Annotated in this window: 39 protein-coding genes (1 of these 39 running past the window's edge); 8 read left to right on the forward strand and 31 right to left on the reverse strand. The window is 39.0% G+C overall.

Annotated features, from left to right (window positions below):
- Nucleotides 1–186: 186 nt before the first annotated feature.
- The 13 genes from AAOP42_RS23165 to nagB form a co-directional block, all read right to left on the reverse strand.
- The gene (locus tag AAOP42_RS23165) at nucleotides 187–1743 is read right to left on the reverse strand and encodes an arylsulfatase (protein WP_349530978.1); all 1557 of its coding nucleotides are present in this window, start codon (nucleotides 1741–1743) and stop codon (nucleotides 187–189) included.
- 90 nt (nucleotides 1744–1833) lie between these two features.
- Entirely contained in the window at nucleotides 1834–3546 is a 1713-nt protein-coding gene (locus AAOP42_RS23170) for a RagB/SusD family nutrient uptake outer membrane protein (protein WP_349530979.1), read from the reverse strand.
- A 26-nt stretch (nucleotides 3547–3572) separates the two neighbouring features.
- Nucleotides 3573–7172: a SusC/RagA family TonB-linked outer membrane protein gene (locus AAOP42_RS23175; protein ID WP_349530980.1), complete on the reverse strand. Its 3600-nt coding sequence runs from the start codon at nucleotides 7170–7172 to the stop codon at nucleotides 3573–3575.
- 147 nt (nucleotides 7173–7319) lie between these two features.
- Entirely contained in the window at nucleotides 7320–8327 is a 1008-nt protein-coding gene (locus AAOP42_RS23180) for a FecR family protein (protein ID WP_349530981.1), read from the reverse strand.
- A 215-nt stretch (nucleotides 8328–8542) separates the two neighbouring features.
- Nucleotides 8543–9157 carry an RNA polymerase sigma-70 factor gene (locus AAOP42_RS23185; protein ID WP_349530982.1) on the reverse strand — a complete coding sequence of 205 codons (615 nt, stop codon included), beginning with the start codon at nucleotides 9155–9157 and terminating at the stop codon, nucleotides 8543–8545.
- A 71-nt stretch (nucleotides 9158–9228) separates the two neighbouring features.
- Complete coding sequence (locus AAOP42_RS23190; RefSeq protein ID WP_349530983.1) at nucleotides 9229–10869, reverse strand: beta-N-acetylhexosaminidase; 1641 nt, start codon at nucleotides 10867–10869, stop codon at nucleotides 9229–9231.
- A 23-nt stretch (nucleotides 10870–10892) separates the two neighbouring features.
- A complete protein-coding gene (locus AAOP42_RS23195) occupies nucleotides 10893–12440 on the reverse strand; it encodes a sulfatase family protein (RefSeq protein WP_349530984.1) in 1548 nt (515 codons plus the stop codon).
- 59 nt (nucleotides 12441–12499) lie between these two features.
- Nucleotides 12500–13519 (reverse strand): UDP-glucose 4-epimerase GalE, encoded by a 1020-nt coding sequence (galE, locus tag AAOP42_RS23200; protein WP_349530985.1) that lies wholly within the window; start codon nucleotides 13517–13519, stop codon nucleotides 12500–12502.
- A 50-nt stretch (nucleotides 13520–13569) separates the two neighbouring features.
- Entirely contained in the window at nucleotides 13570–14364 is a 795-nt protein-coding gene (locus AAOP42_RS23205; RefSeq protein WP_349530986.1) for an endonuclease/exonuclease/phosphatase family protein, read from the reverse strand.
- Between the two features lie 39 nt (nucleotides 14365–14403).
- On the reverse strand, nucleotides 14404–15540 hold the full coding sequence (locus AAOP42_RS23210; protein ID WP_349530987.1) for a phosphotransferase enzyme family protein: 1137 nt from the start codon (nucleotides 15538–15540) through the stop codon (nucleotides 14404–14406).
- A complete protein-coding gene (locus AAOP42_RS23215; RefSeq protein WP_349530988.1) occupies nucleotides 15531–16433 on the reverse strand; it encodes a sugar phosphate nucleotidyltransferase in 903 nt (300 codons plus the stop codon). The genes AAOP42_RS23210 and AAOP42_RS23215 overlap by 10 nt, the downstream gene beginning before the upstream one ends.
- Before the next feature lie 6 nt (nucleotides 16434–16439).
- A complete protein-coding gene (locus AAOP42_RS23220; protein WP_349530989.1) occupies nucleotides 16440–18506 on the reverse strand; it encodes a glycoside hydrolase family 20 zincin-like fold domain-containing protein in 2067 nt (688 codons plus the stop codon).
- Nucleotides 18507–18682: 176 nt separating this feature from the next.
- Nucleotides 18683–20635 carry a glucosamine-6-phosphate deaminase gene (gene nagB / locus AAOP42_RS23225; RefSeq protein WP_349530990.1) on the reverse strand — a complete coding sequence of 651 codons (1953 nt, stop codon included), beginning with the start codon at nucleotides 20633–20635 and terminating at the stop codon, nucleotides 18683–18685.
- A gap of 195 nt (nucleotides 20636–20830) precedes the next feature.
- Between nagB and AAOP42_RS23230 the strand changes: the two genes are divergently transcribed.
- The 4 genes from AAOP42_RS23230 to AAOP42_RS23245 all read left to right on the forward strand — a co-directional run bounded on the left by AAOP42_RS23230 (nucleotide 20831) and on the right by AAOP42_RS23245 (nucleotide 27414).
- Nucleotides 20831–21877, forward strand: a complete 1047-nt coding sequence (locus AAOP42_RS23230; RefSeq protein WP_349530991.1) for a LacI family DNA-binding transcriptional regulator — start codon at nucleotides 20831–20833, stop codon at nucleotides 21875–21877.
- Nucleotides 21878–21885: 8 nt separating this feature from the next.
- The gene (gene glmM, locus AAOP42_RS23235; RefSeq protein WP_349530992.1) at nucleotides 21886–23262 is read left to right on the forward strand and encodes a phosphoglucosamine mutase; all 1377 of its coding nucleotides are present in this window, start codon (nucleotides 21886–21888) and stop codon (nucleotides 23260–23262) included.
- Between the two features lie 12 nt (nucleotides 23263–23274).
- A complete protein-coding gene (acs, locus tag AAOP42_RS23240) occupies nucleotides 23275–25170 on the forward strand; it encodes an acetate--CoA ligase (RefSeq protein ID WP_349530993.1) in 1896 nt (631 codons plus the stop codon).
- Nucleotides 25171–25518: 348 nt separating this feature from the next.
- Nucleotides 25519–27414: a toxin-antitoxin system YwqK family antitoxin gene (locus AAOP42_RS23245; protein WP_349530994.1), complete on the forward strand. Its 1896-nt coding sequence runs from the start codon at nucleotides 25519–25521 to the stop codon at nucleotides 27412–27414.
- A gap of 194 nt (nucleotides 27415–27608) precedes the next feature.
- On the opposite strand, the gene AAOP42_RS23250 is transcribed toward AAOP42_RS23245, so the two are convergent.
- Nucleotides 27609–29012 (reverse strand): sugar porter family MFS transporter, encoded by a 1404-nt coding sequence (locus tag AAOP42_RS23250; RefSeq protein WP_349530995.1) that lies wholly within the window; start codon nucleotides 29010–29012, stop codon nucleotides 27609–27611.
- A 229-nt stretch (nucleotides 29013–29241) separates the two neighbouring features.
- On the opposite strand from AAOP42_RS23250, the gene AAOP42_RS23255 reads away from it, so the two are divergent.
- The 4 genes from AAOP42_RS23255 to AAOP42_RS23270 all read left to right on the forward strand — a co-directional run bounded on the left by AAOP42_RS23255 (nucleotide 29242) and on the right by AAOP42_RS23270 (nucleotide 31373).
- Nucleotides 29242–29475, forward strand: coding sequence for a toxin-antitoxin system YwqK family antitoxin (locus AAOP42_RS23255; protein WP_349530996.1), 234 nt, complete (start codon nucleotides 29242–29244; stop codon nucleotides 29473–29475).
- Nucleotides 29476–29694: 219 nt separating this feature from the next.
- Complete coding sequence (locus AAOP42_RS23260) at nucleotides 29695–30186, forward strand: RNA polymerase sigma factor (protein WP_349530997.1); 492 nt, start codon at nucleotides 29695–29697, stop codon at nucleotides 30184–30186.
- Nucleotides 30170–30808: a hypothetical protein gene (locus tag AAOP42_RS23265; protein WP_349530998.1), complete on the forward strand. Its 639-nt coding sequence runs from the start codon at nucleotides 30170–30172 to the stop codon at nucleotides 30806–30808. Before AAOP42_RS23260 ends, AAOP42_RS23265 begins: the two co-directional genes overlap by 17 nt.
- A 112-nt stretch (nucleotides 30809–30920) precedes the next feature.
- A complete protein-coding gene (locus AAOP42_RS23270; protein ID WP_349530999.1) occupies nucleotides 30921–31373 on the forward strand; it encodes a hypothetical protein in 453 nt (150 codons plus the stop codon).
- A 134-nt stretch (nucleotides 31374–31507) separates the two neighbouring features.
- On the opposite strand, the gene AAOP42_RS23275 is transcribed toward AAOP42_RS23270, so the two are convergent.
- The 17 genes from AAOP42_RS23275 to AAOP42_RS23355 all read right to left on the reverse strand — a co-directional run.
- Nucleotides 31508–32512, reverse strand: a complete 1005-nt coding sequence (locus AAOP42_RS23275) for a family 43 glycosylhydrolase (protein WP_349531000.1) — start codon at nucleotides 32510–32512, stop codon at nucleotides 31508–31510.
- A 26-nt stretch (nucleotides 32513–32538) separates the two neighbouring features.
- A complete protein-coding gene (locus tag AAOP42_RS23280; protein WP_349531001.1) occupies nucleotides 32539–33948 on the reverse strand; it encodes a sulfatase family protein in 1410 nt (469 codons plus the stop codon).
- 3 nt (nucleotides 33949–33951) lie between these two features.
- Nucleotides 33952–35544 carry a sulfatase family protein gene (locus AAOP42_RS23285; RefSeq protein ID WP_349531002.1) on the reverse strand — a complete coding sequence of 531 codons (1593 nt, stop codon included), beginning with the start codon at nucleotides 35542–35544 and terminating at the stop codon, nucleotides 33952–33954.
- Between the two features lie 62 nt (nucleotides 35545–35606).
- Complete coding sequence (locus AAOP42_RS23290; RefSeq protein ID WP_349531003.1) at nucleotides 35607–37400, reverse strand: RagB/SusD family nutrient uptake outer membrane protein; 1794 nt, start codon at nucleotides 37398–37400, stop codon at nucleotides 35607–35609.
- Nucleotides 37401–37418: 18 nt separating this feature from the next.
- The gene (locus AAOP42_RS23295) at nucleotides 37419–40805 is read right to left on the reverse strand and encodes a SusC/RagA family TonB-linked outer membrane protein (protein WP_349531004.1); all 3387 of its coding nucleotides are present in this window, start codon (nucleotides 40803–40805) and stop codon (nucleotides 37419–37421) included.
- A gap of 157 nt (nucleotides 40806–40962) precedes the next feature.
- A complete protein-coding gene (locus AAOP42_RS23300) occupies nucleotides 40963–41970 on the reverse strand; it encodes a FecR family protein (protein WP_349531005.1) in 1008 nt (335 codons plus the stop codon).
- 108 nt (nucleotides 41971–42078) lie between these two features.
- A complete protein-coding gene (locus AAOP42_RS23305; protein WP_349531006.1) occupies nucleotides 42079–42687 on the reverse strand; it encodes an RNA polymerase sigma-70 factor in 609 nt (202 codons plus the stop codon).
- A gap of 272 nt (nucleotides 42688–42959) precedes the next feature.
- Entirely contained in the window at nucleotides 42960–44438 is a 1479-nt protein-coding gene (locus AAOP42_RS23310; RefSeq protein WP_349531007.1) for a RagB/SusD family nutrient uptake outer membrane protein, read from the reverse strand.
- A gap of 3 nt (nucleotides 44439–44441) precedes the next feature.
- Nucleotides 44442–47519: a SusC/RagA family TonB-linked outer membrane protein gene (locus tag AAOP42_RS23315; protein WP_349531008.1), complete on the reverse strand. Its 3078-nt coding sequence runs from the start codon at nucleotides 47517–47519 to the stop codon at nucleotides 44442–44444.
- Between the two features lie 56 nt (nucleotides 47520–47575).
- Nucleotides 47576–49108: a GEVED domain-containing protein gene (locus tag AAOP42_RS23320; RefSeq protein WP_349531009.1), complete on the reverse strand. Its 1533-nt coding sequence runs from the start codon at nucleotides 49106–49108 to the stop codon at nucleotides 47576–47578.
- Between the two features lie 126 nt (nucleotides 49109–49234).
- Nucleotides 49235–51181 carry a DUF4091 domain-containing protein gene (locus AAOP42_RS23325; protein ID WP_349531010.1) on the reverse strand — a complete coding sequence of 649 codons (1947 nt, stop codon included), beginning with the start codon at nucleotides 51179–51181 and terminating at the stop codon, nucleotides 49235–49237.
- A 433-nt stretch (nucleotides 51182–51614) separates the two neighbouring features.
- Complete coding sequence (locus tag AAOP42_RS23330; protein WP_349531011.1) at nucleotides 51615–52433, reverse strand: ion transporter; 819 nt, start codon at nucleotides 52431–52433, stop codon at nucleotides 51615–51617.
- A gap of 161 nt (nucleotides 52434–52594) precedes the next feature.
- Complete coding sequence (locus AAOP42_RS23335; RefSeq protein WP_349531012.1) at nucleotides 52595–54106, reverse strand: sulfatase family protein; 1512 nt, start codon at nucleotides 54104–54106, stop codon at nucleotides 52595–52597.
- A 121-nt stretch (nucleotides 54107–54227) separates the two neighbouring features.
- Nucleotides 54228–56771: an alkaline phosphatase D family protein gene (locus AAOP42_RS23340; protein WP_349531013.1), complete on the reverse strand. Its 2544-nt coding sequence runs from the start codon at nucleotides 56769–56771 to the stop codon at nucleotides 54228–54230.
- 314 nt (nucleotides 56772–57085) lie between these two features.
- Complete coding sequence (locus AAOP42_RS23345; RefSeq protein ID WP_349531014.1) at nucleotides 57086–57253, reverse strand: hypothetical protein; 168 nt, start codon at nucleotides 57251–57253, stop codon at nucleotides 57086–57088.
- Between the two features lie 25 nt (nucleotides 57254–57278).
- On the reverse strand, nucleotides 57279–57410 hold the full coding sequence (locus AAOP42_RS23350; protein WP_349531015.1) for a RagB/SusD family nutrient uptake outer membrane protein: 132 nt from the start codon (nucleotides 57408–57410) through the stop codon (nucleotides 57279–57281).
- Nucleotides 57411–57596: 186 nt separating this feature from the next.
- On the reverse strand, nucleotides 57597–57671 hold the 3' end of the coding sequence (locus AAOP42_RS23355) for a RagB/SusD family nutrient uptake outer membrane protein (RefSeq protein ID WP_349531016.1). It continues 1815 nt past the right edge of the window; 75 of the gene's 1890 nt are visible here — the last part of the coding sequence; its start codon lies beyond the right edge, outside the window; it ends in the stop codon at nucleotides 57597–57599.

The raw sequence follows: 57671 nt of genomic DNA on the forward strand, positions 1-57671 counted from the left end.
TTATTGGTGTCCGAGAAAAGATTTTGCCTTCTAAGGAAATTCATCAAAATCACCCCTAAATCCCCTAAAGGGGACTTTTTGATCACCCCTTCAGGGGGCGGGGGTAGTTTTAGGAAATCGGAAAAATCTTTTCTCATTTCGTTTAAACGTACTTTTTTAGGGTATTTAAAATTTAGTCGGACACCACTAATTTCCTTTCTTAAATTTTGGATGGTTTCTGCCAAAATATATTGGTTTTTCCTGAACCACTAATTTTCCATTTTTCACCCACTCTTCACCTCTGACTTCCAGATGGTCTATCATTTTACCTCTCCAACTATCAAGGAGTTTTGCTGACTTTTCATTGTTTTCCTTAGAAGCCAAGTCAACCATTTCATGAAGATCCTTTTTCAGATCAAACAGTTGATGTTGACCTGAGAGCGTGAAATAGATGTATTTATACCTGCCATCTGTCAATGCCACCCAGGCATTGTCTTTCTCATATATCTGTGCATGTTCAAGATCCAGTAATTTGCGCCATGGTTTCCCTCTCAATATATCCAACATACTTTCACCATCCATTGCTTCATATTTTTTCATTCCTGCCGCATCCAGAAAAGTAGGAAGGACATCACGGAGTTCGACCAATTCATCACGTTTTTGTCCACGCTTGGCCTTTAGTATCAACTCCTCTGGCCAACGCACTATCATAGGAATCCTTGCCGCTCCTTCATACGGTCGGCATTTTCGCCACATGTAATGGTCACCCATCATATCCCCATGATCCACTGTATACAGAATAATGGTGTTTTCCAGCTCCCCACGTTCTTTAAGTTGATCCAATACCCTTCCTAGTTGCTCATCTACAAAAGAAATAGCAGCAGCATAAGATCTTCTGGATGCTATGACTTCTTCAATAGGAAAATTTCCTGAAGTTGCATTTCTGGTTTCCTCAAGTGTCCCTGTTTTATTACCATATTTCTCTGCTGCCCAACCACCAACGTTTGGGAAAGGTATGTTCCCATTTTCGTACTGTTCCACCCAACGTTTGGGTGGATCGAAAGGTGGATGGGGACGTTGGAAAGAAACTTTCAAAAACCAAGGTTCTTCTTTTTCATAAGTTTTTAAAAACTGAATTGCCCTTTCTGCTGTCCAATATGTGGGGTGAAATTCATCCTCAAACGGAAACACTCCACTCCTATGGTCTGTATAGTGCAGTCCCGACGCATTCAGGTCTTTGTCAGGAGCATTTTCCTCAAACCACAAGGTATAGTCGCATTTTTCCTGTCCTTCCCTTACGGTGTACCAGGCTTCTTCCAGTTCCACTGTCTGATAGCCACGTTTGTTGCGCATGGGGGTGAAATGGTTTTTTCCAATAGCGTGAGTCCGGTATCCGGCATCTGTAAACATTTGAGGCATTTCGTGTTCATATGCAGGAATAGGAGTGTAACCAAGCTGCCCACTTGCCCATGGACTCATCCCGGTTAATATACTGGTGCGAGCCGGAAAGCAGGAAGGAACTGACGAGTAAGCATTGTTAAATGTCACCCCTTCACTGGCCAATTGATCCAGGTTTGGTGTTTTAATCCAATCTGCACCAGCCACCCCCATATAGTCACCCCTATGCTGATCACTCATCAAAAAAAGCACATTGAGTTTCTTTTTGCCTTTTGTTTGGGCGTTAGAATCAAAATTGAACAGAATACTTAACAGTATAAAGTACAATATTATCCATTGCCTATTCTTTACATTTAGTGATATCATATTGTTTATAATCTACCAAGCTTTTGAACAAACCAAAGAGGGCAACAGTGTATTACTGTTGCCCCTCGGGTATTAATTAGGTGGAAATCTTTACCAATTTGGATTTTGATCTAAATTTGGATTTAATGTAATTTCATCCTCTGGAATTGAAGTGAGATAGTCCTGGTCTTCTCTAAATCCAAATCCGTTTGGCAGAGCAGTTTGGTAATAATCAATCAAACCATTGGCATCCATAGGTGGTGTATAATCAGGAAATTCTGTTGCATCATAAGGATAGCCCAATGGCCTTTTGCCCTGAAACAATTTGTGTGCTGCCCATCTTCTGTAGTCATCCACTCTATTACCTTCCAATGCTAATTCCACTCTTCTTTCATTTCGAATAGCATATAATGCATCGGAAACAGAATACCCATAATCTACCAGATTGGTACCATAACTGGCTTGAGGAATAACCGAAAAATCGGGCATACCAACACGAGTACGGAGCATATTCAACTCTGTAGTAGCTACAGTTCCATTCAATTCATACAATGCCTCCGCATAGTTTAATAGAACTTCTCCATACCTGAAAATTATTCTGCCCGTCTGGCTATTGCCTCCAAAGTCTGTACCTGCCGCACTCGAATTAGGATTGGAGAATTTTTTCACCTGAAAACCAGTAGCATTGAGATTCTCTGCTCCCTGATCTATAAAAGGCTTATCAAAAAATTCGTTGGAACTGGCAACCCTCAAATCTCCAGGAATCCACACTGTAGCTTTTAACCTAGGGTCGCAATCTGCTGCAATTTGGGTAAGAAAGTCATTTCCTTTGGCAGTAGATGCCAACCCTAAGTAATCATACGGATTGCCATCATTTCCTAAATAAGAGGTAACCAATGACCAAGTAAGTGACATTTGCCTTGTGCGACGGGTAGTATAAAACTGTAGTTCATGACCCAACTGATCACCAGTACTTGCAATTCTATATAATAATACTTCATCAAAGCCAGACATGTTGTCTTGCCCAAATAAATCATAATAATCTGTATCCGGATTTCCCGTATTGTATAATCCTTTAGTATATCCTCCATTGATCAATTCTTCTGAAGCATCTACCGCAATTTGAAAATATTTATCAGGATTGGATCCTGAAGTAGCAAATTCAGTACCTGCGTGGTATTTTTGCCAAGTGCCTTCAAATAAGGCAACTCTGGTTTTAAATGCCAACGCAACTTCCTTATTCAATCTAGAATTACCTGCTGTTGATCTTAAATCAAGGTACTCAATAGCCTTGTCCAAATTGAGCAAGATTGAATCAGCAACCAGTGTCCGGGGATCTCTTGCTTTAAAAAGTTCTTCGTCTCCAATATTGATCTCTGATGAATACCAAGGAAGGTCTCCATAAGTGCTGAGCATGTCAAAATAAAACCATGCCTTAAAAAAATGTGCTTCACCAAGAAAATGCTTGTATAGATTCAACTCATCTGTTACATTGCCTAGATTGTCAAAAAGGATGTTGATACTCCTGATGTTACTCCATTCGTTTGTCCATTGTCCCGTTCTGGGAGCACGATTTCCATTTAGCACAGCATTCGGCACAGCTAAAATCATATTGTCCGATGCGGATTCAGAATATGGTTGAGTAGCACTCCCATGAGTAGGAAAAGCTGGGTAATACTTTTTTACATAGTTTTCAATATCAGTAGCTGTCTTAAAAAAACTTGATGCAGCTATCTGATCCTGAGGAGCAATATCTATAAAGTCCTCACAAGACACTATTAATGGCAAAATTAGTGTCAGATATATATATTTTAAATTCTTCATAATTTTTTCGATTAATATTAGATGGCTCAATATGTTACAGTAAGACCTAAAGACACAATTCTATCTGCACCATAGGTTTTACCTGTACCCCAGCTACTACTTACTGCTACGGGATCTATCCCTACTGGCAAGCCAGAAAATGTAAACAAGTTCTCACCTGACACATATACTCTAACTCTTTGGAGGCTTAGTTTAGACAAAACATCCTTAGGTAAATTATAGCCTAGTTGAACATTTTGTAACCTGATATATGCCCCGCTTTGGAGGTAACGGGTATTGCTAATTCTGTTCTTATCATTTTGTCCATTATTGAGGTAAGGTCTTGGAAAATATGCACCTGTATTAAAATTAGCATCTCCCTCAGCAAGACCAGTATATTCATCCCCAGGAGTATCTCTGAAGTAATCCAAATGATGAGGAAAAAGAGAAGACTGATTACCTGTACGGAAACCCCAGAAAATATTGTCACCAGAACCAAACCAAAGATCTCTCTTTGCTACACCTTTCCAGAGCATTGAAAAATCAAACCCTTTGAAATTTAGAGAGGCGGTAATACCATATTGAAGTCTTGGAGTAGTATTCCCTATGACTGACCTGTCACCATGGTCTGTTACAGTATTGGCACCATTATTTACCATTCCATCACCATTGGTATCTTCATACTTCACATCTCCGGTATTCCATGAAAGTCCTGTTAAATCAGACAAGTCAACAGTAGAAGTATATTCATCAACCTCTTGCTGAGTTCTATAAAGATCATTAGCCGTATAACCCCAAATTTCACCCAAAACCTTTCCTTCGTAATGATCACTCAATGTACCAGTCGGGTTTAGATAGTCAACAATAGTAGATTTGTTGTCATAAAAATTAACTCCAATATTGTAAGACAGACCATCATTTATTTTTTGCTGCCATCTTAAAGACAACTCCCACCCTTTGCTTCTAAGCGTCACATTGTTGGCTTGTGGAAGAGTTGTTCCTATCACTCCGGGTTGTGCTTCTACTTTACCAAGTTGATCAAATGTTGTTCTCTCAAACACATCAAAATCTGCCTGAAGTCTATTCTGCAAGAAAGACATATTCAGACCAAAATTTATAGTTCTTGAAGTTTCCCATGTCACATCTGGATTGATCAGACCAGGTGTACCAGCATAGCCAATTGGCCTTCCCTGTCCCGGACTAAAAATCCAATTGACAGTTCCAGAACTTAACGGAATTAATAAGATATCTGGGAAAAATGCCGATTTAGCCAGTGTGTTAGGATTACCGAAATTACCTAATTCTCCCCAAGACCCTCTGATCTTCAAAGTATTGACCACACCTTCAATTGACTCCCAAAAATTTTCCTCATGCAAATTCCATCCAAGAGAAAATGAAGGGAAAAATCCCCATCTTTTACCCTCTTTAAATCTGGAGGTACCATCATATCGTACATTGGATTCCAGGAGGTATTTGCCTTTGTAGTTATAGGTAAACCTTCCAAAATAGCCTTCTGTCGCCCAAGTATGCAAACCCTCGCTTATGGTAGGATCTCCACTTGCAGTAAGTAATGATGGTACATCCTGAACCAGTAGGTTCAATCGGGTTGCAGACATGTTTCGGTTGTTGGCTCGCTCAAACTGAGTACCTACCAAAAGTTTAAAATTATGAGCATCATTTAGACTGTAATCATAAGATATATAGTTGTTGGTAGTCCAATAGGTATTGCTTGCATGAATATTGGTGATATTGCTTGGTACTGTATTGCCACTAGCTACTATGCTTTGATCCACCAAATGATCATACACTGTCAATTCTCTGTTTGACCTAAACTGATCAGTTACACGAAAAGCAAAATCTGAATGAATATTAAGCCCTTTAACAGGTCTCAAATCTGTAGAAAAAGTTTGCCAGTTTTCTGTTATATCAATAATATCTGTACCGGCATCATTTACCCAAGGAATTTTGGACTGGATCATGATATTTCCATAGCCATCATACTTTGCATTGGTAGGCATAGTCCTGGCTATCTGATGAAAAATTAAGTCATAAGAACCTTGCCTATCCATATTAGGAAGCTCTCTTTTTGTTTTACTAAACCTTGGCTGATAGGTAAAATCCCACCAATCAGTAATAGCTGTCTTAACTTTCCCCTGAATATTGAACCTGTCAAAAGTATCTTTCCCGTAGTTCAAAACCCCTTCCTGTTCGAAAAATCCAGTTGAAAAGTAAAAAGAAGTAGTTTTGGAACCTCCTTGCAATGACAGGTTGTGTTTTTTGTTCAATGCACTTCCATAGTATTCGTCAAACCAATCTCTATTACTGCTTCCAAATTGATTGAAGCCCCATGAATTCCCACCAGCTCTTGGAGTAGTTTCAAAATGGGTGGCATCTGCTGGAAAGTTGGCTGTACTTTTTATAAAGTCGTAATCACCAGCCTGATATGCCCTTATATTATCAATCGTCGCATTGTCAATAAAACGTCCGCCAGCGCCTGCTACTCCCGCTTCATTAAGAGCCCTTGCATGTTCATACGAATTGAGCATACTAGGTAGATTTTGGGGAGTAGCTCTAGACACTATTCCCGAATAAGTCACGGTAATATTTTCATCCGTACTACCGGATTTTGTAGTAATCAAAATCACTCCATAAGGTGCTCGGGCTCCATATATGGCAGAGGCTGCAGCATCTTTCAACACTGAAATACTTTCAATGTCATTGGGGTTGAGCCTGTTCATATCTCCCGGAATACCATCAATCACCACATAAGGGCCATCACCTCCGTTTATAGAACCTGTTCCTCTTAAGCCTATATCAACAGATGCTCCGGGGGAAAACCCATTGTTTCCAATACTAAAAGTCAATCCAGGTGATACGCCTTGTAACAACTGAGAAACTGTAGGCGATTGCCTGTTTTCAAGGATTTCTCCTGCAATCACATCTACCGATCCTGTTACATTTACTTTTTTCTGTACTCCGTATCCAATCACTACCAGTTCATCTAATGTTTCAATATCTGCAGACATAGACACGTTAATCTCAGACCTTCCAGCTATTTCTATATCCTGAGTAACATAGCCTACATAAGAAATCGAGAGAATAGCATCATCAGGCACAGTAAGTTTGTAATTGCCTTCAATATCTGTAGTAGTACCAATTGAGGTTCCTTTGATCACTACGGAAGCTCCCGGCAAACCCTGATTGGTTTCATCAGTGACTTTACCGAAAATATCAACATCTTCCATGACCAAGACTACTCCTCTTTGGGTTCTTTTATTGGCTTTTTTATTTATGTCAACAAAAATATTGTCGTTAACCCTCCTGAACCGAAGACCAGCCTGATCGGCAATGACATAGAGAGTTTCTGCCAGGCTTCTTTCGGATTTGTCAAGCGACAATGTGGCTTTAGGCAAATCCTTTTTATAATACGAAAACTCAAAAGAGGTTTCTGTTTCGATTGTTTTGAAAACATCCAGCAAAGCACTTTTCTCGAAACCTACAGTCAAATAGACGTCATTGATGCTTTTGCTTTTTTGTGCATTGCCTTCAGATGCCAGCATTACAGTGATGAATAAGCACTGTATGAAAACACCATATAAAGACAGTTTGGACAACATAATAATTAGTTGTAAAGATTTTAATTTCATATCTTTGAAAAATTAGTGGAACAAATTGTTTCATTACGCATGGCTCCAAGGATTGAACCTCTACCTTTCCAATTGTATCGGGTTCAATGTTTTGGAGCTTTTTATTTTAGTTTTTTAAGTACTGTTATATCTCATATATCATTAGATTTATTTGAATTCAATAATTACCGATTTTCCATCTATCTTATGAGCAAATTTTTCGGAATAGCTCATTGCATCAAGCACATTATTTAGATTTTCATTTTCAAATACTCCTGAAAACAATACTTCTTTTTCAGGTGCATTTTTCACACTACACTTTACCCCATACCAACGCTCCAGAGCAACTACAATATCACCAAATGGAGTGTCATCAAAGTACAGAATACCATCCTTCCAAAGGGTCGTTTCCAGGGCATTGAAATCACCCTTTTTCAAACTGTTCTTACTTTTATCATATATAATCTGCTCACCAGGCCTCAAATAGGTCTTGGAAGAAATATCCACAGCAGAATCTGCCCGGTACTGATCTACTCTCACTTTTCCTTCAACAAGTGAAACGTTGATATAACCTTCATTAGGAAAGGCCTGAACATTGAAGGATGTACCCAATGCAGTAGTCGTGAAATTTTCGGATTTTACGACAAATTCTTTGGAGGCATCTTTCTTTACATCGAAAAAGGCTTCTCCGACAAGTTCTACCTGCCGATCTTTTTTTCCATAATCAGTTGAATACCTCAACTTACTTTCGGCATTAAGCCACACTTTTGTTCCATCAGGTAGCAAGAAGTTTGACTTTTGACCTGCCGGGTTTGACTTTTCGATACCCGACACACTTGCTTCCAATTGTTTAACCTCACTCTGATTGTAAACCAGAAACCATACACTTACCAGAATAATACTTATTGATGCGGCTATCTTAATAAAATGCCTTGAAACAAATGTTTTTGGCCTGACAGATGCATTTATCTTATATAGTACTTTTTTAAATTGAATGTCTTCATTGGGATGATTCAAATTGATATTCGTACTTTCCCATGTTTCCCTGAGCACATTATATGCTTTCACGTTTGATTCGGATTCTTCCATCCAGCTTTTCAATACTTCCTTTTGGTGTTTGTCAGCATTGCCTGAAAGCTCAAATCCTATAATCTCATATATCTCACTCTGATCCATGGTATATCTATTGCAAAAATGATTGGTATAAAATGATAGACACAGGTCAAGCGGGCAAACCCTACCATGTATTCTAAAAAAAGTTTTTTATTACCTATGCGGATTTCAGGTAGCTGTATGAAACTTCGAAAAAGTCAGTTGAAACAAACTACTTTCCTGAAATTGAATGTAATGGTATTTGTTTCTTATGAAAAAAGGGTGTTTTTATCTTTCTATCAAAAAATCAAATTTGATACAATTATCAGCCCCGTGTAAATCAGATTTTTGAAATTAGTGCCTGATTGATTGGTATAATCATCCATGTCAAGGCGAATTCTTTTCAATGCCGTACCTACATGCTTTTCCACCATCTTCACAGAAATATCCAGCATTTTAGCAACTTCTTTGTAGGTCATCCCGTCATCTTTCACCATACGGTACACCAGATTACATTTCTCCGGCAAAGCTGCCACACTACTTTCAAAAACTGACAGCATTTCTTTTGATAGCAATTGTTCTTCCGGATTTCTATGGGTTGCTCTAATTTCCAAATCAACATTGTCAATTGTCATAATTTGATACCCGGAAGCAAATCTGATTTGATTTAGAGAATGATTTTTCACTAATGTATAAAGGTAAGATTCTAGCTTCTTCACTTCCGTCATTTTTTGTCTCTTATCCCATACCTTCACAAAAACATCGTTCACAACTTCCTCAGCCAACTCATTGGATCGAACGTAGTATCTGGCCAACCCAAGAAGCTTTCCATAGAATTGATGAAACATTCTTTTGAATGCGTCCTGATCTCCATGGAGAGCTATCTTTTTCAGATCGTCTTTGGTAAATACCATTTATCGATTAAAAGGGTGTTTTTACAGGAAACACAAACCTTTCTGTATTAGGTGACAAAATTCAATATAAATCAATCCTGCTTGTCAACCACTGATTCCGGTGCAGAATAAATTCCTAATTGTTCCCAACGTGTTTGTAGGTTTTTCAAAGCAAGTTTGAAGCTTTCATAGTTTTTATTCTTTTTTTCAGTCCACCCAACTTCGGCATAAGCTGCTATTCGGGGAAAAACCTGAAAATGCATGTAGCCATTGGTAGGAATCCACTCTCCCCACATCTGACAGCCAGTGCCTATCACTTTATTGTGATATTTTGGATCTAAGTCTGCAGGGATTGGATCAAAATCATAGGCTTTTGACAAAGGAATGCTCTTGTAATCGTAATCCAGATAAGTGGATGAATGCAATGAATTGACTATATCATAACCACTGCTGGCGGCTTGGTTGGCAAGTGTTACATCTCCTTTCCAAAAATGAATCACCGTTTCCTGAGCCAGTTGCTGTTTTGACTCTGTGTCTGACGCATCCTGAAAATCATGGACATTGTGCCCCATGATTTCATTCCACCCCATCATTCTTCTTCCTTTGCTTTGTAGGTATTGAGAGATGTCGTTGGTGAAATAAACCTGCAATTCAGCTGGTGTTGCCAAACCTTTTTCTTTCATATAAGCCTGTACCGATTCAGATGATTTCCAGTGATTGTATTTTACTTCGTCACCACCAATGTGGATCACTTTTGATGGAAACAACCCCATCACCTCATCCAGCACATCGGTCAGAAACTGGTACACTTTAGGGTCACTTACATCGTACACATCTGGGCCTACCCCAAACTTGATAGGTACCTCAATATCCTCTTTATTGGTACCCAGCCAGGAGTAAGCCGCTATGGCGGCACTCGAGTGGCCAGGCATTTCTATCTCTGGCACGATAGTAATATGCCTTTTCGAAGCATATTCTACAATTTCTTTGATTTCCTGTTGGGTATAGTACCCCTCGTGTGGCTCACCAGACTGAATCGGGCTTTTCCATTTCAAAGCCCCCACCTGAGTACTTTTTCTTTTTGAACCTATTTCGGTAAGCAACGGATATTTTTTTATTTCAATTCTCCAGCCCTGATCGTCCACCAGATGCCAATGAAACACATTCATTTTCAATAAAGCCATTTCATCCAGCAGCATTTTCACCTGCTCTTTGCCTTTGAAATACCTGGATTCATCCAACATAAAGGCTCTCCAACCGAACCTTGGTGCGTCTTCAATTTTTACTGTTGGCAATTCAACCGCTTCTACTTTTTTAGCAGAAAATTCAAAACCAACCGGAAACAGTTGCTTCAAACTCTGCAATCCATAAAACCATCCTGTAGTATTTGATGCCAGAATCTCAATACCCTTTTTTGAAATTTCCAGTTCATAACCTTCTTTTGACTGATCTTTATCCAGTTTGAAAGTGATGCTTCCTGCTACTGTTTTTTTAGAATCAACAATTTCAACCCGATTATCCATTCCTTCTTGAAGAAAATTTTGTAGCAGAACTGCTGCAGTCTTACTTTCTTCTATACTAACAATTTTGGTTTGGCTGTCAATTGTAAACTTGTCTTTACCAACTATCACTTCTTGTGGCTGAGGAATAATATTGATTTTTTGCTGACTCAAAGTTTTAAAATTGGTCAACAGACCAATAAGACACAAAAAGATTAAAAAGTTAGTTTTCATAGTTTGAGAAATTGTTAAAAGACTTAGGCTTTACCTTTTATAGCATTCATTGCCTGTTCCATTGATTTTACTCTTTCCGGAAATTTTTCTGCAAGATTCTCTTTCTGACCCGGATCTTCGGAGACATTATATAGTTGATATTTTTCCAGATTTCCGGTTTCAATGTTTACCGACTTGATTTTAACAGCACCTTTGTGGGGAGGAATCATAACCCAGTCTCCTTCTCTGTAGCACACTCTTCCTGTCGCTTCTATCACCAGATTATCCCGTCCGGTTTTTGATTTCCCTGTCAATGCGCTCAGAATGTCCTGGCTATCGGCACTTTTGTTTTCCTGCTTGGTAAGCCTGGCAAAAGAAGCCAACAAGTCCATCTGACATACCAACGCATCAGATACACCTGGCTCGATAGTGCCTTTCCACCTTACCATAAACGGAACATGCGCTCCGGCATCAAACAAACTGTATTTTCCACCTCGAAGTGGCCCCCAGGGAGTATGCTTGCCCAGTTTTTCATTGGCATCATCTTTATATCCATCGTCTAATACAGGGCCATTATCACTCGAAAATACCACTATGGTATTGTCTGATATTCCAAACCGATCTAGCGTATTGAGCAATTGACCCACACACCAATCGGCTTCCAAAATGACATCTCCCCTTGGCCCCATCCCAGATTTACCCACAAACCTTGGATTCGGAACCCTCGGTACATGTGGTTGGTGTAAGGCATAAAACAAGAAAAACGGATTGTCTTTATTTTCCCTGATAAACATCTTGGAACGAGACAAGATAGTATCAGCCATGTGCTCGTCAATGCTCAGTGCTGATTTCCCTCCCCGCATGTAGCCTATCCTCGAAATCCCATTATGAATGCTCATGTTGTGTCCATGACTTGGATGCAACTTCAACATTTCAGGATTTTCCTTTCCGGTAGGTTCTCCCGGAAAATTTTCTTTGTAACTCACCTCAATCGGATCATTGGGATCCAAACGCACTACTTTATGGTTTTCCACATAAACAGTAGGAACACGGTCGTTCGTTGAAGCCATAATATAGGAATAATCAAACCCCACTTCATTTGGCCCGGGAGACACTTCTCCATTCCAATCCAGACCTTCTCCTCCCAATCCAAGATGCCATTTTCCTAAGACAGCCGTTTTATATCCTGCTCCTTTCAGCATCGAGGGAAGTGTTTGCTTTGAGGTATCAAACAACAATGGGGCATTGCCGGGTAAAATATGAGCTCGTTTATTTCTCCACGGATACTCTCCGGACAACAGTGCATAACGACTCGGCGTGCAGGTAGCAGAAGTAGCATAACCATTAGTAAACCTGATCCCTTCGTTTGAAATACGGTCAAAGTTGGGCGTTTTCAGTTCAGTTGCGCCATAGCTACTCAAATCACCAAAACCCAGGTCATCTGCATAGATTACTATGATATTTGGTTTGTCAACACGAGAAACCTCAGGCTTATTCTCTTTTACTTTTTTTTCAGAAGTCTGGCAGCCTGTCAGGAAAATAAGTGTTGATAAAAAAGTGATTTTCCACGTAATATTAAATATGTTTTTCATCGGACATTTGTTTTTTTATACAAAACCTTGCTGAATTTATTCGCCAAATTGTAAAATCTTTATTTGACTGTTTGCTGCCATTTCCAGGCGGAAGACATCATTTCTTCCAAGCCTTTTTCTGCCTTCCAACCCAACTCCTTATTGGCAAATGATGTGTCAGCAAATATTTGTTCAATATCACCGGGCCTGCGATCTACCAGTTTGTAATTGACCTTTACTCCATTTACCCTTTCGAAAGTCTGTATGGTTTGCAACACAGAATAGCCATTGCCAGTTCCAATATTAAAAAATTCAAAATTGGACTTATTTAAATTCTCCAAAAGCCTTTTTACCGATATCACATGAGCTTTGGCCAAATCCACCACATGAATATAATCCCGAACAGCCGTGCCATCAGGGGTGTTGTAATCACTACCGAATACACTTAGTTGCTCTCTGATTCCTGCTGCGGTCTGAGTGATGAAGGGCACAAGGTTGTTGGGAGTTCCCAATGGAAGCTCTCCAATCAAAGCCGACTCATGCGCTCCAACAGGATTGAAATACCTCAAAGCAATGGATTTAATTTCGCTGTGTGCCTTGCAGGTATCTTTCAAAATTTCCTCTCCAATTTGCTTGGTATTGCCATAAGGCGATTCGGCAATCTGATAAGGAGTGCTTTCAGTAACCGGTAATTTATCCGGCTGACCATAAACTGTACACGAAGAAGAAAAAACAATATCAGGTACATGGTATTTTCTCATCAGTTCCAGCAAATTAACCAATGATTGTAGATTGTTTCTGTAGTATAAAAGTGGTTTTTCTACTGATTCACCTACAGCTTTACTTGCTGCAAAGTGAATGATGGAGCTAATATTTCCTTCCTTTTTAAAACATGCTTCTAACCGCTCAAAATCACATAAATCGAATTGATAAAATACTGGTTTCGTTCCTGTTATCTTTTCTATTTTGTCTAAAACCTCTACTTTAGAGTTGGACAAATTATCAATAACTACTACTTCAAACCCTTCTTTAATTAATTCTACTACAGTATGAGACCCAATATATCCGGTACCACCTGTTACCAATATTTTTTTCTGCATGCTATTCAATTTTTCTTTTAGTGATTTCCTGCAAGTTATAATGTCTTCAATTATTTTCCCATCAATTCTAATGTTACAAGGTAAGCACAGTGATCAGAAGCAACTGCATCTTGTATCACTCTGGTCTCAACTACCCTCCATCTATTTTTAGGATAAAACATTACATAGTCAATTTTTTTAGTTGGGTTATCAGAAGGAAATGTTGGATTGGGATCATTCTTGTCATAAGAAGGTGTCCAAAATTCCTCAAAAATTTTAATGGTTTTACTTTCAGGAGTAGCATTTAAATCGCCAGCCAAAATGCCCGGAAATTTGTTGGTAGAAAAAGCCCTGTTGATTTCCCTTGCTTGAGAAATTCTATCACTTTCGTCTTTTAAGTGATCCAGGTGTGTGCCAACAAAAAAAATAGTATCACCTGAACTCAAAATGGTGGTTATTTCTGCCGCACTTCTAGGCTCGTTTCCTAGAGAAAAAGGCAAAGCCACATTTCTAGTCTGCAAAAAGGATGATTTTGACAAAATACCTTCTCCATATCCACCTCCATCAAAAGGCATTGCCTGAGCAAACAATGGAGCCATTTTCGTTCTCCATCCCAGTTCGGTAACCAAATCATACTTTTTAGCCCGATTAGTTTTAAAGTCAACTTCCTGAAGTGCTACCAAATCAGGATTGGTATCTAGTATTACTTTAGCTATTCTATCCAGGTCAAAATCACCTTTGGTTGTAGCTCCGTGTAAAATATTGAAAGAAAGTACTTTTACTGTCGTCTTTGTGGATTGACAAATTGCCTGCTGACAAATGGTCATCAACACAAGCAATGCAATGGTCTTCAATTTAATTTTCATACTCTGCTTATTTTCATGAACACCACAATTCGACCTACACTACTTTTTCAGATAAGTCCGTGCTTGCGATTCTCTCAGTGCAATTTTGTTCAAATCGGGCAATCTTTCCAAAATCCTTCTTGTCAATTGAAATTGGCATTGGGCACGGTGAAGGTTGTGTTCAGGGTAACTTATTTTATAATATACATCATTAGAAATATAATCCGTAAGAAACCTTACTCCCATAATGTAGGCGAAAAGAGCTCCTGACAATCCTATAAATTCTACTTCTATAGGAGATAATATTTCTCTGGTAACGTCCAAATAACCAGCTGTAAATGCCTCGTATTTTTTAATATCAAATTGAACCAAAGACAAATCAGTTTCGTCTTCTGCTGCTGTGGTAGTCCCGGTACGAATGCCATCCCCAAAATCGTAATGCACTACTCCTGGCATTACCGTATCCAAATCAATCACACAAATTCCTTTGTCTTGCTCGCTCAGTAAAACGTTGTTGAATTTAGTATCGTTGTGAGTTACACGAATTGGAATCTCACCTTTCAATTTAAGGTGCTCAATCTGACACATTTGATCTGATACTTCAAAAACAAATTTGATATCCTTTTCTACTTGCTTTGCCCTTCCTTCAGGAAATTTCTCCACCACTTGCCTTAGTGTTTGTAGTCTCAGGATGATATTGTGAAAGTTTGGAATGGTATCTATCAATCGGTCTGTTGGAAAATCTGATAACAGATTGAAAAACAAACCAAATGCCCTGGCTCCTTCATAAGCTTGCTCGAGTGTTTCCACCAAATCGTAAGACTTCAGCCCTTTTTTGAAGACAAAAATACGCCAGTAATTTCCGTCAGCAGTCTTGGTAAATAATTTCCCATCATGGGTTTTAACGAGCTCTAATGTCTCTTGATTATACAAGCTATTTACGGAAACAATATTCTTTTTATTGATGTGTTCTGTTACCTGCCAGATGTTATCCATCATGCCGGGTACATCCTTAAATACTTCATGATTTACCCTTTGCAACAGGTAATCGGGGTATTTACTATCTGCATTTTCAATATGAAAAGTATCATTGATATGGCCACTCCCAAACGGTTTTGCACTCAGTACCTGACCTTCTATTTCAAACTTTTCTATGATGGATTTTATACCCATATTTTCACTTTTGTTTATTTCCATAAATTTTCAGGATAAACCCCGGATGCCACCAGATCAAGTAAGTTTTGTCTGGCTATAGGCTTATCATCCTGATAAGTAACACCAAACCATTGCTCGGTAGAAATCAAAACTGGAATTTTTACTCCGGTTTTTCTAACATGATCCAATACTGATGGAATAAAGTATTCTGATTTTAATTCAGTTCCCTGATTGTTGAGAAACTCCACAAACTGATCCTGCATCAATTCAAAAACCTTAGAGGTAAAGCCCATCAAATTCATTGATACAATCTCTTTCCCTGTTAAGTCAACTTTCTCGTTATTTTCCTCATAATAAGCTCCTCCACCTTCTTTTTTATAAATGTGGGTACGTTCCACGATTTCTTCCAGCATTCCCTGATCACTCACCTTGCATATACCCCGGGACACTCTTCCGTGCTCCGACAAAGTGTTCTCCAAAATAAATCCAATAAGACAAGCATCTAGCACATCATTATTCAATCCGGATAAATGATTAAATATTGCTTTCAAAGAATCTCGACCATAGAAATCATCCGCATTCACTATAGCGAATGGCTCGTCTATTTTCTCAGCTGCTGTCATCACGGCATGGGCTGTCCCCCATGGTTTTTCTCTTCCTTCCGGCACTTTAAATCCCTCAGGCAGCACATCCAGCTCCTGAAAAACATATTCTATTTTAACTTTTGATCTCAATTTCTTTACAAAAATCTCCTGAAACTCCTGCTCGATGCTTTTTCTTATTACAAATACGATTTTTTCAAAACCAGCCTCAATAGCATCATAGATCGCATAATCCACAATAGTCTCGTCTGATGGGCCAAATTTATCGATCTGTTTTAAACTTCCATAACGGCTGCCAAGTCCGGCTGCCAAAACAATCAATGTTGGTTTCATTTACTTTTAATATTTTAATTCTTCCAGCTTTTCTAAAAACAGCATTTCAGCATAAAACTGCCAATCGAACGATGTAGTTTGGTTGGCTAAATGTCGATGGTGGTCCTGATCAAGGATGAAATTATCCGGTTTGGTAAGGATTCGTGTTTTTCCATAAACAGACTCAAATTCACTTTTCAAAGTCTTGAATTTATCGTTCAGTTTTGCCACAGCCAACAACGCCACTTTTTCCTGTTCTTCATTTTTAGATTGGTCCAATGTTTTCAGTGCTATCAGTGCATTGCAACTAAATCTGACCAGTTCATTTACCTGCTCATAGACTTCTAAGTTATAGCTATTGCGTACTGCCAGTTTTTTCATCTCAGCTATCCTTATAGCGACACTGTCACAGGTCACCAAGGCTTTTTCTGCTGCCTCCAATCGGTCTGCATTTTGCTTCGTCCACTCTCCTTTACTGTCCATTTTCGGCAAGTCTATTACCGATTCTTGCATGGCATTTTCATTACCCATCAGGTAATTTCTACTGTTTCCCTTTAGCAAGGCATTCTTCCAAAATGCAACAGGGGTTTCGAGTTGGTCAATAAATGCGTATTCAGAGTCTGATACTTTATAAGAAAACTCACGATGACGATAAGCCGCTTTTAATTCCTCTTTAGGCCTCTTTTCACCAGACCATGTATATTCGGCAAAAGCCAGAATTCCCCTCATGTAAAGTTCAAAATGTGGTGAATCATCATCCCAAAGTGTCAACAACAACCTCTTCAAACCATTGTCAATAGAGGTCAGGGCGAATGATCTGATGTTATTCATGTTGCTTTCGGCCTGTGGCATCAGCACCCATCTGGTTTGTCCCGCAGTAGCACCCATCACCTCCATGCCATGATTTCTAAACCACTCCATCGCCTTGCCATTTCCAATAGCGTCGGAGTTGCTATAATTCCACCTCATGTAAATGCAGTTTTTTGGAAACTGATCCAGAAATTTCAGCAACTTATGTTCGTTTTCTGCCCAAACTGAATCCACTTGCGCTTTGGTCAATTTGGAATTGAACATAGGCCGATATACGTCCGCATGTTTCAGTGGCATATCGTCCCAAAATATAGGTGTACGCCCATGCTCCGCAGCAAATTTTGACACTTTATCCAACCATATCAACTGAAGCTCTAATTGTGATTTTCCACTATTGCGTCCGGTAGTATGTACCTCATCCCCCCCAATATGCAAATATTTACCATTTGGAGTTGCTTCTATCGCATCGAGATAAAGGTCAAACTGTACTTTATAGGTTTCGGGATCAAGTGGATTAAAAGCCCAGTCACTTTCAGGGTCATCCCGCAAAGGCTTGTAGGTATCATGCTTTAGAATAAATGAAGCATGCCCTAATCCCTGCACCAAGGGACTTATTTCAATATTCCTTGCATTTGCATACTCTGACAACTTTTTCCATTCATCTATACTCCAGGCATCTGCTGCACCTACTTCCGGCTGGCGTTCGTACTTTAACTTATCTTCCAGTTCTACAATTATCCCATTGACTTTATAGCTCGCCAATTTATCCATCAAAGCATAATAATACTCCTTCGTCTCCATGTGATGCTTTATATCGAGATGAATGGAGCGGTAAGTGAGCAGAGGGTAATCACTTATGCTACACAGGGGCAGATTGGTATTTTGTTCTTTGGCATCTTCAAGCAACTGTTCCAAAGTCTTAAATCCATAGAACAGGCCAGCTTTATCTTTGCCATTAATGATAATTTGATCCTTAGCAATATTCAACTCATATCCTTCTTCTGGTAAATTCAAGTTACTGTCAACGCTAAAAACAATCTGTGCTTTGCCTTGTTGATCAGTCGGCTGAATATTTTTTAATTGATCAGAAAGAACCGGAAGTTCTGCTTGATCCAAAGAATAATAGTTTTGAATATCACCGGATTTCAACTTACTGACTCCCTCTATTGTAAATTCCTGGGGGTAAGGTAATAATTCAAAATTACCAGATTTTTCAATGGGAAATTGGCAGGAAAAAAACACCAATAAACACCCTAAAAGAAACAATTGTTGTATTTTTTTCATCTATCAGTGATTTTGCATAAAACTAAAAAAACAGTAGGCACTCCTATAAGAGGAGGGAGTACTATATATAAAAATGAAAAGTGGAAGTAAAAAATAGCCGGATCAATGACCCGGCCAAATTAAACTAAACTAATCACTCACGATTCTACTTTGAGTATCATTTTTAATACTATGGGTTAATATTTATACCTCACAAAAGCCTCTATGGCTTCATATTCGGTCAATCCAAGTTTATTATAAAGACGTGCTGTTCCTCCGTTTCTGTCTTCTGCTCTCTGCCAGAATTCCCTACTGTCTTCTCCCTGGAACATAACTCCATCTTTTTGCGACTGATGAAAGAAAATTGCTTTTCTTTTCCTCATCACTTCATCAGGACTCAATGGCACAGCCATTTCAATCTCATCTGCAGGCCATTCATGCCATGCACCTCTATACAGCCACACCCAGCAATCTTTCATAAAATCTTTGCTTTTCAGCCTTTCTACCGAAGCGAAAATAGCATCCAGACATACTTTATGCGTACCATGCGGATCAGCCAGATCTCCAGCAGCATATATCTGATGCGGCTTTACTTCCTCTATCAGATTTTGTATAATCTGAATATCTTCTTCTCCGATAGGATTCTTTTTGCTTTTGCCTGTTTCATAAAAAGGCATATCAAGAAAGTGAATTTTATCATCTGTAAGGCCACAATACCTGGCTCCAGCTATTGCTTCTCCCCTTCTTATCAACCCTTTTATTTTTCTGATTTCAAGAGAATCCAGGTCATCCTCTTGCTTATTCTTGATTTGATCAATTACCTTGTCCAAATCATCGGTAGGCACGTTGTTCGCTATATTCAGATCTCTTGAGAATTCTGCAAACCTCAACGCATCATGATCAGCAACAGCTATGTTTCCGGAAGTCTGATAAGCCACATGCACATCATGTCCCTGCTGCACCAACCTTAAGAAGGTACCTCCCATAGAAATCACATCATCATCCGGATGGGGGCTAAAAAGTATTACTCGTTTTCTGGCTGGCTCTGCCCGTTCCGGCCTTTTGGTATCATCCGCATTTGGCTTGCCTCCAGGCCATCCGGTAATCGTGCTTTGAAGCCTGTTGTGCATCTGGATGTTCAAATCATATGCAGACCCTTCCATTGCTATCAATTCCGACATTCCATGGTCATTATACTCTCGATCTGTCAGCTTCAAAAGTGGTTTATCCAAATATTGACTCAACCAAACGATAGCCTTCCTTTTCATAGGATCTGTCCACTGTACCGGCCCTACCAACCACGGAGTTTTAAATCTTTTCAATTCAGAGCAAGATTCTTCATCAAGCAAAATGGTTGTTTTAGGATGATCCTGCAAAAATGTAGCGGGAATTGACGATGTTTCTTCTCCTTCAACAGCTTCTTTAATAATATCGGCTTTCTTATTTCCCCATGCCATCAAAACAATCCTCTTTGCAGCTTTAATGGTTTTGATCCCCATAGTGATTGCACGCTTAGGTACATTATCAATGCCATGAAAATCAGATGCTGCGTCCGCTTTTGTCAGGTAATCCAATGTCACCAATCTGGTAGATGAATTATAATGTGAACCCGGCTCATTAAAGCCAATGTGTCCGGTTCTTCCAATTCCCAAAAGCTGAAAATCCAATCCTCCATAAGAATCAATCTTTGCCTCATAATCCAGACAATACTGATATACGTCTTCCACTGGTATAGAACCGTCCGGAATATTCACATTTTCAGGAAGTATATCTACATGATCAAAAAGGTGCTCATGCATAAAATAGTAATAGCTTTGAGCACTACTCTTTTGCATAGGAAAGTATTCGTCAAGATTGAATGTCACTACATTCTTAAAGCTCAATCCCTCTTCTTTATGATACCTCACCAACTCTTCATACACCCTGATAGGAGAAGAACCTGTAGCCAACCCAAGTACACACGTTTCATTGTTAGCCTCTTTTTTCTTAATCAAATCTGCAATTTCCTTAGCTACTGCCAGAGATGCGATATTCGAAGAAGTAAAAACTTCCACGTGCATTTTTTCAAATCTGGTTAACTCAATCCTTCCTACTTCCTGGTGGCTAATATCCGCCGTTGCTTCACTCAATACAGGTTTAGTATCCATCATCGTTTTTTGAATTAAATTCCTCGGTTGTTTTATCTTTCTTATTACAAATTATAGTACAAACAAACGAAATCCAAATCATATTTCAAAATAATTTAATCAAAATTGTTCACGTGAACACTAATTACGTTCTCGTGTACACTAATTTATAATTATATTTATATATTTGTACTTATTCGGCACTACAACCTCACTGAAATGAGTTTAAAAAAATACACCACTAAAGACATTGCAAAGCTGGCTGATGTGTCAAGAGGCACTGTGGACAGAGTGCTACACAGAAGAGGCAAAGTATCAGAGGAAGCCGAAAAAAAAGTAAGGAAGGTACTTGAAGAAATTGACTATCAACCTAATGTAATAGCCCGAACTCTTAGAGAGAATAAGATAATACAAATCGCCACTTTACTCCCATCTCCGGAGATTGACTCATTTTGGAAAAAACCAATGATAGGAATAAATGAAGCGCTACATAGCTACAACACCTTTGGGGTGAGTATTACCCAGTACTTTTACGATCAAAATGACAAGTCTAATTTTGAAGAAGTAGCCAAACGACTGATTGATTCTAAGCCCGATGGCATTTTGACTGCCCCTCTGTTTAAAAAGGAAGCCTTAGTTTTTTTCGATCAATGTCATACACTTGGATTGCCCTATACCACTATCAACACAGATATTTCTGAATCCCAATATGCTTGTTTCATAGGTCAGGATTTATATCAAAGTGGACGAATAGCTGCCGATCTGATGTTCAAAACTCAGAAAAAGAGTGGTAAAATTCTGATTTTCCATTTTGATGAAGAAATTTCCAATTCACCCCACATGCAGGAAAAAGAACGTGGTTTCAAAGATTATTTTGCAAAACACGACACTAATAATCAAACTTTCGAAACCTTCAATTTGATTGATGCCATAGAACATAACCTAAAAAGCATTTTGGACAACTCATTGAAAAATGAGAATATAAGTGGGATTTTTGTTACCACTTCAAAAACCTTTGAAGTAGCCAAATACCTCAGGCCAACATTAAAAACCTTTCCTCTCATCGGGTATGACCTGGTAGATGAAAATATAAAAAACCTAAAATCAGGTAAAATAGATTTTTTAATCAACCAAAACCCTAAAAAACAAGCCTTTCAAGGTATTCATTACCTGACTGAACTATTGGTTTTCAAAAAAGAAATTCCAACCAAGGAATTGCTCCCGATAGACATTATTACCAAAGAAAATATAAGTACCTATTTATAATTAAGAACATGACATTAATAAAATCTATCTCTGGAATCAGGGGTACTATTGGCGGACAACCCGGCAATAACCTCACTCCTCTTGACATTGTAAAATATGCCGCATCGTTTGGACAATGGGTAAAAACAAACAACTCTAAAAAAGTAGTCATAGGCCGGGATGCCAGAATTTCAGGTGAAATGGTATCTCAACTGATCAGCAACACACTGATTGGTATGGGAATAGATGTAGTTGATTTAGGCTTGACCACTACACCTACGGTGGAAATTGCAGTACCTAAAGAAAATGCCGGCGGAGGTATCATCATCACCGCCAGCCACAACCCTATTCAATGGAATGCACTGAAGTTACTCAATCACGAAGGAGAGTTTTTGTCGAAAGAAAATGGCGAGAATATACTAACGCTTGCAGAAGGAGGAAATTTTGAATTTGCAGAAGTCTTGAACCTGGGACAATATTCGCAAAATGCTGATTACATAGATATACACATTGCGGACATCCTTGCTTTGTCTTTGGTAGATAAAGAGGCTATTGCTAAGAAAAATTTCAAAGTAGCGATCGACTGTGTAAACTCTACAGGAGGATTGGCTCTCCCAAAACTCCTGAGGGCATTAGGAGTTGAAGTGATCGAAGAAATGTATTGCGAACCCAATGGACACTTTCCACACAATCCGGAACCACTCCCTGAGCATTTAACAGCCATTTGTGATAAAATGAAAGGAGGAGACTATGATGTAGGCTTTGTAGTCGATCCTGATGTTGACCGTCTTGCCTTTATTGACGAAAAGGGAGAATTTGTTGGGGAAGAATATACATTGGTTTTAGTTGCTGATTACGTACTTTCTCAAACTCCGGGAGATGTAGTTTCCAACTTATCATCATCAGGAGCATTAACCAAAATAGCCGAAAAATACGAACAAAAAAGAGCAGAATCTGCCGTTGGAGAAGTGAATGTAGTGGCCAAAATGAAAAGCATCAATGCCATAATAGGAGGCGAAGGCAATGGCGGCATTATATATCCTGAACTTCACTATGGCAGAGATTCTTTGGTAGGCATTGCCTTGTTTTTAACTTATCTGGCAAAAACGGATAAATCTGTAGCTCAATTAAAGGCTGAATGTCCGCAGACATACATCTCTAAAAATAAAATTGAACTGTCTGCCTCCATAGATGTAGATAAGGTTTTGGAACAACTCACTACGGAGTTTCAGAACTGCCCTCAAAACCGTATCGACGGAGTGAAAATATATTTTGATGACGAATGGGCACACATTAGAAAGTCCAATACCGAACCAATCATTAGAATTTATTCAGAGTCCACTACCATGAATAAGGCAGAAAATGTATTTTTGAGAATCAAAAAAGTAATTGACAGAATTATTTGAACTATATAAACTATGAACAAAATACAAACACTAGCAGGATACTTTCACGAATACCAAAAAAGTGTGGCTCAACCGGAAGAGTTTTGGAGTCGTGTAGCAGAATCCTTTCACTGGGATAAAAAATGGAATAAAGTTTTAGAATGGAATTTTGACAAACCGGATGTTAAATGGTTTATCAACGGAAAACTGAACATTACCGAAAGTATTTTTGAAAGAAATTTATTCACTCTTGGAAACAGAGCTGCAATTGTCTGGGAACCCAACGACCCAAATGAACCAAACGTCACCCTTACTTACAAGCAGTTGTTCAAAAAAATGTGTCAGTTTGCCAATGCACTGAAAGCTCAGGGGGTAGAAAAAGGGGACAGAGTGATTATTTATATGCCTATGGTTCCAGAGGCAGCCATAGCTATGCTGGCTTGTGCACGGGTAGGCGCAGTACACTCAGTAGTATTTGCAGGATTTTCTGCCAGTGCTTTAGCAGACAGGATCACCGACTGTGAAGCGAAGGTCATCCTAACTTCAGATGGAAACTACAGAGGAGCTAAAACCATTGATGTTAAAAGCGTTGTAGATGAAGCCCTAGAAATGAGTAATGTTACCGAAAAAGTAATTGTATTAAAACGAACCGGAAGTGAAGTAACAATGAAAGCCGGACGTGACATCTGGTGGCATGATGCGATTGACGGTGTGTCTGACGACAATAAAGCTGAAATTCTGGATAGTGAAGACATGTTATTCATTCTTTACACTTCAGGATCTACAGGAAAACCAAAGGGCGTGGTTCACACTTGTGGTGGCTATATGGTTTATAGTAACTATTCATTTGAAAATGTCTTTCAATACTCACAAGGGGATATTTATTGGTGTACAGCAGACGTAGGCTGGATCACAGGCCACTCCTATATAGTGTATGGCCCATTATTGGCCGGAGCAACTACTTTGATGTTTGAAGGAGTGCCTACCTATCCTGATGCAGGGCGTTTTTGGGATGTGATTGATAAATATCAGGTCAATCAGTTTTATACTGCTCCTACAGCCATCAGGGCATTGCAAGCCTACGGACTTGAGCCTTTGGAAAAATACAAATTGGATTCCCTGAAAGTAATTGGCTCAGTAGGAGAGCCAATAAATGAAGAAGCATGGCACTGGTACCATACTCATATAGGCAAAGGAAATTGTCCACTTGTAGATACCTGGTGGCAAACCGAAACAGGTGGCATTATGATCTCTGCACTTGCCGGGATCACACCAAACAAACCTGCGCATGCCTCACTCCCACTGCCAGGCATTCAGCCAATAATAGTGGATACAGATGGCAAAGAAGTGACTGGTAATAACGTGGAGGGAAATCTTTGTATAAAATTCCCATGGCCTTCCATTATCCGAACTACCTATGGCGATCATGACAGGTGTAAAAAAGAATACTTTTCCACCTACAAAGGGCTTTACTTCACCGGAGATGGAGCCAAACGTGACCATGACGGTTATTTGAGAATTCTGGGACGCGTAGATGATGTTATCAATGTTTCAGGCCACAGACTGGGCACTGCAGAAGTAGAAAATGCGATCAATGAACACCCGAGAGTGGTGGAATCCGCTGTAGTTGGCTACCCTCATGACATCAAAGGACAAGGCATTTACGCTTATGTGATCTGCGATATGGAAGGCCGTTCTGAACAAAGTTTGAAAGATGAGATCAAACTTACAGTGAGCAAAGTCATAGGGCCAATAGCCAGGCCGGATCAGATTCAGATAGTACCGGGATTGCCAAAAACAAGATCAGGTAAAATCATGAGAAGGATTCTTAGAAAAATAGCTGAAGGTGATACTTCTAATCTCGGTGATACTTCTACACTACTGAACCCTGAAGTAGTTGAAGCTATCATTAGTGGGGCTGGAAAGTAATTTCTTTAAAGGCTAAAATAAAAAAGCAAAAGGCTCACAAATGTGAGCCTTTTGCTTTTTTATTTTCTTGTTAATAACACAAATTATCAGGCTTTGATTGTCATTTCTATCCAATTCGTCATGGGGTAATGCTACATATAACCTCATTTTCTCTCTAAAGAAGGTTGCACAACAGCTGCCACAGTTAGTCCTTTATTTATTTGGTTAATTAAAAGTTAACAATTAATTTCAAAGCTTCTAGCCAATTAATAATTCAAAGAGTGCATTTAACGGACACTCACTCTTGTAAATGAAATAATTGTATGATGAACGAGGTATGATTTTCATCTAATTCAAATCGAACTGATTATGACACGTGAAGAACATTTGACATTCTGTAAAAGATGTACCAACAGAACGATGGATTTACAACAAGGTCTATTATGTAATATTACTGGTCAAAAAGCCAATTTTGAAGGAAATTGTGAAAGTTTCCATTTGGACGAGACTGTTAAAGAACCCGAGGACTATACTGATAAACCGCAATCCAATTTTGAAATAATCTCATCGCTTCCACAAGAAGTTAAAGAAAAACTAATCCCACATCAAGATTTAAGCAATGCAATTATTGGAGGATTTTCCCTTTCTGTAATTAGTGCCTTAATTTGGGCAGTGGTGACAGTTGCAACTGAATACCAGATTGGGTATATGGCAATCGGTGTTGGTTTTCTAGTTGGAATGGGGGTTCGTTTTTTTGGAGCGGGCGTTGATCAAGTTTATGGCTTAATAGGTGGCTTTTTTGCTCTATTGGGATGCCTATTGGGCAATTTATTCTCCCAAGTAGGTTTCATCGCTGATGTACAGACCTTAGGATACTTAGACACACTTATGCTATTAAACATGGAAACTATTCAGCTTATTTTCGAAGAGTCATTTGCGCCAATAGACTTGTTGTTTTATGGTATTGCAGTTTACGAAGGTTATAAATTTTCTTTCAGATCAATACCAGAGGATATAAAAAAACTGGATGATTTAACACCATTGTACTCAAAATTAAGAATGCCTGTTGCATCTATGTGTGTCGTTATATTGTTAGTTTCAGTTTACCTTTTATCCAAAGGTGTTACGGGAGATCAAATTTTTTATTATGAAAGCGGAAAAGTGCAATCCCAAGGTATGCTGAGAGAAGGAAAAGAGAATGGTCCTTGGCAATACTATTATGAGAACGGAAATATCCAAGCTGAGACCAACTATAAAAATGGCTTGGAAACAGGTATATGGAAATGGTATTCTGAGTCGGAGAAATTGTTTAAAGTTGGAAATTACAACAATGGCTTATTTGATGGCACTTGGCTCGTCTATAACGAAAATGGCATTTTAATCGATTCAAGTAATTATTCTAACGGAAGGCTCAATGGTGCTTATACTTCTTATCATGAAAATGGAAAGCTATTTCAAATCGGTCAATATGTAAGGGATAAGCAAACAGGTCAATTTAAAACTTATAATAAGAATGGATTTCTGATCTCAGAAGGCAGATTTAACAATGGAGAGCTCGCTGGTTTATGGAAGTACTTCTATGAAGATGGTACGCCCAGCCATGAAATTGAATATATAGATAAAACAATTTCAAAAATCATGAATGCTTGGGACTTTAATGGTGAAAAATTAGTAAGTGGTGGAAACGGAACTTTCAAGGCCTTTTTTAATAATAATTCAGTATCTCAAGAAGGAAAACTGGAATTTGGTAAAAGGGTTGGAGAATGGAAAACCTATTTTGGTGATGGCAAATTGAAAGAAGTTGGTAACTATGTAGCCAATGATTTTCACCTGACATCTGCATGGAATCAAAAAGGTGAGCAAATGGTGAAAAATGGTAATGGTGAGTACACCTCTTACTTTGACAGTTCTACATACGTCTATGAAAAAGGTTCTTTCAAAAATGGTCTTAAAAACGGATATTGGGAGATACATTATCCCAATACAATATTGATACAACAAGAGTTAAATTTTGTTGACGGTAAAGTGCATGGCAGAAGTGTGAATTATTATAATAACGGAAACTTGATGACTGAAGGAGTTTTCGATAAAGATAAGAAAGTAGGAGAATGGAAGTGGTATTATGAATCGGGACAACTTCAATGTAGCATAAATTATGAAAATGACAAGAAACAAGGTGATCAGGTATTCTACAGTGAGGCTGGCATTGAGGCAAAAAAGGAGGTGTACGAAGATGGTAAACTCTTAGAAGAAGTACTACTATAATTTGATAGAAATATTTGAATAGCTGGTTTTTCCAGAAGAAACAATTTCAACCACAGATCTTTGAAGACTAAAGTTTGAAACGGGAAACTAGTATGTAAAAAGACTCTTCAGACTGTTCTGAGAAATAGAAGCTTTACCAAACCTTGAAGATTTAGTAAAGCCTGAAATTTTATATTCACCAGCTCGTTTCTTTACTACCCTTTCGATTTCCAATATTGCTCAATTTCTTCTAAGCTTTTACCTTTTGTTTCCGGAACAAACTTGTGAAAGAAAATGGTGGCTACAAAGCAAAAACCTGCAAAAACGAAAAAACCTGACCCCATGCCTATCTGAGTGACAAACCATGGGAAAATAAAAGCGGTCACAAAATTAGTAGCCCAGTTGGCAAATGTAGCTATGGACATGGCACGACCTCTCAGGTGAGTCGGGTAAATTTCCCCCAACAAAACCCAGATGACGGCATTAATGGAAAAAGCCAGACTTGCCATATAAACACAAAGCATCACAACAATCCAAATACCAAGAGTATCCGTAGCAAAAAGTGCTCCGATGACAAGTAATGAGGCACATACCACAGCCATACCACCAATCAACAACGGCCTTCTACCCCAGCTGTCAATTTTCCAGAGTGCCAGTCCCGTGAAAATCAGATTGATCAAACCAATAGTCACCTGAAACATGAGTGCATTGTCAAAATCATATCCGGCACCACCAAGTATATCAGGGCCATAATAAACCACAATATTCACTCCTGTAAACTGACCAAAAATAGAAAGACTCAATCCTACCATCAAGGCCAACCGATAGCCCGGCTTGAGTAGCTCTCCTAACTTTGCCTGCTTTTCCACTACAGAATTTAGAATTGCTGAGAGTTCTTCTTTAGCTGTCTGAGCTCCACTTATTTTTGTCAGAATATTAAATCCTTTCTCTTTAAATCCTTCTTTAATAAGCCATCTGGGACTTTCAGGTATCATCAATAACAAGAAAAAAAACAAAATAGCAAGAATCATTTCAGCCCCGAACATCGCCCGCCATACTTCGGAAATCATTACCTGGTATATAATCCCTGTTGTACTGTAAGTACTGGTTTGTGAAAAGCCAAGCAACAACCAATTGGAAAAGTAAGCCAAAAGGATTCCGATCACTATAGACATTTGATACAATGCCACCAACCGGCCTCTTACTTTTGGCGGAGAAAACTCGGATATGAACAATGGTGCCAAAACAGAAGCCATACCTATACCTAGGCCTCCTACCAGACGTGCTATTATCAGTAAAGTAAAACTCTGAGGTATCGCAGAGCCTAATGCGGACACAAAAAACAAGAGGGATGAAATGATTAATATCGGCTTGCGACCATATCTATCGCCAAAAGTACCTGCTACCAACGACCCAACAATCGCTCCCACCAAAGCTGAACTTCCAAACCAGCCTACCTGGAGTTTGCTGAGGTCAAATTGTGTTTCTACCATCGATATGGTACCAGAAATGACTGCAGTATCGAAACCAAATAAAATTCCACCCAGAGAAGCCACAAAGCATACGAGTGCTAAAAAAAAAATACTCCCCTTTAACTGGGACGGCTGTACTTTATCCATACTAATATCTTATTATGATTTAATTTTTATCCTGTTAATCCTTTATTGCTACCCTAAAATCAACAATAAACATTGACAAACCAAAATAGTCAACAAATACCAAAACCCGTCATCACCATTCCATAATAGTTGGTTGAAATCATGTTTTATGTATATTTATAATATTAAATGTTAGGCTGCATTTCGCACTAAGCGGGTTTAGTCATGGGCACAAGTAAATTTAAACACTATGGCTACAAAGAAATCTGAAATAATAGATGGAAACACCATCAAGTATCACGCAAATGGCGAAACGATCTGGTCAAAAGGGAAAATAATTAACGACCAACCAGAAGGATATTGGGAATGGTATCGAATTGACGGAACAATAAAACGTTCGGGACATTTTGATAATGGAACACCTGTAGGCGAATGGACTACTTATGACAAAGAAGGTCAAGTATATAAAGTGACCAAAAAATAAGAGTTTAACCTCATTGCGATGAATACCAATGTTGTGGAGTTTATTTTAATTACCCTTAGCAACTTTGATATTACAGTAAAGTCAAAGCTGCGAGCTTACCCCCAAGTTTTTTTTGGCTAATCCAGTACTCAACATAACACCCAAACACTTTTCTTTTTTATAAATTTAGACTTGGGTGTAATAATTCAAGGTATAAGCCACTAACTAAAAAAAACAATATTGAGTTCGGATTTTTATCAAACATCTATTCTACCGTTTTCCGGTATAATTATCAAGCTGTGCAGGGCATATACCAATTCACAGGAGGATTTTGAAGATTATTTTCAAGAAGTATGCCTGCAAATATGGAGGAGTAAAGAAAACTTTCGTGAGCAATCGGAATGGAGTACATGGGTTTACCGAATTTCCTTAAACGTTTGTTTGACCTTACTAAAGAAAAAGAAAAACAATAGTCAGCACTTTGTATCTGACAATTTGCCTACTGAAGAAACGGAAGATAATTATGCATTTTCAAACGAATCACTAAATCTGCTCTATGACGCTATCAGAAAACTATCAGAGATTGACAGAGCCGTTATCATGCTTTATTTAGAAGAAAAATCATATCAGGAAATAGCTGATATTATAGGAACAAATCCAAATAATATTGGCGTACGTGTTAAGAGAATTAAAATAAGATTAAAAAAAATATTAGATGGAGAAATCAATTGAAAATATATGGAAAGAGGGTTTCCTGAAAAGTGATGCATTGGTAGCACCAAAAATCAATAAACTATACAGCCAAAAATCAATTCATATCATTGATAAATTTAAAAGAATGATGAAAATTAATATTTACATCATTTTGGTTTTTGCATTTTTAAATTTGGGACTGTACGCTGCGCTTGGGACTCCAATTGCCGGAGGAATCATTTTTTTACTCCTAATGGGGGGGTGTTGGATAAGTATTAAACGGGCAAAGACCCTAAAAAACATCAACACTAATTTAAGTAGCTATGATTATATCAAGTCATTTAAAAATTGGCTCAGCATGGCCATTTCAAACAATATAAAAATGATGCGATTTTTCTATCCGCTCATGTTTTTAGCAGCTCTGATGCCAATAGTACATGCATTGAAAGCAGGAGAAGTGACGAATAAGGCGATTGTGAATTCCGGATTTCACCTCATTTATGGAATCCCTACTTTTATGTGGATAATTGCCCTGATAATTGCGGTTTTAATTTATGTCTTTGGAGGTAAAATCTACAAATGGGATGTGCATTTGGTTTATGGTAGTGTATTCAAAAAACTGGATGAATTATTAGCTGATTTAGAAAACTTAAGGAGTTGAAAATCTCCTGCAAAAGTGTATTTAAGAATACCATTGAGCTTTTTCTAAAAAAACATGCTTTACATGTAATATTTATTGACCTAAGCCACTAACCAAGAAAACCTTAAATAGTATGACATTACAAGAAGCTAATAACCTTTTTGAAAGGTTGAAAAGCGAAACAACTAAAAAGTCTGAAATCAAAATTTATGAGAAATTCCTGCATATTCTTAGAGAATTGAAAATCAGAGAATTTTCAAAAAATGAAATTCAATCTATAGAAACAAAACTCGATAGTTTGAATTTAGAATCAGGGCATGAAAACGACATTAAATTCTTCAAAAAAGCAATAAGAGATTTTGAAAAATTCTTAAAGGACAATCTCTCTTTAACTTCAAAAGGTTATTACACCAATCTCGGTATAGCTTTAGGAACATCTTTTGGTGTTCTTCTTGGGGTGGTGGTCTTGTCAAATTTTGAAAGGTCTTTGGGCATATCTCTGGGTATTGCTATCGGATTGTTAATCGGTTTATTTACAGGCCGTGATTTGGACGCTAGGGCTCTGACTGAAGGTAAAGTGTATTAACACAAAGACTTTTTCTTTTTAAATTAAGCTTATGGAACTGCAAGACAACAACGTATGTAACAAGGCAACTATGATACAAACATTAAATAATTATAATTCCCTGATAAATGTATCTTCTAAACTGATACTTTCATTCATCTATAACACCTGTACCTAATCAAATAACATTCATTGCCATTATGTACCATAGAAATCCCCCAGTTGAGCCCCTCACCTTTTATAGATGAGTCGGTTAGGTCTTGCCTGAAAACCCCTGCGGCTTTGGGTCTGTTTTCTGCTTTCACCGATGTTTTGTTGGACATGAAATCTATGCCATCAGCTGCATACTCCAATGTACTGCTTAGTGAAGCAAGTGCTCCTATTCCTGTGCCCTGTTGCCACAACATCACTTCATGACTTTTGTCAAGTAAAGGTTGATCCAGTTTGGTGAAAGGGCCTTCAGGGTATTTCGAAAATGCAGCTCCCATCTGTGTATGTGCAGGCCCCCCACCTCCATGGTTTCTGCTTCGTCCCTTGTAATACAGCCAATATAAGCCATTTCTGTACATCAATACCGCATCGTCAACACGATAGCTGTCAAATTTTTCAGGTTCTACACTCACTTTCAAAACAGGCTCGTTACTTACCCGCTCAAATGGACCATCAGGTGACGAAGATACCGCAACACCTATTGCTGTGATGTCTGTTGTTGAATTGTTTTCAAATTCTCCTTTTGCATTACCTGGTGTTGGCTTTACCCCAGTGTAATACAAATAATATTTACCTTTAGCATAAAGGATATTTGGGGTAAAAGTAGCTTGAGAATCGAACTTGTCTTTTTTCCCTAGGCCAAGTATTTCTCCCTTTTCTTCCCAGCTATAACCATCATCTTTGGAAACGGCATACCATACTGTACCCCAATACCCAGGTGCCCTACTATAAATTTTGGTATAATAAACATAATACTTCTCCCCTACCTTAATTACATCACTGGGATCACGACGTGTACAGCCTTTTTCATAACCTATACCAGTGACTTTGTCATAACTGAATTTTACTTTTGAGTAAGTTTCCTTTATGGATTTTATGTCCTGCCCCTGCACAAAAAATGGAAGTACAGTAGTAAAAAATATGTATGCACATGCTATTAAATTTTTCATTTTATATGGTTTTACGATCGGGTTATTCAATATTTTTTTGTCTTTTCCGGAACGGGAAATAAACCCGGTTCCCTCTTTTGATTGTTCAGTTGTTTTTCAAAGGTTGTCGACCGTTGGGTCAGTTGATCGACTATTTCGGGGTAATGACCTGCAACATTTCGTTGCTCGCTTACATCTCTATCCAAATCGTACAGTTGAGGTTTTTTGCCAGGAAACAATTTCCAATGGCCATTTCTTATTGCCTTCAAACCTTTTTTCTGATCCAAATAAAAAAAATCCCTTCTGAGACACACACCTGTATTCCCCAAAACATAATCTGTAATATCTATACCGTCAATCATCCGATCTTTTGGTATATCAACATTGGCCAGGTTGGCCAGAGTGGGGTATAAATCGATACTGGCAGCTATTTGACTACAGACCGTCCCAGCCGGAACAGTCCCTTTCCAACTCATTATGCATGGCACTCTTAATCCTCCTTCATTCATCGACCCTTTACGTCCTTTAAGTACACCGGAACTTCCAACAGCTGGTCCATTGTCCGACGTGAATATCACAAGTGTGTTAGATTCCAGATTCTGTTTTTTCAGTGTTTTCAATATTTCCCCAACACTCCAGTCCAATTCTTCAATTGTAGCCGGGTAAAGAAAATCCCTTGATTCTTTATTCTCTCCATGAATACCTGCCAATTGTTTTTCTGAAAAATTATGATTCGGTATAAATTCCGGTGATGCATGACAGGGGCGGTGTGGCATGTTATGAGCTAGGTATAAAAAAAATGGCCTATCCTTATTCTTTTTGATAAAATCTTTCGCTTTCCCGGTATATCGTTTAACCAGGCTATCCTGATTAGGGTTCTTTTCTATGATCTTCTGACCATCATATAATGGAAGAGAATCAAAATTGTGATATAAATTTTCTGGCAGCATGTCATTACTATATGGCAAGCCAAAATATTCATCAAACCCATGGTTTAGGGGCATGAATTGTGGAAGATCTCCCAAGTGCCATTTGCCTATACAAGCCGTATTATAACCTGCGGATTTAAGCAATTCGGCAACAGTTATTTCTTTCGGGTTCAGCCCCAAAGCCATTCCATTGAGTTGTCCTCCTGACATATTGTTTGGGAAAAGTACTGAGGGCAATCCTACTCTTTGAGGGTAGCTGCCTGTCAACAATGCTGCCCTTGACGGAGTGCATACAGCTGCGGCCATATAAAAATCTGTAAAAAGCATTCCTTCACTGGCCATTTTGTCAATGTTGGGTGTACGAAGCGCATTATTACCATAGCAGCCCAAATCTCCATAACCCTGATCATCGGAAAATATGATAACGATGTTGGGTTTTTCTATTTGATCCTCTCCATTTACTTTTATTGAAAAGACAAGAAGCGGAACTAAACGCAACATCCAAACGAACAAAAATCCTTTTTTCATTGACTACTGGTTTCGTGTGTATTTTGATTGCCTGATTATCCTTAACATTTCACGCATCATTGCGGTTCTTTGTGCTTCTTGTTCGGAAACATTCGTGCTTTGAGAAATGTCCGACCTTAGGTTATAAAGCTGATTCTTAGGTATATTTGGTTTAAATTTTCCATCTTCTATATCGCTGTTGACCTCCCTAGCGAAGCTGAGTGCCGTTGGTCCTCCAAGGATATGGTCTCCCGGTTTACCGCCATTCCATCCGCCTCCACCTTGGGCTCCTATATATACCCAGTCGCCAACCCTAAGCACCAAATTTTCACTTTTATAAGGAGAGACTACCAGATGAGTACGTATAGGTTTTGTTGTGTTTTCCAAAAGGACAGGCATTATATTAAAACTATCGGGGGCATCTTTCTCCTTAAGTTCATATCCCGTCAGACTAGCAACTGTAGCTAGAAAATCCACATTACTTATTAGTTGATCTGATTTTGAGTTGGGCGAAATATTCCCGGGCCACCTGGCTATGAAAGGAATCCTGTGCCCACCTTCCCAGCCATCAAACTTGAATCCAAGCAGCTCGCCATTCATTTTATGTCCCATTTTCCATGCTTCTTGTCCACCAACATTCAGCATACCGCCATTGTCACTTGTAAAAATAACCAGGGTATTGTCAGACACTTTGGCATCTTCCAAAGCCTTCATCACTTCCCCCACGATCCAATCCAGTTCATGTACAAAATCCCCATATCGACCGCTTTCACTTGTTCCTTTAAATTGAGTATTTGGTGAAAAGGGGTGATGGATGTTAGTTGTTGCCAGATACAGGAAAAAGGGGTTGGCTTTGTTCTTTTCAATCCATTCGGTGGCTTTCCCTGCCAAAGTCATCCCTATTTCATCATCTTTGTACAAAGCATGAGCAGCAATACCACCTGAAAAAGTGTTAGGACTTTTGTCCGGATAGAGTTGAGTTGGAGTTATTGGTTGACCATTTAGTATCAGGGGGTCTGATGACTCTAGCCCATAAACCTCATCATTTTCAACATATACATAAGGAGGACCGCTGTTTACAAAAGGAACCCCAAAATAGTAATCAAACCCTAATTGGAGGGGACCAGGCAATAAAGGGGAATTCCAATCTGTAGGAGAAGTGTTTCCAAACCCAAGGTGCCACTTGCCTATACAAGCAGTAGCATATCCTTGTTGCTTCATTACTTTACCAATGGTAAGGTCATTGGTATCAACAATAAGTTTGTGGTTGCGTGGTAACGGCCCCCAAACCCCCTTTCCATCATTTGCTCGAAATGGGTATTGCCCTGTTAGAAGGGCATACCTGGAAGGAGTGCATACAGCAGAAGCGGAATGTGCATCGGTGAACATCATCCCCTCTCTTGCCAATTGGTCTATATTTGGGGTAGAAACCTTTGTTGCCCCATAGCACCCAACATCACCATAACCCAAGTCATCGGCAAAAATGACAATCACATTGGGAGGTCTATTGCTATTCGAAAAACTTTCAAATGGCTTTAAAAAGGCAAGGACAAAAATTGAAATGACCGTGGCTATAAAATTTACTTGAGTCACTTTGTTGATATACTGTAGATGCATTACGAAATGTTTTTATAAATAGCAGGCACAATAGATGCACCTGCTATTTTATTCTCTAAATATTACTCAATATATCCTGGATTTTGAACTAGATATGGGTTAGCGTTTATATCAGTACTGCGGATAGGATAGTAGTAATAGTGTGGTTGAAAGATCCTGGCCTTGTTGTCAGCATTAAACTTAATTATTTCATAATCATCTGTAGCCAAGTGATAGCGAAACTGCAACCCTTGAAAATTTTTACCATTCAGTTCTGCTTCTGCTGTCCTCCACCTTCTTGTGTCCCAAAAGTGATGACCTTCAAACATCAATTCCACATTCCTTTCGTTTCGAATGATATCTTGTGTCAGTACTGGTTTGTCCGGCATATCTACTCTTTGCCGAACTTTGTTCAAATAGACTAACCCATCTCCATTAGGACTACTTACGTACAATTCAGCTTCTGCATAGTTGAGGTATATTTCAGCCAAACGAAATACAATATAATCCGAATCACCTTCCGGGGCTACTGTAAGGTCATGTGATTCCCTTACTTTCTTTCTAACATTTAACGCCGAACCGTTGATATCACGGTTCAACCCTTTCATTGGCACAGTTTTTCCAGTAACAGGATGGGTAAGCGTACCACCACCGGTTTTGTAAGTATCATCCATATCGTAAGTACCTTGGTGCACATATATAGGGTCTCCATTCCACATTGCTTCCGGAAGATAAAAGCTTGCTTGTGCCCTGGGATCCCTGTCCCCATAAAAGAAATCATCCAGTGAGTGTCTATTAGAGGGGTCTCCAAGTGTAAATTCAGATCCGTTCATCAGTTTGAAATTTCCTGATTTATCTTCAAATTTCTCTAAAACATGGGAAAACGATTTGAGGAAATTGCTGTAACCATTGCGCCCTTGTGTAGGCCACATCCATTGATCCCATCTATTCCAGCGATCCCCCTGCCCTGTAAACACTTCCGCCAAAATTATTTCACTATGTCCCTCGTTATCAAATATCTCAACAAAATTCTTGGCTGGATCTGCATTATTGTCATACAACTCAAAAGGACCATGATCTATAATTTCTTTGGATGCATCCCTCGATAGCTTCCAATATTTGTCAGGATCGGATATGCCCAAGGTAGTTTGCAAGTCACCACTGCCAATAGTCTGAACCATCCCAAATTTACCAACACTGGCTGCATACAACATGGCACGGCTTTTTAAGGCCAAAACAGCCCATTCTGTTATCCTGCCATATTCATTTAGGTTTTTACCGACAAGCAAATTGTAAGCCTTGTCTAAATCTGAAGCTACGAAATCGTAGACTTCTTCTTCTGAGCTCCGAGGTATCCATAAATCCTCTTCAGCTTCATCAATATCCTGAACCCTATCGACCAATGGTACACCTCCGTACAGCCGCACCATCACAAAATAGCTCCAAGCTCGAATAAAATATACTTCACCTAACCTTGTATCACGGTATCCTTTACTTAATTCAGACGATTCGTTACTCAGTTTTTCAATGGCCTCATTCATAGCTCGGATATCTGAATAAATCCAATAATGGAAAACCGCAGCACTTCCAATATCTGGTGTTATGGAAGAAGTAGCATGTGCATATCCCGTTGGCCAAGTTGCATAATTTCTTGCAAAACCACCATTTAATACATCGGCCATACCGATATTATCATCATTGGATCCTCTAAAAAATCTTGCTTGGTCATAAAGGTTTGCAATATATGAGTCAGCAAGCACTTCGTCTGACCACACATCCTTTTCACTTATGAGATCTAAAGGTTGCTTGTCCAGAGGATCTTCACACCCAACAATAAACAAGCATACACCAAAAGCTATATATATTATCTTTTTCATAATTACTGCTTTAAAATTTTATAAAGTAATGTTTATTCCCAGCGAATATGTTTTCTGGATAGGGTACGTAGATTGTGCATTGGAACTGCTAATTTCCGGGTCATAGTCTTTAAAAATGCCCAAACCACTAAATGTAAACACATTCATTCCGGAGGCATATACCCTTACTTTTTTTATCCCTACTTTGTCAAGCAACGATTTAGGAATAACGTAACCTATGCTCACATTTTTAAGCCTTAAGTAAGTAGCATCTTGTACCGAAATATCACTTTGTCTATTGTTGTAATTTGAAATGCCTGAAAAGTTTGCTGCAGGCAACTTAGCTGCATTCGGGTTTTCTTCATTCCATTGATACTCCCACTGATAAGTCAAAGGTATCCCTGCCCCGGATTGAAAGCCTCCCAAATTAGCACCTGTAAATATTGTAACATAATTACTGGCTCCCTGCCACAACATACTAAAATCAAACCCCTTAAATGTTGCCTCAGCATTTAATCCAAACATTAATTCAGGAGTGGTTCCTTTACCAAGTTCTACCCTATCATCACCTGTAATAACTCCGTCCATATTGGTGTCCACATATTTAATGTCTCCAGGCGAAAGACTCACATTTCCCGATTGATCATAGTCAATGGTAGCAGCATCAATTTCATCTTGGGATTTAAAAAATCCTTCTGTCAAATAACCGAATGTCCTGTTAGCCCATTGTCCACTTTGCTTATTGATACGCTGATCATCCCCTTCGTCAAACTCCCTCTCTTCAAAATGAATCCATTTGGCTCGGGTCAGAGTTACATTGCCAGAAATATTATACCTGAATCCCCCAATAGCATTTCTGTGGTTTAACACTAGTTCAAAACCACGGTTGTCCTGGCTGTTAATATTTTGTTGAGGTAGTGTTGCCCCAAATGTATTGGGCAGGGTTGCATTGCTGGTGGTTAATAACCCTGTCCTCTTTCTGTAAAACAAATCCACTTCCAGACCTATGATGCCATTAAAAAATGAAGATTCCATACCAAGGTTGTATACAGACACTTCTTCCCAGGTTATATTTTTATTGGCCAAACCTGTCGATTGAATCCTGGGGTATGAGTTTCCATTAAGGACATAAGTACTATTGCTTCCTGATACCACACCATAGCCAGTTAGGTAGTTGTAAGATGAAGTGCCGTCATTGCCTACTTTACTTGCTGAAGCCCGGAGTTTAAGGTTACTTAAAACATTACTGTTTTGTAAGAAGGCTTCATCGGACATTCTCCAAGCCAAAGAAATGCCTGGAAAAAATCCCCAGCGTGTATCCTGTGGAAACCTGGGCGATGCATCATAACGAAAAGTTCCTTCTACCAAATATTTTCCCTTATAAGAATAATTGGCTCTTCCTACCCAGCTCACCCTACCATCTTGTGAAGCGTCATCTGTATTGGTGGCAGTAGTGCCATCGGCATTGTCCAGATAAGGTATACTGGAAGAGAGAAGATTACGGCTTGTGGTTTGAAAACTTTTCATTTCCTCATTGATCCTTTCGTTCAACAGTAATGCAGAAATTTTATGGTTTCTAAATTCCCTGCTATACCGGAGAGCAAGTTGGGTAGTGATTCGTTGTGTTTCAGTAGATGACTTAGTGAGTGAACTACTACCTATGGTTGATGTAGGCAAAAGTGTTTCGCTCTGATAATCATACCCATGAACTTCAAAAGGAATCCCTAATTTTGTAAGATTCATATTAAGACTCCTCAATGCCATTTTACCATCTATAGACAATCCTTTCAGTGGCAATTTGTATTTTAAAGACAATGCTACGTTTAAAACATCTGTTTTGCTCCTAGTATACCCTGAGATGTCTTGTGTGGAACTTCCTATGGCATTATCTGTTCCAGATCTCAAGGGTGCCATATCCAATATTAAATCTGTATATGGAAAATTATCCACATCTACTGTAGGATCCGCAAAAAGAAGATCGTTGAAAACTTCGTCTTGTGAAAACAAATTATCCCTGTCTTCCCTCCTGAAATTAAAGTCAAGACCTGCAGTCAAGTTCTCGGAAATATCTGTATCAATATTGGAAGCCAAATTGTACCGTTGATACACACCATCCCCAGATTTCCAAATAGACCCCTGATCCAAATAACCAACACTAAAAAAATACCGTGAATTATCTGAACCTCCCCGTACGTTGAGGTTGTGCTGTGATTGGGGTGCCCAATCCCGCATTACCTTCTTTTGCCAGTTGGGGTTTATATAACCTGATTCAGTGCCTTCCTGTAACTTAAGCAAATCTTCTTGCGAGTATTTTAAATCAGTGACACCATCCTGAGCTTGTGCTCTGTTGTACATTGTGGCAAACTGATAACCGTCTACGTAATCTGGGAAAAATGTACTTCTTGAATTTGAAATGCTGGAATTAATGTTGATTTCAGGAGTTCCTTTTATACCCCTTTTTGTGGTTACTAGAATAACCCCGTTTCCTGCCCTTGAACCATATATAGCTGCAGCCGCATCTTTTAGAATTGAAATAGATTCAATTTCATTGGGATCAAGCTGTGTGAAATCACGCTGCACCCCATCAACTATGACCAGCGCATTACCAAAGCCCCTGATCCTGATATTGGCTTCATCATTTCCCGGTTGTCCATTTGTCTGGTGCACAATCAAGCCTGGCATACGACCAGCCAACATTGCGGTATTATTTGTTGAAGGTGTTTTTGTAAGTTCTTCTGATTTTACAGTGGCTAATGACCCTGTTACATTGACCCTCTTTTGTTCGCCATAACCTACCACTACAACTTCTTCCAATTGCTCGGCATCTAATTCCATCTGAACATCCAGCACATTTCGACCATTTAGAGTAACCTCTTGAGTCTTATACCCAACAAATGAAACGGTCAGTATAACTTCTTCTGGAACATTCAATTTATAACTTCCTTCTATGTCGGAGGTAGTCCCAGTAGCAGTGCCTTTAACTACAACGCTTGCACCAGGTAGCCCTTCACCGTTTTCGTCCGTAATTTTACCGGAAATTTCCACATCCGCTATAATTACCTCCAAAGCTTCTTCCTTCTTAGACAAGGTTGATTTTTTAGAAATATGGATGATATTATTTACCTGTCTGAATTTCAGATTTGTTTGCTTGGATGTCTCCACCAATAAATCTGCTACAGTCGTACCTCGAAATTTGCCACTAAACCTGAATTTCCTATCCAGATCCTCTCTGTTATAGGAAAACTCATAATCGGTAATGGCTTCTATTTCGCCAATCAGTTGTGTAAGGTTGAAATCCTCGAATTCAATGTTAATTGAGGCTTTTTTTACACTTTGAATGCTCGTTTGTGCTTTCAGTCCATCTGCATAGATGGTACTCATCAGTAAACAATTAACAATTAGCGCATGTAGCGATCTCTTTGACATTTTGAATAAAATTTGTCGTAATCGTATATAATTCATAGTTTTGAAATGTTTAATACTTAGAAAATTTTAATATTTTCAGCCTATGTGATGCTCGAACATCCATAGGCTCTTTTTTTGCTTGTAGTTCCTTTATTTCATAGGCATCTCCTTTGTTTTGTTAAAATTTAATCTTTACTGTTTCTTGTTCGATTTCAAATTCGAAATGGAGGACGTAAGCAATCCCATTCATGACTTCCTCCAAAGATTTGTTTTTATAATTAGCCGTGTAATCGAACTTATTTAAGTACTTGTCCTGCACGGCAAATTTCACTCCGTACCAATTTTCCAGTTTTGTGGTAATCTCAGACAAGGAATTGTTTTTGAATGTCAATACACCATCTTTCCAGCCTATTTTATCCAGATAATCAAACTCCAGAACTTGCATCTTACCATTTTTTCCTGCCGCTACATAATTACCCGGATATAAGATTACTGATTTGTGGTCCTTGTTCGATACCTGCACTTTGCCTGTCACAAGAGCTACTTCCACAAAATCTCTGTTCTTACTATTCACATTAAAGCTCGTACCCAATGCCATTGTGGTAGTACCATTAGTTATGACTTTAAATGCCTTTGTAGAATCCTTTTTAACCTGAAAAAACGCCTCTCCTTCAAGTTCAACAATTCGTTCTTTGCCATTGAAACGACGGTCATAGGTGATTTTGCTCAGGGAATTTAATATCACTGTAGAACCATCAGGCAGGTATGTAGTAAGCTTTTGTCCTTTAGGATTTTGCTTTACTATCTTCTGAATAACAGCTACGGGCGGATTTACCGGTTTTTGGACAACAACATTATAAGTCACAACGGAAAATAAAATGAGTACCAAAAAGACCGCTGCTATTTTAAACCACCCAAACCTGTTGTTGGTTTTTGTGGTATTAATGGGTATTACATTCTCATCAGGTTCTTGTCTGTGCAATGACTTCATTCTGGTATAAGCCCTATCAAGATCCGGATACTCTACACCAGGTGTGCTACTTTCCCAATATAGCTTTACCGATTCAAAAGCAGCTTGATTATTCTTGTTTTCACTCAACCACTTCCTCAATATTTCAATTTCATTGGCGGTGGCTTCACCTTCCAAAAAAGTTAAAATTATCTGATCAATTTCTGTGTTTTCCAATCTATCCGTATTTAAAAAAATCTCCGAATTGTATTATAGACTGGAAATAATCAAAAAGTACCTATTGGTCTTTTGAAAAAAAATGAAATGTGAATTTTTAGTAAGCGATCAAAAGAAAAGAAAGCTTAACATGGTTCTAAAAAGGGGGTTCTTTTTATCCTTGTTCAGATATAAAGTAGCTTGTTGTCTTATCGTTTTCATTGAACTCAATACCTGATTGTTGACTGTTTTAACTGATATACCTAAAAGGTCGGCAACTTCCTGATATTTCATGCCTTCTTCTTTCACCATTCTATACACCAACCTGGTCTTTTCAGGAAGGCTTAAAATAGCCTGGTCTATGAAATCAAATAATTCTTTATGAATAAGATGTAATTCCGGATTGTGATGAACAACAAACTCATTGTAATGCGGATCATCAAATGAGATACCCATAAGCTTTGAGTTCTTTTGATGATAATCCAGGGTTTTGTTTCTGGTACAGACATAGAGATAGTTTGCCAGATTCTTAACTTCATGAAGCTTTGACCTTCTTTCCCATACTGTGTGCATTACTTCCAGCACGATATCTTCTGCCGACTCATGATTTTTAACTATCACAAAAGCGTAATTGAGTAAACGGGCGTAAAAATGATTAAATAACAACCTGAAAGCAGGTTCATCAGATTTGGAAATCCGATGTTGAATGCTTTCAATATTAAATGAATCTGCTTTCATTAAATCTGTCAAATGTTCGCCTTAGCCACTCTACTTTGAAAATACGAACTTTTAAAGGTAACAGAAATATCGACGGATAATCAAATGAATGATGCTTTTTTATGGTAAAAAACTTTTTGACACCATAAAACATGCTCTTATTTTCACCTATATTTTTAATAGATAGAAGCAGGTTTAGCTTCATTTTGCCTTTATAATAGAAAACAAAAAGCACCTCCTATTATATAAATAAGTGATGCTTTGAGGTGAAAAGATTAATATGAAAACAGATTCTAATATCCGGTATTTTGCATGAGTATTTCCGAAATCAACTGTGCTGATGGTTTGGGTAAAAGCCTGTTGTTTTCAGTTACACCAGGGTGCACATCCTTGTTCACTTGTACAACCATTTTTCTCCTGACCAAATCGAACCAACGATTGTACTCAAATGCCAACTCCCAATTTCGCTCTTCAAGTACTGCTGCATCAAAATCAAGTTGGGACATGCCAGAAGGTAAATCCACACCAGCATCAGGTATATTTGGATCCATCCCCATAGCCCTTCTTCTCACCTGATTCACAGCTTCCAACGCTGCACCTGACGGGCCATTTTCAGCCATATTTGCTGCTTCAGCATAAATCAAAAGTACATCTGCATATCGCAGCAATACACTAAAACCCTCACCATTGTTTCCATTGGTATCTCCGGCATCCCTGTATTTAGCCATATGAGGCTGTACTCCGGCATCCTCCCATGATGTACCATCTGCAAATATTGAGGTGAAAGTAGCGTCTTTTCTAACACCTTCAGGAAATGCGTTAAAAAAATGGTCTTCGCTGTAGAAATCACCCCACCCACCTTCTCCATTGCCCCAATGCCTGGAAGCCGTATGCATGTGGCTGGGTGTGCCACCTGAAGCAATTGTACCCAAAAAAGTAAATATAAATTCTGAATTGGTAGTCTTATTCTCTTCCTTCCACAAATCGGAAAAATCACTTTCAAGACCATAAGTTCCTGCCAATTCACCGGAAATCAATTCTGCTGCCTTGTCTTTTGCCAGGGTATAGTTTTCTGTCTTTTCCAATGGCCATCCTGCCATCGTTAGATATACTTTGGCCAGCAGTGCTTTTGCTGCACCTTTGGTTGGCCGGCCTTTTTCTGCAAATTCAACAGGTAGTTTTTCTTCAGCATCTTCCAAATCCAACACAATGGCATCATAGATTTCAGCAACCGAAGATTGCCTCAGCTCTTCTACATTAGTTTGATTTTCAAATGTGGTAAGCTGCACCTCGCCAAACCATCTGGTTAAAAAGAAAAACGAAAAAGCACGAATAAATTTTGCCTGCCCTTCCAATTCCCCTAAAGTTTGTTCCGGGATTCCTTCTGCATTTTCCAGGTTTCCAATAATAGTATTGGCATTGGAGATTGACCTGTAAAGATTTTTCCATACGGCATTGATCGACTGGTCATTTCCATTAGCACTGAGCCTGTTCAAATCCCTGAAAATACCAGCATCTGACCTTACATCTTCTGCACCGGAAGTCATTATCAACGGATACCCGTAATCAAAGCTTTCCCAATCTGAGTAAAGCGGTTTGAAAGCTCCTGCCAAAGCTGCCTGAAACTCACTTTCGGTAGTAAAAAAAGATCCGGGACTCAACAATGATGGAGGATTTTCATCCAATTCAATATCGGCACAACCTGTGGCACAAACAATAATCACTACAAGTGACACCACCGTTTTCTTTATTTTTATTGTATCTGATAGCATAACTTAAAATTTTATATCCAAACTAATTGTGTATTTCTTTTGAGAAGGAAAAGTGGCGTAATCTATACCTCCTCTGGAATCTACATTGGTTGATCCTTCAGGGTCATACCCTGTATAATCAGTGAAAGTAAAGAGATTTGTACCCGTAGCATAAATACGTGCAGAAGATACTCCGAGAGATTCAAGAACAGAAGAAGGAAACCTGTATCCAACACTAATATTTTTCACCCGAATGTAGGCACCACTCTCAACCCATCGACTGTCATTGCGAAAACCTCCCAGTCCATTATGAGCCGGAATATTGGTATTTTCATTGTCCTCAGTCCAGGCATTCAACAACCTTATACTGGTACCTTCATCATTGGAGTCAATTCTCGAACGTCCAATATTATAAATATCATTTCCCTGAACGCCCTGGACTAAAACGGAAAGATCGAAACTTTTGTAGCTAAAGAAGTTGTTCCACCCAAAAGTAAACTCAGGTAAAGTATTGGCAATATTGACCACATCATCATTGTTGATTATTCCATCATTGTTCTGATCTACATATTTGGGAGATCCGGGAGTCACGCCGTATCCGGCTGCCAAAACTGCCTCGGTACTTTTCCAAACTCCGGCATATTCATATCCTTTTACCAAACCCAGTGGCTGCCCCACCTCGATCCATAATGCATCGGAGAATCCGGGTAAACCAGCATCTCCAAGCTGTATGCTGGTTTCACCATCATTCAAAGAAATCACTTTATTGACATTTCTGGAAAAGGTAATCCCTGTATTCCATTTGAAATCACCAACAATGGGATTTCCTGATAATTGAACCTCTACTCCCTTGTTTTCTACTTCCCCTGCATTGATCAATTGAGTTTGGAAACCAGATGCCTGATAAAGAGCCCTGCTCAAAAGTAAATCCTTGGTATTTTTTTCATAATAATCCGCAACTAAAGACAACCTTCCATCAAACAATTCCAAATCCACTCCCAAATTGGCTTGTCTTGTGGTTTCCCATTTCAAATCCGGATTTGGTGCTTGTGTAGATAGGTTAATCCCGGTAGTAACATCACTTCCGGTAAATGAGAAATTCGAACCTGTTACCAACTGAGCCAATGATTGGTATGGGGAGATGGCAGCATTACCAACTTCTCCATAGCTTGCTCTTACTTTTAAATTACTTACCAATTGCGAATTTTCCATAAAAGATTCATTGGTTACATTCCATCCCAGAGCCAAAGAGGGGAAAAATGCCCGCTTGTTATTAGCTGCAAATACAGAAGACCCATCCGACCTTCCTGTAAGTGTCAACAGGTATTTACCCGCATAAGAGTAGTTTATTCTTCCCATATAAGATTCCAACGATTGCTCGGTCCTGTTGGAAGAAGGTATCTCTGATTGAGCTCCCAACGACAAGTCATTATACAAGACAGCATTGGTTAAAAAATCTCTGGCACCTGACCAATTGCTTGTAGATACCTGACGTTGCTGCTCAAAAACACTTGTTAATTTCAGATTGTGCTTATCATTAAATTCCTTTTCATAGGAAACTATATTACTATTTTGAAATGAATTCCATCGACTGTTAGAAACAGAAGCCTGCCTGTCTGATTCACCGCCATTAACTATCTTCTCATTGATATAACGCCCATTATTGTTAGTCACCAACTGATGAGAAATCATTGTACTAACCGTAAGCCCTTCTACAATTTCATATTGAAGTGTCGGGCTCACAATAAGCTGGTTTTGCAGATTATCCCTCACCGGTTCTAACGCCAATGCTACCGGATTGTATTCGGTATTGGAACCTACGCCACCTCCCGGTTGGGAATAAGCACCATCGTCTTTGTACACAGGTTTTGTAGGTGGAAAAAGCGGTGCTGCATATATAGGGCTTCCCTCACGATCACGGTTATTGAGCTCAATTGGATGATCCGTTGACCAGGAAGCAAACGTATTTAAGGTAAATTTCAGTTTCCTGGATAAATCAGCTGAAAAATTGGGCCTGAAGGCATACTTCTTATATGAAGATCCTATTACCACTCCTTCCGTTTCCAGATAATCCCCGGCAATACTGTACAAAATCTCATCATTTCCACCGCTAATTGTCAGGTGGTGATTGTGAGTGTAAGCAGGCCTGAAAATTTCATCCTGCCAATCTGTCCCGCCATTTTGCTTAAATTCCGCAATTTGTTCGTCAGTATATACTGCTGGTAAATTACGGGATATTCTGTTTGCATTTGTTACTTCGGCATACTGACCGACATCAAGCAGTTCCAACTTATTTCTTACGGTTGTCAAGCTGCCATACGTATTGTATGTGATAGAGGGCTTTCTGCTTTTACCTTTTTTGGTAGTAACCAATACCACCCCACCAGCACCTCTGGAACCATAAATAGCCGTTGCGGATGCATCTTTCAACACTTCAATCGATTCAATGTCGTTGGGATGAATATCTTTTAAATTAACACCCTGGATACCATCAATCACAATCAACGGATTGTTTCCCCCATTGATAGAACTCACCCCTCTTATCCTTATAGTAATGGCTGCATTGGGTGATGCGTCATTGTTTTGGATTCTTACGCCTGCCACCTGGCCTTGCAAAGTTTCATCTGTCCTTGCTAAAGGTAAGTTCTGTAATGTTTCAGCCTTAACAGAAGACACTGACCCGGTTATATCGCTTTTTTTCTGTGTTCCATACCCGACAACCACCACTTCATTCAATTGCTCAGCATCAGGTACCATTTTTATATCAATGACATTTCTGTTGTTAACCGGGATTTCCTGCTTTAAATACCCAACAAAAGAAATGTTCAGAATAGCCTCTTCCGGTACTATAAAAGAGTATTTTCCTTCCAAATCTGTTGTAGTGCCCGTAGTTGTTCCTTTTACAACAATGGAAGCTCCCGGCAACCCTTCTCCTTTTTCATCCGTCACTTTCCCGGATATTTTTACATCTTCCAATACAGCCTTGATCGTATGCCTTTCTTTTTTTTGAGTTTTTTCAGCCTTGGCAAAAGCCAGATCAAACTGAAAAAACGTGACAACCAAAGCCAGCATTAGCATCAATTTTTGTTTATTTATTTCCATTATATTGAATGTTTAAATAGTTGAATCATTCTCTGATGATTCATTGACTGATTTTTTTATAAAACCTTTATATTGAAGTCCTTCAATGAACTGTTTGCTACTTCACCGCAAGCCCCTGCTTCGGGATCAGTTGTCCAGGCATCACCAGTGAGTATTCGCATCCTCAAATTCCCCTGAGTTGCAAAAGCCGGCACATCAATTTGGGCACTAAATGGTCCGTCGTTCAACTGACTTCCAACACCAAAAACCTGCACTGATTCATCATCATCTTCAAAATCTCCATCGGCATTCCAGTCTATCCACACTACAGATATTGACCAATTGTTGGATTGAGTCAATGAAAGTGTGAAGTTTCCACCCAAATCAACTGAAACAAACTCGTCCGTATAATGTTCATAGTTGCCAGAAGGCTGGCCTCCGGTATAGTTTATATTGGTATTACCGCCTGTTGTCGTTACTGCATCAGCATTGTACGAGCCAGTACCTGAAACAGCACAATATGCCGTTCCTCCAATTTCAATATTAAAATCCTTGGTCGAGCTATTGGCTATTTCACCACAAGGAGCTACTGTTGGGTCTGTTGTCCAGGCATCTCCTGTAAGTACACGCATTCTTACCAGCCCGGGTATCGTTGCACCTGGTACGTTTAGTTCTGCATCAAACGGTCCATTATTAATTTGGCTTTGCACACCAAACTGTTGCACGAATTCTCCATCATCTTCAAAATCATTGTCTCCGTTCCAATCTATCCAGATAACCGAAATAGACCAGGTATTGGATTGTGTCAATGACAAATTAAATTTTCCTCCCGGCTGAACAATTAGTGTTTCACCTTCATAATGCTCATAGTTACCAGCCGATTGCGCACCGGAATAATTGATATTGGCATCCGCACCTGTCGTTGTAATAGTTTCAGCATTGTAGCTACCAGTACCCGATGCTGTACAATAAAGGATACCTATTATAGGAGGGTCATTGCTTATGGTTACCTCGACAGAAGCTGTTTTGCCACCTTCCTCAGTAGTAGCTGTAATGACAACCAGTACAGGTGCTCCATTCTCTCCAGATGCAACTGCAGTTACTTTCCCATTTTCATCTACTGTAGCAATAGTCGGATCGCTGGAAGTCCATATTACTCCTTTGATTGAAGCATCTTCTGGGGTAAAAAGCACCTGATAAGATGTCTCCGATAAACTTGCCATAGGAATTTCTTCCAAAGCAATGCTTTCTACTTTTACTATCACTTCCACCTCAACGGTTTCTATAATGGTACCATCATCATTTTTCGCAGTAATAGTAGTTGACCCTAGGGTAAGCCCCTGCACTGCAGTCACCAAACCTGCCTCGTTGGATTGAATAATAGCAACTTCGGGGTTACTGGATGACCAGATCAATTTTTTCCCTGTTGCATTTTCAGGGGTAGTTTTGACTGTAATTAGCTGCGTTTCTTCCACAGCTATCAACAATGTTGACTCACTCAATTCTATTTCTTCAAAAGAAATAAGGTTTTCATCGTCAACGCATGAAAACAAAACTGCTGAGCCCAACACCAGTATTAAAACAAATAATGTGAGTCTGTTTTTTTTCATAATCGATAAATTCATTTAAACAATTTATTTATAATTCATAACAAAATTAGGATCGACAGGTGTGCAACCGGATTGAATTTTGGTTAGAACATAGGTGTTAATTCGTTTTGTTAACATTTCATCTACTTATTCGCCTAAATTCAATAAAATTTTCTTAGCCAAATTAAAATCAGCAACTTCCTTAAACCTTCCATCAGGCATTCTTGTAGTCAAATCAATCACTTTACTTAGGTTTTCTTCATTTATTGAACCTTCCTCTATGATTATTCTGGACAATTCATAATCCTCTATCCCTTCTTTCATAAGTTCCCACCTAATACTGGAAACCGGGCCATTTTTTCCTGGATACACAATATATTCATCGCCTTGAATGTAGTTGTGTACAGGGTTGGTAAAAGGATCTTCCGGCCAACTGCAATAGGCCCACCTTAAGTATCCCGCAATATCATATTTCAATGCAATCCAGGGAATCAATTGAGATTCCATTGCCGGGGAAAAGGTCAGTGTGTTGGGGTGAGCAGGCTGACCACATAGGTAAAAGGTAGTAAGCTTTTTCTCTTCATTTCTTTCCTTGATTACCGAAAGAGTCGCTTCTTTATATAAGTTTTGATCTGGAAAAAATTCATACGCAATAGAAAGAAAATTTTGTGCAAAATCAGTACTTTCAGGATGCCCTGCAATAGACAACCTTTCGTTAAACTCCGGTGCTTGCTCATTGACAAATCTGGTAATTTGTTGCATCACTTCGTAAGGCCTTTCATCGAAACACAGGTAGGTTTTATCCAGCCAAGACTTCTCATTGAGGTGAGCAACAAAGCTTTGCAAAAAAGCTGCCCAAATGCTTTTATATTCTAAATCACCCACCGAATCAAAAAATTGTTCCTTTATACTATTAGTCGTTTCATCAAAATATTCAATCCTCTCTTGTCCGCTAAAAGATGTTAAGGAATAAATATTAATTCTTTCTTTGAGCCCCATATTCATCGCCAGTTGTACATAACGGTCAAATACAGAGTAATCAAAATTCCAGATACCATCTTTAGTTAATTTCCACTGAACCAAACTCTCGAAACCTGATTTTGTCTGTGGACTTAAAGAGCCATTCAGCCACGGTTTTCTCCACGGTTCGCTTGTGATAGAAGCCGTAATCGTCTTACCTCCTCTGGAGGCCAGGTCTGCCATGTATTTCCCTATCAACGACCAATGCTCTTCTGACCAGGGTTGTACATGATGATTGTATGCTATTGAATTTGGATTGAGCCACATATCTAGAAAAAACTCATAATCAACCGGATCGGGAATAGAGTTTTCCAGTACTTCCAAATCAATATTGAAACTTTGCTGCTCATATTCATTCAGAAATATGGTGATAGTACCAGAATATTTACCGGGCATAGCATTCTTTGGTATGTTGAAAGTAAACCAAACAGGCTGAGCACGATAAGCCGGCACATCCACATACTCCATTTCCACCAAAGGATCTCCTACAACATCCGGTGACATAAACCCGGAAACCTCTTCACCCGCAACATCTTCATACCTGGCAGACCAGATATATTCACTTCGGCTTCTTTGCACCGGAACATACCTGACATATCTGACCTGAATATTATTAGCTTCTATAATATCCCCCTGTTTCGATTTCAGTTCACTTACTTGCGAATACACATTTGTCAAGTCCTCTCTGGCTGCCATTGCCAATTGTGCCGACACCTGTTCATTGCGAATTCCTACCAGATTCAGATTATCCTTGGTCTCCAACTGATTAACGGCAAATTTTTTAAGAGATGGGTTTGATTTTATTTCATTTTCAGTGAAAACCCTTGGAAACCTTGGAACACGGATCAATGATGACAGTTGAAAATTTCCAGTAGGAATCCATACATTTAATCCTGAATCAGGCAGTGCATCATCAACCACAACATTGAGCCATTCGGGTACAACTTCAATGTTGTCAAGTACATTGGAATACTGTTTTTCATCTGAGTTTTGAGCTTTTTTATCTTTTTTGCACGTAGCAAACACAATAATCAGGGTAAGGAAAAAACCAGCAATAGAAAATTTGAAATACATAACCGAATAATGACTTAGAATTTTATCAGGTTCTATTCATGAAATGGATAATACCAGAGAACCTTATAAATTTCAAAATTACATCATGGTCTTCATGAAAAGGTTTGTATTTCAATCACCAACAGGGGGTAATTTCAGTAATCTTAATTACGCTTGATATTTATACTATAGGCGAGAGAAGCAATCGCCTAATTTCATCTTACTATAGTAAGTAAATAGTTTATCTGAATACTTCAAATCCTATCTAACCAGAAGGGCAAACCAGGTTTTCGTTAAGAAAAGAAGGTGTTGACGTTCCTTGATAAACTTTTCTCTGACCGAATCCGAAACCTCATTAACCTTAATGAATATTTCAACTCATTCTTTTAAGTTGTATAGGCCGATAAATCCCTTAAGCCCCTATGGATTTTTTGGATTTCCTTCAAACTCTTTCTTACTTCTGAGCCTTAATTTGTTCAAGAATCGCATCTACTTTCTTCTGTAGATTATCCAGTTTCTGTTGAGTATGTTCATGCTCATCATGAACAAAATCTTTCATATTTTGCTCTTCTTCCATGTTATCCTGATGATGCATTTCATTCATTGTGTTGACTACTATAGCAATGAAGATATTTAAAGTGGTATAAGTGGCTATCAAAATAAAAGGAACAAAAAACAGGTACGCATAGGGCATGGTTTGCATCATCGGTCTGGCAATACCGGACGACCAGCTTTCCAATGTCATAATTTGGAAAAGTGTGAACATTGAACTTCCCAGGTCACCAAAAAGCTCCGGGAATTCATTGCCATAGAGATTGGTTCCCAAAACGGCAAAAATGTAGAACACCACCATGAGCAGCAGTGATATCCAACCTATACTGGGTATGGACTTCAATAGTGCCTCAATGATCAACCTTAGTTTAGGAACATTATTAATCAAACGAAGTGTCCTAAGTATCCTTAGAGTCCGGAACACAGAAAATGGTCCCGCCGCAGGAACTATTGAAATGGCAACTATCAAGAAGTCAAAAACATTCCATGAATTGGTGAAAAATTTTAACCCAAAGGCATACATTCTCAAAACCAGTTCAATAATGAAAATACCCAGAATAATATCATCCAATCGTTCGAAAAAGTGTCCATAACTTTTCATCCAGGATGAAGAAGTCTCCATTCCAATGGTGATACTATTCAATACTATAAGAGAGATGATAAAATTGTGGAAACGATTTCCTTCCAGAAAATTTCCCAGCCTTTCACGGTGGTTCGGCATTTGCGGTATTTCGGTTGATCTATAATTCTTTCATCCCAAAATTAAGGCATACTTTGCAAACAGAAATTAATTTTCAATCAATATCTTGATTAATTTTAGTATCTATCTGCAAAGAAACAGGAAAACACCTATAAATGGTTGTCAACTAAAAGAACAACCTCTTACTCATGCACCCATTTCGATTTCCATGGGTCATTGGTTTCAGTTTGAAATGATTTCAATTTGGCTTTCATACTTTCCAACACCTCCCATGAGTTTTTATCGTTGGCCAAATTGGTTACTTCGTCAGGATCATTTTTCAAATTGTACAATTCGAATTGATCCCTAAAGGAATAAGCATCGACAGTCCTCTTGCCATAAAGCTGATCCTTAGATTTTAAAGTTGCCTGCCAGGTGGCAGACTTCCATAAGTCCGATGCATGTGGATACGGCAACTGATAAGCCACATTCCAAATCAATTTATAGTCACCGGAAATCAACGATTTCATAGGGTAATACATAGTGATTTCATGAAAAGTGTGGGACAAAAATGCTTCATTGTCAACCACAGGCTTCCCTTGCAAAATATCAACCAGAGAACTGCCATGAAAGCCATCTACATACATAGGGTTTCTTCCTCCGTTACTGTGCTTGGCAAATAAATCAGCTATATATTGTTGAGCTGGTTGCAATGCACCTCCAAGATCCAGAAGTGTAGGAGTGAGGTCTGCCCAGGTAATACTCTGCTCTCGCACAGTTCCTTTTTGAGTACCTTTTGCAGTCTTGATAATACATGGCAGTCTTGTCCCGGGCTGATATAGATTGGTCTTAGCTCCGGGAAATGCAATCCCATTATCAGAAATATATACCACCACAGTATTGTCCCATTTTCCACTTTCCTTCAGGTGTTTAATGACCTGGCCCACTCCCTGATCCATTCTGGATACTGATTCATAATATTCCACCAATTCTGCTCTGGTTTCCGGTCGATCAGGTAAATAAGATGGCACTATCACATCTTCAGGAGAAACTCTAAATTTCTTGATCCCCGGATAGCCTTCAGGTTTATTGCCAAATGCATCGGGTTTTAATGAATTGGCCTCCACAGTTCCTCCACCTCTATGAGGATCATTGGTGCAATAGTAAAGAAAAAACGGACTGGTGTCTTTACTATGAATAAACCCCTTTACACTATCAGCCATTGCCACACCATTTCTTCCGTTGGCTTCAAATACTTTCTGAAACTTATAAACTGACTCAGGACCTACGTGGTATTTCCCTACTCGTGCCGTTCTGTACCCACTGTATTCTTCCAAAAAAACAGGTAAAGACTTGACATGATCGTATGTACTAAAGTGGTTGTAAGAATGCTCATGTCCAAAATGTCCGGTAGCGTGATTGTACAAACCAGTGAGTATCACCGATCTGCTGGCACTACACGATGGCGTAGTACAATAGGCATTGATAAATCGTACTCCTTCGGAAGCCAGGTAATCAATATTGGGTGTTTGGATAGCAGTATTGCCATAGCATCCTGCATCCCGGGATCCATGATCGTCAGAAACTATGACCACTATGTTTGGCTTGCCGGGGATTTGATTTTCTTCAACAATGGTATTTTCTGTAGTAGATGTAGCACATGACCATCCTATCAAAACGACAAAAATCAATGCTATGAGGTTGAAATGTTTCATATATATCTTCGGTTTAATGTGCTTTAAGAATCCTTGAAGGATTCTTAAAGCTTACTGTTTTAACAGCTTCACCAATCTTTAAAAAGCTTAGTAAAGCGTGGATCGTGACTTTATAATAGTTTTACAATTTGACTACAATTGATTTCGAACCTTTCGCTTTAATAGATTGCACTGAAACAATGGTTTCAGCTTTACCCAAATCAGGTTCACTTACCACAATGGTATAATAGCCAGTCTCAAATACTCTGGCATCATAGCTCGACCCTTTGATTCTTAATGTATAAACTACTTCCCCTGACTTTTCATTCCTCACTTGTACCACTGGGTTCACTACACCTTCTACGTTAATAGTTGGAAGCCATGCTACCACTTTTCTATCGTAATTCTCTTCCATATTGATGGTCTTAGGCCATCCGGGATATTGACTGCCCGTGGCAGGATCGTTAGGATTTACGTACCTGGGCCAACATTCCATAGTGATGTTTCTGGATTTTTTAGACAACCTCAATATACCATAACCCGGCATACGATCATGCAATTCAGAAGGAAATACTCCTGTTTCTATTCCCGGATTGGTATGGGCAAATACAGTAACCCTGTTACCCAATCCATCCTTGTATTCTCCGGTGTACTCTTGCAATCCTTCTATGTGATTCACCGGATCCGTTAAAGGCATCCAGGCTCTCGGGTAAAAATTAGCTATAGACGGCACACAAAATGACCACCCGGCATCATTCTGATCATCAATACCATGATGAACAATAGTAGCCAAATGCTGGTCTCCTGCAAGCATAAAACCAAAACCTTTCCTGATGGCACTCAATGCTTTATTTCTACCTCTCTGTGGCCAACCATTGGAATCAAAATCCATAATTAAGTATTGCAGGTTTGGCCCATGGTGGGTTGCCATATTACCAAAAATGGTTTGTGACAATACCACTTTCATGTCCACACCTGACCAGTCTTGAGCCCAGTCGTCCAGAAAAGCCAATTGCCGATCTCCAAGTAATGTAGCCCCCTCTACATCAGCCATTTGTGGTGTGTAATTAGGATCAATTACATGGTCAGCCCTACCGGATTTTGTATCGGGAACCAGACCATTTGGCCCTGATTTAAATTTTCTATCCTCAATGATTGCAAAACTGATTCTGCCATATTTCATGTGGGTATAATATACCCCAATTCCCTGGCCAATAGGGGTGGGATCAAAAGCATCCGGCAAGTGGCTCACCTGAGTACGCTCTACCATTTGGACAAATTTTCCACCATGAACATAACCTCCCTTATCATCTTTATCTGTAATACGGCCTCCGGCACCCCAGACATTACCCTGATATACATCATGATCATCGGGCAGACAAATTGTGGGCAGGTCTTTCACAATGTCCCGATATGCCCAGCACCAGAGGTACCACTTATACATATAGTCCAATTCAATGTGTTTGATATCAGGACTGGTTGGATTGGCTCCTTCATACACCTGATCTCCACTGAAAAATAATAAGTCAGGTTTTTGCCTTGCCACATTTTGGACTACTTCATTGTGTGGAAACCAGATAAACCTGTCCCAATCAAAATAATTGGATTCCACTCCTCTCCTTACATTATGATTTCCTGTAAATCCAGCCACTACAATCTCTTCTTTGTTCACCGGGTCTTTTCTTACAATGCCCGAAAAATAGTATGGCTCGGGTTCGTTTATTTCCTGGTATTTTACACGGTAAGGCACATCTTCAGAAAAATCGAATCCTTCTACACGCATTAAAGCGGTATATCCGGGACTGATCACTTCGCCTTTAGCTACCTCTTTCCAGATATCCCCGGATTTAAATTCCAATATTACCTCTTGAGCATCCTTGCTGCCAATAGGCATTAATTGAGCATTCATTTTTAAGGTATTGTCTGTGAGAGTGTATTGAGTTGTAATGATTGGCCCTACATTTCTGCTTTTGTCAAATACAAACTTCTCTCCACTAACCTTCAGGTCATTAAACCAATACATGCCTCCATTTTCTCCCTTACCGGGATGAGAAACCAAAGCTACATTTCCAATAGCTTTTTCTTTTTCAATCACATACTCCAACTCCCCAACTCCTTCCACATCAACCAATATTTTATAGCCTTTTTCAACCCCACTTCCTTTAATTGTAAGTGTAAATTCCTTTGGAAGGTTTTCAAGAGTTTTTTCGATCAATACTCCGGTAGTATCACTTTCAAAATCCCTTATAAATAGTTTCTTATCGGCAGACACTCCAACAAACCAGCCCCCACCTTTTCCCGGACTGTGGTGAATCAAAGCTGCTGCTCTGTAATCTATCCCGGCACCTGCCCCGATAAGGAAACCGGTAGCAGCATCACTATTTACCTGCCCTTCATTCACCAATCCTGTTTTAACAGAAAGTGTGAAATCACCCGTCTCACTTTCCAACCTACCTTTCATCAAATGAACAGTTCTCATTGGTTTTTTTGCCCCGGATTCTATACATGTCAGTCTTCCATTTTTCACTTCCCAATCCTGTAGTCTGTTTGCCCAGAAGTCGCCCCCTGTCCAGGTTCGGTTTGTCACCTTTTCCCAACTATAATTGAATAAATTGGTATCGTTAGTGGTGGAGCATGATATTATAAATCCAAGGATGAACAAAAAAATGCAGATATTAAGCTTCATAAGTAAATGTTTAGTTTTAATAAGATTCAAACGATTTGCTTGTTTTCTAACTTAGGTAAATAAACGTCTGAATTACGGGTATAAATATATTCACAATTTAGCTCCTTTTATCCTTTTAAACCAAAATGTCTTTTTCTCGCATCAACAGAAATAATACAACACAAAGATTTTTTTTAATTTATGAGTAATAGCTCAAAACTCAACCTACTACTAATCTTGTTTATCGCATAGTAAATTTGAACCAGACAAAAAAGAGGTTGTTCAGTACAGCAATATACTGAATCAACCTCTTCTTAATTACAATATATTAAATGCTAATTTAAGTATCCGGGGTTTTCTACCAATTTTGGATTATCAGCCCTCTTTCCCAGGCCAAGGGCATAATAATAGTTTCTCTCTGTATGTGATCTTAATGTTCCCTTATCACCATCTGCAGTGGCTATTGTATAGGTATCCGCATCGTAATCGTACCTAAAGTGCATCCTATGACGCATTACACCGTCAAGTTCAGCTACAGCAATTCCACCTTCTCAAGTCCCAAAATACATGTGATTCAAAAGCCAATTCCACCCCTCTTTCCTGCCTTATTTTATCTTCCGTAATTTCTACTGAACTGGCTCTACCTCTCAAATCGTTCATCGTTATTTTCTATCTCACGATCTTTATATATTCCATTATTACTTCATTGGTGACATTTCAAGAACTCGCCAAAAAATAGCCTCCCTCAAAACTGCTTCGATACACTCTTAAATTTACTCATTGGTTTTCAGCTATCTGTGCTAACTTACTTAGAGATATTCTCCCATTCCCAGTATTAGACATGAACTATCTATTGTAACCTTCGTTTTGGGTTATTTTTTCACCACTTCTATTTATTTCTGAAGCAGGAATTGGCAAACG

This window comes from Reichenbachiella sp. MALMAid0571 (assembly GCF_040151475.1).
In the GTDB taxonomy this organism is placed as follows: domain Bacteria; phylum Bacteroidota; class Bacteroidia; order Cytophagales; family Cyclobacteriaceae; genus CAXBNB01.

Bases quoted from the DNA above. Each gene is read 5' to 3' on its own strand.
- acs (WP_349530993.1), top strand. From the start codon at position 23,275: ATGAACAAAATACAAACACTAGCAGGATACTTTCACGAATACCAAAAA.
- AAOP42_RS23290 (WP_349531003.1), bottom strand. From the start codon at position 37,400: ATGAAAAAGATAATATATATAGCTTTTGGTGTATGCTTGTTTATTGTT.
- AAOP42_RS23215 (WP_349530988.1), bottom strand. From the start codon at position 16,433: ATGAAACCAACATTGATTGTTTTGGCAGCCGGACTTGGCAGCCGTTAT.
- AAOP42_RS23270 (WP_349530999.1), top strand. From the start codon at position 30,921: ATGACATTACAAGAAGCTAATAACCTTTTTGAAAGGTTGAAAAGCGAA.
- AAOP42_RS23305 (WP_349531006.1), bottom strand. From the start codon at position 42,687: ATGAAAGCAGATTCATTTAATATTGAAAGCATTCAACATCGGATTTCC.
- AAOP42_RS23340 (WP_349531013.1), bottom strand. From the start codon at position 56,771: ATGAAGCTTAATATCTGCATTTTTTTGTTCATCCTTGGATTTATAATA.
- AAOP42_RS23210 (WP_349530987.1), bottom strand. From the start codon at position 15,540: ATGGAAATAAACAAAAGTGAAAATATGGGTATAAAATCCATCATAGAA.
- AAOP42_RS23280 (WP_349531001.1), bottom strand. From the start codon at position 33,948: ATGAAAAAAGGATTTTTGTTCGTTTGGATGTTGCGTTTAGTTCCGCTT.
- AAOP42_RS23265 (WP_349530998.1), top strand. From the start codon at position 30,170: ATGGAGAAATCAATTGAAAATATATGGAAAGAGGGTTTCCTGAAAAGT.
- AAOP42_RS23255 (WP_349530996.1), top strand. From the start codon at position 29,242: ATGGCTACAAAGAAATCTGAAATAATAGATGGAAACACCATCAAGTAT.
- AAOP42_RS23315 (WP_349531008.1), bottom strand. From the start codon at position 47,519: ATGGAAATAAATAAACAAAAATTGATGCTAATGCTGGCTTTGGTTGTC.
- AAOP42_RS23320 (WP_349531009.1), bottom strand. From the start codon at position 49,108: ATGAAAAAAAACAGACTCACATTATTTGTTTTAATACTGGTGTTGGGC.
- AAOP42_RS23285 (WP_349531002.1), bottom strand. From the start codon at position 35,544: ATGCATCTACAGTATATCAACAAAGTGACTCAAGTAAATTTTATAGCC.
- AAOP42_RS23310 (WP_349531007.1), bottom strand. From the start codon at position 44,438: ATGCTATCAGATACAATAAAAATAAAGAAAACGGTGGTGTCACTTGTA.
- AAOP42_RS23180 (WP_349530981.1), bottom strand. From the start codon at position 8,327: ATGGATCAGAGTGAGATATATGAGATTATAGGATTTGAGCTTTCAGGC.
- AAOP42_RS23330 (WP_349531011.1), bottom strand. From the start codon at position 52,433: ATGCCGAACCACCGTGAAAGGCTGGGAAATTTTCTGGAAGGAAATCGT.
- AAOP42_RS23230 (WP_349530991.1), top strand. From the start codon at position 20,831: ATGAGTTTAAAAAAATACACCACTAAAGACATTGCAAAGCTGGCTGAT.
- glmM (WP_349530992.1), top strand. From the start codon at position 21,886: ATGACATTAATAAAATCTATCTCTGGAATCAGGGGTACTATTGGCGGA.
- AAOP42_RS23250 (WP_349530995.1), bottom strand. From the start codon at position 29,012: ATGGATAAAGTACAGCCGTCCCAGTTAAAGGGGAGTATTTTTTTTTTA.
- AAOP42_RS23345 (WP_349531014.1), bottom strand. From the start codon at position 57,253: ATGCACTTTAGGTACGATTACGATGCGGATACCTATACAATAGCCACT.
- AAOP42_RS23195 (WP_349530984.1), bottom strand. From the start codon at position 12,440: ATGAAAAACATATTTAATATTACGTGGAAAATCACTTTTTTATCAACA.
- AAOP42_RS23335 (WP_349531012.1), bottom strand. From the start codon at position 54,106: ATGAAACATTTCAACCTCATAGCATTGATTTTTGTCGTTTTGATAGGA.
- AAOP42_RS23220 (WP_349530989.1), bottom strand. From the start codon at position 18,506: ATGAAAAAAATACAACAATTGTTTCTTTTAGGGTGTTTATTGGTGTTT.
- AAOP42_RS23175 (WP_349530980.1), bottom strand. From the start codon at position 7,172: ATGAAATTAAAATCTTTACAACTAATTATTATGTTGTCCAAACTGTCT.
- AAOP42_RS23350 (WP_349531015.1), bottom strand. From the start codon at position 57,410: ATGAACGATTTGAGAGGTAGAGCCAGTTCAGTAGAAATTACGGAAGAT.
- galE (WP_349530985.1), bottom strand. From the start codon at position 13,519: ATGCAGAAAAAAATATTGGTAACAGGTGGTACCGGATATATTGGGTCT.
- AAOP42_RS23325 (WP_349531010.1), bottom strand. From the start codon at position 51,181: ATGTATTTCAAATTTTCTATTGCTGGTTTTTTCCTTACCCTGATTATT.
- AAOP42_RS23165 (WP_349530978.1), bottom strand. From the start codon at position 1,743: ATGATATCACTAAATGTAAAGAATAGGCAATGGATAATATTGTACTTT.
- AAOP42_RS23190 (WP_349530983.1), bottom strand. From the start codon at position 10,869: ATGAAAACTAACTTTTTAATCTTTTTGTGTCTTATTGGTCTGTTGACC.
- AAOP42_RS23170 (WP_349530979.1), bottom strand. From the start codon at position 3,546: ATGAAGAATTTAAAATATATATATCTGACACTAATTTTGCCATTAATA.
- AAOP42_RS23205 (WP_349530986.1), bottom strand. From the start codon at position 14,364: ATGAAAATTAAATTGAAGACCATTGCATTGCTTGTGTTGATGACCATT.
- AAOP42_RS23185 (WP_349530982.1), bottom strand. From the start codon at position 9,157: ATGGTATTTACCAAAGACGATCTGAAAAAGATAGCTCTCCATGGAGAT.
- AAOP42_RS23245 (WP_349530994.1), top strand. From the start codon at position 25,519: ATGACACGTGAAGAACATTTGACATTCTGTAAAAGATGTACCAACAGA.
- AAOP42_RS23275 (WP_349531000.1), bottom strand. From the start codon at position 32,512: ATGAAAAATTTAATAGCATGTGCATACATATTTTTTACTACTGTACTT.
- AAOP42_RS23295 (WP_349531004.1), bottom strand. From the start codon at position 40,805: ATGTCAAAGAGATCGCTACATGCGCTAATTGTTAATTGTTTACTGATG.
- nagB (WP_349530990.1), bottom strand. From the start codon at position 20,635: ATGATGGATACTAAACCTGTATTGAGTGAAGCAACGGCGGATATTAGC.